The 57,671-nt window shown below is 54.1% G+C and carries 45 protein-coding genes and 2 tRNA genes (2 of these 47 only partly in view); 32 read left to right on the top strand and 15 right to left on the bottom strand.

Annotation, left to right across the window (positions count from 1 at the left end):
* The 5 genes from IPM50_04935 to IPM50_04915 form a co-directional block, all read left to right on the top strand.
* Positions 1 to 298 carry the end of an alcohol dehydrogenase catalytic domain-containing protein gene (locus IPM50_04935; protein ID QQS33927.1) on the top strand. 668 nt of this gene lie to the left of the window's left edge, so only the last 298 of its 966 coding nucleotides appear in the window; the start codon falls outside the window, past its left edge; it ends in the stop codon at positions 296 to 298.
* A gap of 74 nt (positions 299 to 372) precedes the next feature.
* Positions 373 to 1,863: a trypsin-like peptidase domain-containing protein gene (locus IPM50_04930; GenBank protein QQS33926.1), complete on the top strand. Its 1,491-nt coding sequence runs from the start codon at positions 373 to 375 to the stop codon at positions 1,861 to 1,863.
* A 6-nt stretch (positions 1,864 to 1,869) separates the two neighbouring features.
* A complete protein-coding gene (locus IPM50_04925; protein QQS33925.1) occupies positions 1,870 to 3,408 on the top strand; it encodes an aldehyde dehydrogenase family protein in 1,539 nt (512 codons plus the stop codon).
* A gap of 68 nt (positions 3,409 to 3,476) precedes the next feature.
* Positions 3,477 to 5,261: an SLC13 family permease gene (locus tag IPM50_04920; protein QQS33924.1), complete on the top strand. Its 1,785-nt coding sequence runs from the start codon at positions 3,477 to 3,479 to the stop codon at positions 5,259 to 5,261.
* Between the two features lie 15 nt (positions 5,262 to 5,276).
* On the top strand, positions 5,277 to 7,082 hold the full coding sequence (locus tag IPM50_04915) for an SLC13 family permease (protein QQS33923.1): 1,806 nt from the start codon (positions 5,277 to 5,279) through the stop codon (positions 7,080 to 7,082).
* Between the two features lie 48 nt (positions 7,083 to 7,130).
* Here IPM50_04915 and IPM50_04910 read toward each other — a convergent pair whose 3' ends face one another.
* Positions 7,131 to 7,673, bottom strand: a complete 543-nt coding sequence (locus IPM50_04910; protein ID QQS33922.1) for a redoxin domain-containing protein — start codon at positions 7,671 to 7,673, stop codon at positions 7,131 to 7,133.
* A gap of 199 nt (positions 7,674 to 7,872) precedes the next feature.
* Here IPM50_04910 and IPM50_04905 point away from each other — a divergent pair, with 199 nt between their 5' ends.
* The 3 genes from IPM50_04905 (at position 7,873) to IPM50_04895 (ending at position 11,914) form a co-directional block, all read left to right on the top strand.
* A complete protein-coding gene (locus IPM50_04905) occupies positions 7,873 to 9,180 on the top strand; it encodes a hypothetical protein (protein QQS33921.1) in 1,308 nt (435 codons plus the stop codon).
* Positions 9,181 to 9,283: 103 nt separating this feature from the next.
* Positions 9,284 to 10,417 (top strand): alanine dehydrogenase, encoded by a 1,134-nt coding sequence (gene ald, locus IPM50_04900; GenBank protein QQS33920.1) that lies wholly within the window; start codon positions 9,284 to 9,286, stop codon positions 10,415 to 10,417.
* A gap of 81 nt (positions 10,418 to 10,498) precedes the next feature.
* The gene (locus IPM50_04895) at positions 10,499 to 11,914 is read left to right on the top strand and encodes a DUF512 domain-containing protein (protein QQS33919.1); all 1,416 of its coding nucleotides are present in this window, start codon (positions 10,499 to 10,501) and stop codon (positions 11,912 to 11,914) included.
* Between the two features lie 60 nt (positions 11,915 to 11,974).
* Here IPM50_04895 and IPM50_04890 read toward each other — a convergent pair whose 3' ends face one another.
* From IPM50_04890 to IPM50_04865, 6 genes are all read right to left on the bottom strand, one after another.
* Positions 11,975 to 12,820: a TonB family protein gene (locus tag IPM50_04890; protein QQS33918.1), complete on the bottom strand. Its 846-nt coding sequence runs from the start codon at positions 12,818 to 12,820 to the stop codon at positions 11,975 to 11,977.
* Positions 12,821 to 12,912: 92 nt separating this feature from the next.
* The gene (locus IPM50_04885) at positions 12,913 to 13,728 is read right to left on the bottom strand and encodes a VanW family protein (GenBank protein QQS33917.1); all 816 of its coding nucleotides are present in this window, start codon (positions 13,726 to 13,728) and stop codon (positions 12,913 to 12,915) included.
* 19 nt (positions 13,729 to 13,747) lie between these two features.
* Positions 13,748 to 14,200, bottom strand: coding sequence for a DMT family transporter (locus IPM50_04880; protein QQS33916.1), 453 nt, complete (start codon positions 14,198 to 14,200; stop codon positions 13,748 to 13,750).
* A complete protein-coding gene (locus tag IPM50_04875; GenBank protein ID QQS33915.1) occupies positions 14,200 to 14,676 on the bottom strand; it encodes a nucleoside deaminase in 477 nt (158 codons plus the stop codon). Before IPM50_04875 ends, IPM50_04880 begins: the two co-directional genes overlap by 1 nt.
* On the bottom strand, positions 14,673 to 15,560 hold the full coding sequence (locus IPM50_04870; protein ID QQS33914.1) for a glutaminyl-peptide cyclotransferase: 888 nt from the start codon (positions 15,558 to 15,560) through the stop codon (positions 14,673 to 14,675). Before IPM50_04870 ends, IPM50_04875 begins: the two co-directional genes overlap by 4 nt.
* A gap of 22 nt (positions 15,561 to 15,582) precedes the next feature.
* Positions 15,583 to 16,938, bottom strand: a complete 1,356-nt coding sequence (locus tag IPM50_04865; GenBank protein ID QQS33913.1) for a thioredoxin domain-containing protein — start codon at positions 16,936 to 16,938, stop codon at positions 15,583 to 15,585.
* Between the two features lie 91 nt (positions 16,939 to 17,029).
* Between IPM50_04865 and IPM50_04860 the strand changes: the two genes are divergently transcribed.
* The 4 genes from IPM50_04860 (at position 17,030) to IPM50_04845 (ending at position 22,270) form a co-directional block, all read left to right on the top strand.
* The gene (locus IPM50_04860; protein ID QQS33912.1) at positions 17,030 to 18,193 is read left to right on the top strand and encodes a pyridoxal phosphate-dependent aminotransferase; all 1,164 of its coding nucleotides are present in this window, start codon (positions 17,030 to 17,032) and stop codon (positions 18,191 to 18,193) included.
* Between the two features lie 21 nt (positions 18,194 to 18,214).
* The gene (locus tag IPM50_04855; GenBank protein QQS33911.1) at positions 18,215 to 20,278 is read left to right on the top strand and encodes a S46 family peptidase; all 2,064 of its coding nucleotides are present in this window, start codon (positions 18,215 to 18,217) and stop codon (positions 20,276 to 20,278) included.
* A gap of 4 nt (positions 20,279 to 20,282) precedes the next feature.
* On the top strand, positions 20,283 to 21,692 hold the full coding sequence (mpl, locus tag IPM50_04850) for a UDP-N-acetylmuramate:L-alanyl-gamma-D-glutamyl-meso-diaminopimelate ligase (GenBank protein ID QQS33910.1): 1,410 nt from the start codon (positions 20,283 to 20,285) through the stop codon (positions 21,690 to 21,692).
* Positions 21,693 to 21,970: 278 nt separating this feature from the next.
* Positions 21,971 to 22,270 carry an RNA-binding protein gene (locus IPM50_04845; protein ID QQS33909.1) on the top strand — a complete coding sequence of 100 codons (300 nt, stop codon included), beginning with the start codon at positions 21,971 to 21,973 and terminating at the stop codon, positions 22,268 to 22,270.
* Between the two features lie 79 nt (positions 22,271 to 22,349).
* Here the strand turns inward: IPM50_04845 and dacB are convergent, their stop codons facing one another.
* Positions 22,350 to 23,915, bottom strand: coding sequence for a D-alanyl-D-alanine carboxypeptidase/D-alanyl-D-alanine-endopeptidase (gene dacB / locus IPM50_04840; GenBank protein ID QQS33908.1), 1,566 nt, complete (start codon positions 23,913 to 23,915; stop codon positions 22,350 to 22,352).
* Positions 23,916 to 24,079: 164 nt separating this feature from the next.
* On the opposite strand from dacB, the gene IPM50_04835 reads away from it, so the two are divergent.
* A complete protein-coding gene (locus tag IPM50_04835) occupies positions 24,080 to 26,098 on the top strand; it encodes a hypothetical protein (GenBank protein QQS33907.1) in 2,019 nt (672 codons plus the stop codon).
* A 1-nt stretch (position 26,099) separates the two neighbouring features.
* On the opposite strand, the gene IPM50_04830 is transcribed toward IPM50_04835, so the two are convergent.
* A complete protein-coding gene (locus IPM50_04830) occupies positions 26,100 to 28,622 on the bottom strand; it encodes an adenosylcobalamin-dependent ribonucleoside-diphosphate reductase (GenBank protein ID QQS33906.1) in 2,523 nt (840 codons plus the stop codon).
* 273 nt (positions 28,623 to 28,895) lie between these two features.
* Between IPM50_04830 and IPM50_04825 the strand changes: the two genes are divergently transcribed.
* The 12 genes from IPM50_04825 to IPM50_04770 all read left to right on the top strand — a co-directional run bounded on the left by IPM50_04825 (position 28,896) and on the right by IPM50_04770 (position 41,677).
* The gene (locus tag IPM50_04825) at positions 28,896 to 29,783 is read left to right on the top strand and encodes a polyprenyl synthetase family protein (GenBank protein QQS33905.1); all 888 of its coding nucleotides are present in this window, start codon (positions 28,896 to 28,898) and stop codon (positions 29,781 to 29,783) included.
* A 53-nt stretch (positions 29,784 to 29,836) separates the two neighbouring features.
* Positions 29,837 to 31,420: an EpsI family protein gene (epsI, locus tag IPM50_04820; GenBank protein ID QQS33904.1), complete on the top strand. Its 1,584-nt coding sequence runs from the start codon at positions 29,837 to 29,839 to the stop codon at positions 31,418 to 31,420.
* Between the two features lie 171 nt (positions 31,421 to 31,591).
* Positions 31,592 to 33,964: a tetratricopeptide repeat protein gene (locus IPM50_04815; protein QQS33903.1), complete on the top strand. Its 2,373-nt coding sequence runs from the start codon at positions 31,592 to 31,594 to the stop codon at positions 33,962 to 33,964.
* Between the two features lie 18 nt (positions 33,965 to 33,982).
* Positions 33,983 to 34,165 carry a hypothetical protein gene (locus IPM50_04810; GenBank protein QQS33902.1) on the top strand — a complete coding sequence of 61 codons (183 nt, stop codon included), beginning with the start codon at positions 33,983 to 33,985 and terminating at the stop codon, positions 34,163 to 34,165.
* A 29-nt stretch (positions 34,166 to 34,194) separates the two neighbouring features.
* Entirely contained in the window at positions 34,195 to 35,850 is a 1,656-nt protein-coding gene (locus IPM50_04805; GenBank protein ID QQS33901.1) for a hypothetical protein, read from the top strand.
* 48 nt (positions 35,851 to 35,898) lie between these two features.
* Positions 35,899 to 37,020, top strand: a complete 1,122-nt coding sequence (locus tag IPM50_04800) for an AAA family ATPase (protein QQS33900.1) — start codon at positions 35,899 to 35,901, stop codon at positions 37,018 to 37,020.
* Positions 37,021 to 37,048: 28 nt separating this feature from the next.
* On the top strand, positions 37,049 to 38,065 hold the full coding sequence (locus tag IPM50_04795) for a CpsD/CapB family tyrosine-protein kinase (GenBank protein ID QQS33899.1): 1,017 nt from the start codon (positions 37,049 to 37,051) through the stop codon (positions 38,063 to 38,065).
* Between the two features lie 22 nt (positions 38,066 to 38,087).
* Complete coding sequence (locus tag IPM50_04790) at positions 38,088 to 39,479, top strand: TIGR03013 family PEP-CTERM/XrtA system glycosyltransferase (protein ID QQS33898.1); 1,392 nt, start codon at positions 38,088 to 38,090, stop codon at positions 39,477 to 39,479.
* Positions 39,480 to 39,534: 55 nt separating this feature from the next.
* Positions 39,535 to 40,347 carry a polysaccharide biosynthesis/export family protein gene (locus IPM50_04785; protein QQS33897.1) on the top strand — a complete coding sequence of 271 codons (813 nt, stop codon included), beginning with the start codon at positions 39,535 to 39,537 and terminating at the stop codon, positions 40,345 to 40,347.
* A 5-nt stretch (positions 40,348 to 40,352) separates the two neighbouring features.
* Positions 40,353 to 41,363, top strand: a complete 1,011-nt coding sequence (locus IPM50_04780) for a hypothetical protein (protein ID QQS33896.1) — start codon at positions 40,353 to 40,355, stop codon at positions 41,361 to 41,363.
* Between the two features lie 119 nt (positions 41,364 to 41,482).
* Positions 41,483 to 41,558, top strand: a tRNA-Val gene (locus IPM50_04775).
* Between the two features lie 42 nt (positions 41,559 to 41,600).
* Positions 41,601 to 41,677 (top strand) — tRNA-Asp (locus IPM50_04770).
* A gap of 40 nt (positions 41,678 to 41,717) precedes the next feature.
* Here the strand turns inward: IPM50_04770 and IPM50_04765 are convergent.
* Both IPM50_04765 and IPM50_04760 read right to left on the bottom strand, forming a co-directional pair.
* Positions 41,718 to 44,564: a protein kinase gene (locus tag IPM50_04765; GenBank protein ID QQS33895.1), complete on the bottom strand. Its 2,847-nt coding sequence runs from the start codon at positions 44,562 to 44,564 to the stop codon at positions 41,718 to 41,720.
* 5 nt (positions 44,565 to 44,569) lie between these two features.
* Positions 44,570 to 45,142, bottom strand: a complete 573-nt coding sequence (locus IPM50_04760; GenBank protein QQS33894.1) for a sigma-70 family RNA polymerase sigma factor — start codon at positions 45,140 to 45,142, stop codon at positions 44,570 to 44,572.
* Between the two features lie 162 nt (positions 45,143 to 45,304).
* On the opposite strand from IPM50_04760, the gene IPM50_04755 reads away from it, so the two are divergent.
* Positions 45,305 to 46,258 carry a hypothetical protein gene (locus IPM50_04755; protein ID QQS33893.1) on the top strand — a complete coding sequence of 318 codons (954 nt, stop codon included), beginning with the start codon at positions 45,305 to 45,307 and terminating at the stop codon, positions 46,256 to 46,258.
* Between the two features lie 26 nt (positions 46,259 to 46,284).
* Positions 46,285 to 46,794 (top strand): DUF4395 family protein, encoded by a 510-nt coding sequence (locus IPM50_04750; GenBank protein QQS33892.1) that lies wholly within the window; start codon positions 46,285 to 46,287, stop codon positions 46,792 to 46,794.
* On the opposite strand, the gene IPM50_04745 is transcribed toward IPM50_04750, so the two are convergent.
* On the bottom strand, positions 46,791 to 47,345 hold the full coding sequence (locus tag IPM50_04745) for a GNAT family N-acetyltransferase (GenBank protein ID QQS33891.1): 555 nt from the start codon (positions 47,343 to 47,345) through the stop codon (positions 46,791 to 46,793). The genes IPM50_04750 and IPM50_04745 overlap by 4 nt on opposite strands.
* 144 nt (positions 47,346 to 47,489) lie before the next feature.
* Between IPM50_04745 and IPM50_04740 the strand changes: the two genes are divergently transcribed.
* Positions 47,490 to 50,273 carry an insulinase family protein gene (locus IPM50_04740; protein ID QQS33890.1) on the top strand — a complete coding sequence of 928 codons (2,784 nt, stop codon included), beginning with the start codon at positions 47,490 to 47,492 and terminating at the stop codon, positions 50,271 to 50,273.
* 73 nt (positions 50,274 to 50,346) lie between these two features.
* Here the strand turns inward: IPM50_04740 and IPM50_04735 are convergent, their stop codons facing one another.
* The 3 genes from IPM50_04735 to IPM50_04725 all read right to left on the bottom strand — a co-directional run bounded on the left by IPM50_04735 (position 50,347) and on the right by IPM50_04725 (position 52,049).
* Positions 50,347 to 50,874 (bottom strand): TonB family protein, encoded by a 528-nt coding sequence (locus IPM50_04735; protein ID QQS33889.1) that lies wholly within the window; start codon positions 50,872 to 50,874, stop codon positions 50,347 to 50,349.
* Positions 50,875 to 50,956: 82 nt separating this feature from the next.
* Positions 50,957 to 51,541, bottom strand: coding sequence for a GTPase domain-containing protein (locus tag IPM50_04730; protein ID QQS33888.1), 585 nt, complete (start codon positions 51,539 to 51,541; stop codon positions 50,957 to 50,959).
* Positions 51,542 to 51,566: 25 nt separating this feature from the next.
* Entirely contained in the window at positions 51,567 to 52,049 is a 483-nt protein-coding gene (locus IPM50_04725; protein ID QQS33887.1) for a roadblock/LC7 domain-containing protein, read from the bottom strand.
* 305 nt (positions 52,050 to 52,354) lie between these two features.
* On the opposite strand from IPM50_04725, the gene IPM50_04720 reads away from it, so the two are divergent.
* The 4 genes from IPM50_04720 to IPM50_04705 form a co-directional block, all read left to right on the top strand.
* Positions 52,355 to 53,419: a YvcK family protein gene (locus IPM50_04720; protein ID QQS33886.1), complete on the top strand. Its 1,065-nt coding sequence runs from the start codon at positions 52,355 to 52,357 to the stop codon at positions 53,417 to 53,419.
* 42 nt (positions 53,420 to 53,461) lie between these two features.
* Positions 53,462 to 54,838 carry a bifunctional UDP-N-acetylglucosamine diphosphorylase/glucosamine-1-phosphate N-acetyltransferase GlmU gene (glmU, locus tag IPM50_04715; GenBank protein QQS33885.1) on the top strand — a complete coding sequence of 459 codons (1,377 nt, stop codon included), beginning with the start codon at positions 53,462 to 53,464 and terminating at the stop codon, positions 54,836 to 54,838.
* A gap of 27 nt (positions 54,839 to 54,865) precedes the next feature.
* The gene (glmS, locus tag IPM50_04710; protein QQS33884.1) at positions 54,866 to 56,728 is read left to right on the top strand and encodes a glutamine--fructose-6-phosphate transaminase (isomerizing); all 1,863 of its coding nucleotides are present in this window, start codon (positions 54,866 to 54,868) and stop codon (positions 56,726 to 56,728) included.
* 83 nt (positions 56,729 to 56,811) lie between these two features.
* A protein-coding gene (locus tag IPM50_04705) for an NADPH:quinone reductase (protein ID QQS33883.1) crosses the window boundary here: on the top strand, positions 56,812 to 57,671 show its 5' portion. The gene runs 100 nt beyond the window's last position; only the first 860 of its 960 coding nucleotides appear in the window; it begins with the start codon at positions 56,812 to 56,814; its stop codon lies beyond the right edge, outside the window.

Genomic DNA, 57,671 nt, shown 5'->3' with positions numbered 1-57,671 from the left:
TTCCGAGAGTGGCTTTTCAATGGCACTTGACCTTGTTCGGCCCCGCGGGACGATCGTTCTTAAGTCGACGTTTCACGGAACACCGACGTGGGAAGCATCTCGAGTAGTTGTCGACGAGATAACGGTGATCGGTTCTCGCTGCGGGCGTTTTCGTCCGGCTCTCGGGCTTCTCGAATCTCGCTCAGTTGATGTGGAACGTCTCATCTCACGAATAATGCCGCTTTCCGACGGCGTGGAGGCAATGCGGGTCGCTGCACAGCCCGGAGTCCTGAAGGTTCTGCTGAAAAGTGCAGAATGATACTTCTACTGCCGCAACATTAGTTTGTTATAATCGAAAGACTCTCCTTTAGGCATTACTTTTAGGGAGGCTTTATGCCCCGAATTTTGAACCACGATTCGAGATATAGGATCGCATTCATCTTTGCGGTTTTGGTGCTTTTGCAGTTTTCGGTCCACGCCCAGTCCGCGGAAGATCTATCCAGGACATTTTCCGATATTGCAAAGCTGGTCGGCCCCTCTGTTGTCAGTATTGACGCCAAAGGCCCGGCACCGCAGCAGTCGGCCCGCACCGCACCTTCGCCGGGCAACAACGACGACGTGATGGAGTTCCTGCGTCGGCAGATGCAGCAGCGGCCTGTTCAGGCTGTCGGCAGCGGATTTATCGTCAGCCCTGAAGGCCACATCATCACGAACCGCCACGTCATCGCGGGAGCAACGCGCATTCTCGTGAAACTCGATTCGGGCGAGGAATATGTTGCAAGATCGCTCGGTGATGATGAAGAAACTGATATCGCAGTGCTGAAGATCGATGCAAGAGGCCCGTTGCCCGCCGTTAAACTCGGTGATTCAGAATCAGTAAAGGTGGGTGATTGGGTGCTTGCGATCGGTTCGCCCTTCGGCCTCGCGAAAACCGTCACGGCCGGCATCATTTCGCAGACTCGGCGAGAGACGCCTTTCTCGACGCCGTTTCAGCGATTCATTCAGACGGATGCAGCGATAAACCGTGGTAATTCCGGCGGCCCGCTGGTGAACCTGCGCGGTGAAGTGATCGGGGTGAACTCGCAAATTGCGACATCAACAGGCGATTTCAACGGCGTAAGTTTTGCCCTTCCTTCGGGCGAAACTCGTCATGTATATGACCAGATATTGAAGAACGGCAAGGTTCGGCGAGGATATTTAGGAGTGCTATTGGATTCGGTACGCCCCGAATTCATAGCGGTATACGGCCTGAAAGAGACCGGCGGGGCAATAATCACCGATGTCCGCGACAAGGACGGCCCGGCAGCGTCCGTCGGGATAATATCGGGCGATATCGTGGTCGAGTTCAACGGCCAACCGGTCGCCGGTGCTCAGGATCTGATCACAAAGGTTGCCATGACGCAGCCCGACCGCAGCGTTGAGCTTCGCTTTCTTCGCGAGGTCGGCGATGAGCTGGTTTCAAAAACCGCAAACATTAAACTTGGTGAACGGCCGGCACAAAGCAGCACTGCCGGAGCCAACGACCGCCGGCGTTTGCCTTTGGAGGGCGACATCGTTGATGAGAGGCCGTTCGGACTTTCGCTGACAGAATTGACGCCCGCGTTGGCAGCATCAAATCGGATGCAGGGCCAGAAAGGTCTATTGATAGAGGAGATCAGCCCAGCGAGTTTTATCACCGACGTGAAGAACTCGGGCGGCGGCGATGCTTTGCTCGAGGGCGATCTGATACAGCGGATCAACAGAAAGCCTGTGACCACGCTTGCGACATTCAAAGATATCGTTTCGAAACTAAATCCCGGCGATCCTGTGGTTCTGCATGTCGCTTTCTACAATCCGGGAACTCGTTCAGTGCAGACCAAACTGGTACAATTCACAGTTCGTTAATTACTTATGGCAAAAGCAAAACAAGCTAAAGATAAAAAAGCCGCAAAACCTGCGGTGGCAAAATATTACAACTACGTCGGCGGCGAGTGGGTGAAAAGCTCGTCCGGTGAGTGGTTTGACAATGTAAATCCTGCGGACACAAGCGATATTGTCGGGCGTTTTCCGAAGTCCAATGCTGCAGACGTTGATGCTGCCGTAGCTGCTGCGGCAGAAGCGGCCGACCGCTGGCGGCGGACGCCCGCGCCTAAGCGTGCGGAGCTGTTGTTCAACCTCGCCGAGATCATCCGCGACAACAAGGACCGTTACACGCAGGAAATGACCCGCGAAATGGGCAAGGTGCTGAAGGAAGCGGGCGGCGATGTACAGGAAGCTATCGACTGCACCTATTACACCGCCGGCGAAGGCCGCCGTTTGCACGGCTTTACGACGCCGGCTGAGATGCCGAACAAATTCGCAATGTGCGTTCGCCAGCCTGTCGGATTGTGCGGCCTGATCACGCCGTTCAATTTCCCGATGGCAATACCGTCGTGGAAGCTCATCCCGGCACTCGTTTGCGGCAACACCGTCGTCATCAAATCCGGTGAGGACGTTCCTCTATCAGCATTGAATCTGGTCAAGGCGTGCGAAAAAGCGGGCATTCCGAAAGGCGTCGTCAACCTTGTGAACGGCTTCGGCGATGCGGGGGCGGCACTTGTCGGGCACAAAGATGTTCGGTTGATCTCGTTCACCGGTTCGACCAACACGGGGCGGATCATCGCCGAGCAATGCGCCCGTGACAACAAGATCGTTTCGCTGGAAATGGGCGGCAAGAACGCTATCATCGTAATGGATGACGCCGACATCGACAACGCTGTTGACGGTTCGCTGTGGGGCGCCTTCGGTACAAGCGGACAGCGTTGTACTGCCAGTTCGCGGCTAGTGGTTCACAAAAAGATCTACAAGAAATTCGTCGCAAAGCTGGTCGAGCGCGTGAAAGCCCTTCGCGTCGGCAACGGCCTCGATCCGAAAACAGAGGTTGGCCCTGTCATTCACGAGGACGCAATGCAAAAGATCCTAGGTTACGTCCATATCGGCAGAGAGATCGACAAAGCGACGCTTGCCGTCGGCGGTAACCGCGCGACGAAAGGCGATCTGAAGAACGGCTGGTTCGTCGAGCCGACGGTCTTTTCCGACGTCGCACCCGGAATGCGTATCGAGCAGGAAGAGATCTTCGGCCCGGTAACCAGCGTCATTCCGTTCTCGACCCTCGACGAGGCCATCAAGATCGTAAACGGCGTCAAATACGGGCTGTCGTCGGCGATCTATACGCAGGACGTCAACAACGCTTTCTACGCGATGCAGGAACTTTACACGGGCATTTGCTATGTAAATTCTGCGACCATCGGTGCTGAGGTTCACCTGCCCTTCGGCGGCACAAAGGCAACCGGCAACGGCCACCGCGAAGCCGGAACGCAGGTCCTGGATATCTTCAGCGAGTGGAAAGCACTCTATGTCGATTACAGCGGCAAGCTGCAGAAAGCTCAGATCGACGAAGTAGAGGTGTAAATGCCTAAAGTTTGAAGGCTCATCACAATTCAGGTTAAACTTTATGGCGTCACACGACGCCATTTTTTATGACTTACGAGATCGCGATCGTCCTCGCCGTCCTTGCCCTCGCCGTTTTTCTTTTCGTCACAGAAAAACTGCGTGTGGATATGGTCGCTCTGCTCGTAATGGGGCTTTTGCTGCTGAGCGGGATAATTACACCTGCCCAGGGTGTCGCCGGATTCAGCAATCCTGCGACACTCACCGTCGCGGCTATGTTCGTGATCAGCGCCGGCCTGTTCAGAACCGGAGCCGTTACATTTCTGGGCGATTTCACGGGCCGCGTGTTCAAACGAGGGTTTTGGTACGGAACCATCGTGGTCATCCTGGTTGTCGGTGTTTTGTCCGCTTTCATAAATAACACGCCTGTCATTGCCATTTTCCTTCCCATCCTACTGGGCGTGGCGCGAGAGACGGGCATCAGCGCTTCAAAGATACTGATGCCCGTCTCATTTGCATCGATGTTCGGTGGCATCTGCACATTGATCGGCACTCCCTCCAATATCTTGGTCAGTTCGATAGCAGAAGATAACGGCCTGCGAGCATTCACAATGTTCGAGTTCACGCCGCTGGGATTGATACTTTTCGTCGCGGGGACAGCCTATTTGGTATTCGTCGGCATCCGGCTTATACCTGAGCGACGCGGTAGCGGCGATCTGGTAGATGATTTTTCGCTGAGCGAGTATTTGACAGAGATCGTTCTGCTGCCGGATTCGATATCGGTGGGAAAAGAGATAAAAGAAGCGCCGCTTGTGCGTGATCTTGAACTGATGATACTAAAGATCACCCGCGGCGAGACGATCATTCAGCTTCCGTCTGCTGACGAAATTCTCGAAGCGGACGACGTCTTGTTGGTGCGGTGCGATCTGGAACAGATACGTGCCCTGCAGGAAAAAGAAGGAGTTCTTTTCAAAGCCCAAACAAAGTGGGGCGACGAAAGCCTGACAACGAATTCATACAGGCTTTTGGAAGCGGTCATACTTCCGACGTCGAATCTTGTCGGGCAAACGCTGCATACATCGCATTTTCGTGAGCGATACGATGCAACTGTGCTCGCTATTCGCCATAAGGGAAAACTTGTAAAAGAAAAGCTTTCTGAGACAGAGCTTAGCTCGGGCGACCTCTTGCTGATCGAGATCAAGGACGCCAAGGTCGCAAATTTTCGCAGGAGCGGCGATTTCATCATCACTTCCGAGATGGAAACGACCGAGTTTCGGCGTGCGAAGGCGACCATAGCGATAGCCATTGTCGTGGGCGTGGTCTTAGGCCCGTCCCTAGGCATTGCTCCGATCGTCGTAACTTCGCTTGCGGGTGCCATCGCATTGGTCCTGGTCGGTTGCCTTTCGATCGATGAGGCATATGAGGCCGTCGATTGGAAGATCGTGTTTATGATCGCCGGGATCCTATCGCTAGGGACAGCCCTGGATACAACCGGGACATCGAGAATTATTTCCGAGTACATGGTTGCTTATATTGGAGCACTTGGCCCAATAGCACTCGTCTCTGCGTTCTATCTGCTGACAATGTTTTTTACCAATGCAATGTCGAACAATGCGACGGCCGCGCTGCTTGCCCCGATCGCGATATCGACGGCAAACACTCTAAATGTAGATCCGATCCCGTTTTTGATGGCGATAGCATTTTCATGTGCGACCAGTTTCATGACGCCGGTCGGTTTTCAAACCAACACGATGATCTACGGTCCCGGACAGTATAAGTTTGTCGACTTCGTAAAGGTCGGCACTCCGCTGAATATTCTGTTCTGGATCATTGCGAGCATCATGGTACCGATCATTTGGCCGCTTTGGCCGTAAAGATAGATATGTAAAATGGAACATCTATTCATAATTTCGATCATAGTTGTCGCACTCTTGCTTTTCGCGTTCGAGGTGTTTCGGCCTGACGTTGTTGCGATCGGTGTGACGGTCGTCCTGCTCCTGACGGGGACCGTTACTATCGAAGAGGGATTTTCGGGTTTCAGCAATCCTGCGGTGATCACTGTCATCGCGATGTTCATATTGAGCTACGGCCTTATTCGAACCGGTGTCGCCGATTCCATCGCAGAATTCATTCTCAAGGTCGGTGCAAGCGGACCGATCACATTGACGCTGACAATAATGTTCACCATAGGCATCATGTCTGCCTTTATGAACAACATCGGTGCCGTCGCGATACTTCTTCCCGCGATGTTCGCGATCGCAAAAAGGGCGGAGTATCCCGTTACGAAGCTTCTCATACCGCTTTCATTCGGCTCGTTGCTAGGCGGGCTGACGACCGTTATCGGTACGCCGCCAAACCTTCTTGTTTCCATCGCACTTGAAGAACAGGGTTTCCGCGGGTTTCGAATGTTTGATTTTGCCCCGACCGGCCTAGCGGTCATGTGCGTCGGTGCACTTTATATGACCTTTGTTGGCCGTCATCTCATCCCGAAGCGAAAGGCGACCGGCGGACTCACCGACGAATACGAGCTTGAGAATTACCTTACCGAGGTTCTAGTGCCGGAATCCTCACCGCTTGTCGACGTTTCTATCCGCGATTCGGAACTGAATGCCAACTACGGACTGACCATCTTGAAGATATACAGGCACATAGATGCCGAAAAGGTCTCTTTGCAACCTTCTCCTGACACGGTTCTACGATCAGGCGACCGTCTTATCGTAGAAGGCAAGATAATGGATATTCTTCGCGATAAGGACAGCAGTCCTCTTCAGATTTGGGCGGAAACCAAGTTCACAGACGAGTCTCTAACCGAGGAAAGCGTTCAGCTTGCGGAGGTCGCGATCGCCCCAAATGCAAAGATCTTGGGAGATACCATCGAAGAAGGCTATCTTCGTCGAAGATTTGAAATTCTTGTTCTGGCGCTTCGTCGTCGTGGGCAGACATTGCAGGAGCGGTTCATCTCGGTCCCGCTGGAGGTCGGAGATGTCCTGCTGGTGCAGGGCTCGCCTGACGCACTCAACGAGATGGCGAAAAGCTCCAATTTTCTTGTTGTGAATCGTCTAGAAAAAGCGACACGGCAGACACGAAAAGCTCCTATCGCACTCGCGATCATGGCAATTGCGGTCATCTCGGCCGCGACGGGCCTTTTGCACATCTCGATCGCCGGGATATTGGGTGTTTTCCTTATGGTCGTTACCGGTTGCGTTCGCCCGCAGGACATGTACTATGAGGTCGAATGGAGGGTCATATTTCTTATCGCTTGTATGATGCCGCTTGGGATTGCGATGGATGACAAACATGCCGGAACAGCGCGCTGGCTGGCCGATTGGATAGTTCTCGGTACAGGTGATTATGGACCGTATGTCCTTCTCGCCTGTCTCATCTTGTTTACAACAATGATCACCGAGGTAATGTCAAATGCCGCCGCCGCCGTGCTTCTTGCACCCATAGGCATCGCCATTGCCACAGGTATGGGTTATGAGCCGTATCCATTTCTCATGGGCATAGCGATAGGCGCGTCAACCACATTCCTGACGCCTATAGGCCATCAGGCCAACGTTCTCGTTTACGGCGTAGGCAATTATAGATTCACCGATTTTCCAAAAGTGGGAGCACCGCTCAACGCAATAATTTTTATCGTTGCAATGATCTTCGTTCCGCTCGTTTGGCCGTTTACTGAATATGTCGCAAAATGACCACTCGTATCGAGCCTTAAGAGTGGTCATTATAGACGCGGATCAGTCTTAGAGTTCAGCCTCGACAGCAGCACGCAAGCGTTCGTCATCAGGAGTGACGTCAGGGGCGAAACGGGACACGATATCGCCGTTCTTACTGACGAGGAATTTCTCAAAATTCCACAGCACGTCCGTCGGATCCGTGCGTGTGTGGCCGAAATTGCGAAGCCGCTCTTCCATGCCGTCGCCGTTATTCACGTTCGCTTCGGGCTGAGCGGCGATCAGGCTTGCATAAAGCGGGTGACGGTTTTCGAGGATACCGACCTTAGAGAACATCGGGAAGGTGACGTTGTAATTCGTCGAGCAAAAGTCTTTGATCTCTTCCTCAGTGCCTGGTTCCTGGCCTTTGAAATCGTTGCAAGGGAAGCCGAGGACCTCAAATCCCTTGTCATTGTATTCTTTATAGAGTTTTTCGAGGCCTTCGTATTGCGGCGTCAGCCCGCACTTTGACGCGACGTTCACGATGAGCAGCGTCTTGCCTTTGTAGTTGCCGAGGGTCGTATCTTCACCGTCGATGGTTCGGACAGGTATTTCAAAAATTTCGTTTGTCATAGTGTTATGTTTGGCTCAAATAAGATTTTCGCGAAATCTGCGTAGATCATCAAATCGGGCATCGCGAAGTCCCGTTCGACCGTTTTCCCGGACACGCGTTCTGAACTATAATCGCAGTTCTCTTTAATTGGATATCGGTCAGGGCCCGCATCTGGTCGACTGTCGGAACAAGGTTCAAACTAATACATACAGAAAGCTCATGTCTCAGGTCTTCAAATGTGAATCGTGTTCGGGCCCGCTTGAATATGAGGGCGGCAAGACGCAGAAATGCGGATTTTGCGGCTGCACTATATTGGTGCCGCGATATCTATATTCGGAAGATCAGAGCGCGGATAGCAGCACCGAACTAAAACCTCATGAGTTGGCCGACCTTACGCAAAAGGCCTTCGTATTCTCCGAGATCAAAAAGCTCCTAGCCGCAAACAAGAAGATACATGCGATCAAGCTGTATCACGAGCAATTTGGCGGCCGGCTGGCTGAGGCGAAGGATGCGGTAGATAAGCTCGAACGAGGCGAGCCGATCGTGTTTGAGTCCATTTCGCTCAAGAAGATATTTGAGCCGATATCGCAGTTCAAGGTCGATACAGCTGCTGCCAAAAGGGTCGGCGGCTACTTTTTGACGTTCATCGTGCTCGGCGGACTTGCGGTTTTCGTGATCGCGGCGGTCATTATCGGCACGTGGCTAATTACACGCCCGGTGGCCGACGCGTCGCCTGAGGAAAAAGCTACAAGGGCTGCGGAGATGGAATCCTCGTCCGAACTCATGCGCGTCGGCGGCGAGGGAACGGGCGTCGGAAGATTCAAGGACAATCGTGTGGTCGCCGTTGATAATAATGGGAACATTTACAGCACCGATTACAATGGCGGCAGGATCCAAATATTTGATGCGGCCGGCAATTTTTTGAAGCAATGGGACGCAAAGGGAGCCGACCTGGTGTTTGCGATCGCAGCCGACCGCTCGGGTAATCTGTTCGTGCTCGGAAACAAGGGCATCGGAAAATACACGAGTTTGGAGGGCGAGGAAAAGGCTAGATACGAGGACCCGCGGCTTCGTGATATCCACGTCAAACCCGACGGAAGCGTGATCGCGGTCGGGCGTCAGGGCATTGTTTTTCTCGACAAGGATCTGGCCGAGGTGAAAAAAATCAGAGACGCAGCGGCCGCCGCCGATACCGCTTTCGGCTTCGAATCAGTGACTGCCGATGCTGCCGGTACGATGTACTTGCTCGATCGCCGCGGCAAGGACATCATCAAATTCTCAGCGGAAGGTAAATTCCTGAATCGTTTTCCGACAGAACTGAATTCGCCAAACGACATTGCTCTCGACCCGAGCGGCAACATCTACGTGACGGAAACGAGCGTCATACGGGCATTTTCGCCGACAGGGAAGCAGATCGGAGCTTCGCCCGCAAATCAGGCATTCGGCATCACGTTCAATGACGCAGGTGAGGTGTTTATCGCCGCACGGCCGTTCGTGATAAAGCAGCGGCCTCTGCTATTGCAATGAACGAGCAGTTTTCGGTTGGTGCATTTCACGTTTTTTTGGCAACAGCGTAAAATTATCGTTTGCGGCTATGCTGTTTGCAATTATTTTACCGGAGAATTTCTAAATGAAGATCGGATTACCAAAAGAGATCAAAGATAACGAATATCGCGTCGGGCTAACGCCGGCGGGCGTGCAGGCGTTGGAGAATGCGGGGCACGAAGTTTTTGTGCAGAAAACGGCTGGCGAAGGCTCAGGTTTTACTGACGAGCAGTACGTCAAGGCCGGCGCAACAATGCTCGAAACGGCTGATGAGGTTTGGGAAGCGAGCGACATGATCGTCAAGGTCAAAGAACCGATCGCACCTGAATATCCGCGTATGCGTGAGAACCAGCTGCTTTTCACATACCTGCACCTTGCCCCTGAATTCGAACTGACCAAGCAGATGATGGAACGCAATGTGACAGGTGTCGCTTATGAGACCATCACAGATGTAAACGGAAAACTGCCGCTTTTGACGCCTATGTCCGAGGTTGCCGGACGTATGTCGGTACAGGTCGGCGCGACGTATCTGGAAAAGATGAACGGCGGCAAGGGAATTTTGCTTGGCGGTGTTCCGGGTGTTCCTGCGGCGAATGTCGTCATCATCGGCGGCGGAATTGTGGGCACTGAGGCCGCAAAAATGGCAGTCGGTTTGGGTGCAAAGGTGACCATCATCGACCGCAATTTGGACCGTTTGCGGCAGCTTGACGATATTTTCCTGTCAAAAGTGCAGACGCTTGCATCGTCGCGTTATCAGATAGAAGAAGCGATCTCGCACGCCGACCTCGTCATTGGTGCTGTGCTGGTCGTCGGTGCTGCTGCTCCGAAACTCGTAACACGCGATATGCTGCATCTGCTCCCGAAAGGATCGGTTCTGGTTGACGTTGCGGTCGATCAGGGCGGCTGCTTTGAGACGACGCGTGCTACGACGCACTCGAATCCAACCTATTATGAAGAGGGCGTGCTGCATTACTGCGTCGCGAACATGCCGGGAGCAGTGCCGCGTACATCGACTTTCGCATTGACGAACGCGACCTTGCCGTACGCACTTGACCTAGCGAACAAGGGTTTCGAACGCGCCATTAAAGAGGACGTCGGCCTGCGTGAGGGCGTAAATACCTATGCGGGCAAATGCACCTACGAAGCGGTCGCGACGTCGCAGGATATCGAATACACGCCGCTTGATTCGCTGATCGACCTGAAAGCCGCAGCAGCGTAAACAGTGGCCAGCGGTCGGTTGTCGGTGGTCAGTTGTTCGTTCCGGCCACAGGCCACCGACAACTGACCACTTTTCTTATTTATGTATGAATTCGCGGTAACGCCTGCTGTAACGCAGCTTCGCCGTCCCGGGGTGACCATAACTGAGGTCGAAACGGGCAGTCTCGGCGAAGAGCTCGAGCTGCGTCCCGGCGACCGCATCGTCCGCGTGAACGGCAGGCCCGTACGCGATCATCTCGATTTTCGATATCAGACCGCCGGCGAGACCGATCTGCTATTTGAGGTGCGGCGTCCCGGAAGTGACGTTTTCGAAGTTGAATTTGACCGCGAAGAAGGTGAGCCGCTGGGGCTTATGTTCGAGCAGATCGTCCCGCGGCAATGTGCGAACGAATGTCTGTTCTGCTTTTGCAAGGGCAACCCTGAAGACGCCCGTCCGTCGCTGTTCGTTCGCGATGAGGACATACGGCTTTCTTTCCTTTACGGCAACTACACTACGCTGACCTCGATCACCGAGGACGAGATGAAACGCGTGATCGAACAGCGTTTATCACCGCAGTATGTCTCAGTACACGCCACCGATCTGAAAACGCGGGCCTATTTGCTCGGCGTTGACGAAAAGCGTGCGGACATCTCGAACAAACTGCAGCTGCTGATAGACAACGGTATCGAGATCCACGCTCAGGTCGTTCTGTGCCCCGGCATCAACGACGGAGAAATACTGGGAATAACCCTGAACGATCTCGCGGCATATTATCCGAGCGTCGTATCCGTAGCGATCGTACCCGTGGCGTTGACACGATACAACACCGATGAACGCCTGACCCGCGTTACGCCGGAGTTTTGCCGTGAGTTGATCGCCCAGATATCTGCTCTGCAAACCGAATTTCGGAGCAGACTTGGCACCACATTCGCATTCCTTGGTGATGAGATATATCTGAAGGCCGGGGTCGATGTGCCCGAACGTGAACACTACGGAGACTATCCGCAGATCGAGGACGGCGTGGGAATGGTACGCTCGTTTGTGAGCGAGTTCGCGGCGATGATAGTGAAGAAAAGGCCGCGTCAGCAGGCTGCCGATGTGCGAACGCATGAGTTTGCTGTAAGGCCCGTAAAGACGGCTGCACCCGACAAGCCCCAAGTGATCTCAAGGCGAGGCACAATACTAACAGGTGAGATGTTCGCACCGATAATGCGGGAGCTGATCGGCAGCTTTAACGAAACGACCGGATCGGATCTGCAGGTCGTGGCTGTGCCGAATAAATATTTTGGCGGCGACGTGTCGGTCGCGGGACTGATGTCGGGCAGTGATATTGCTGCGGTTCGCAATGAGATCGTTGGCGACTTTGCGGTGATGCCGTCGGTCGCCGTCAAATCCGACGAGCCGGTCATGATCGACGGGATGATCTTCGATGATCTGAAAAAGCAAATTCCCGTTGAACTCATCGCACTCGATACGGCAAAGTTCCTTAACCTGTTATCGGCGATCGCAGACCTTTAGTTTCTCTCGACCAAACAAAAAAGCGGGCCGAAGCCCGCTTCATTCTCCATTGGGTCGCAATTACGACTGAGTAAAGTTGTAGATGATCACGCCCGAGACCTTGACCGGAACGTCCGAGAGCTTCGTCGCCTCAAATCTGGCATTGCGTGCTGCCTGTTCCGCCGATGCACGCAACAGCGGGTGGCCGCTGACAGCCTTTGCGGAGATCACGTTTCCTCTTTCGTCGATCAACACCTGCACGTCAACCCTTCCTGATGCCCCGACCGCAACTGCCGCGGCAGAGTAGTTCGGCTTCGGCAAACTGATGGCCTTTCCGTTCACAACGCCGCCCGAGATCTGTTTCGGCGGGGTCGGTGTCGGCGGCGGATCGCGTTTCACCGGCGGCGGAGGCGGCGGGTCATCGGCGGCTGCGACCGTGTTCGTTGCAGGTCCCGTGCCGGTTCCGCCAAGTGTTCCTGTTCCGGTTCCCGTATCTCTTCCGGATGTTCCGGGATCGACAGGGTTCGAGTCTCTGCCGTTGAACTTCACATCGCCGAGAGGACGCGAAAGCGTTGTGTTCGGTGTGGTCGATACTTCTTTCGGGACGTATCTGGTTTCATCGACCCTCGCCATATTCACGGCACGCGTCGGCACGTTCGTTTCTGACCTCTGCGGTGTCGCCGGCATGCTCTGACGCGGCTGGGGCTGCGGTTCAGGGACCGGTTCAGCCGCCGGCGGCATCACCGGCATAAGCATTTGTGTTACTTCAAATCCGCTTGAAGCGATCCGGAAATCGATCGCAAAAATACTGTACACGAAGGCCGTGACAAGCAGCGTCACCATCGCAATGCCTGACACCGCAAAATAACCGCGGCGGCCCTTTGTTCGGGTGCCTTCAGTTTCACTGATCAATAATTGGTCAAACATATCTTTCCTCCTTTCGCGGCGGTGCCGTCCGCTGAGTCATTAGACACCAACGGTTGAAGGAAAGTTCCCGGTGAAATTGTAAAGATTTGTTATCAGGCGGTAAGGAGCGGCTCGTACATCATTATTGCGTGGTTTTCGGTGATGAGTTCTTCTTCGGTCATGCCGTCAATTAAGCTCGTCCTGCGACGCCAGATGCGATTGTGCCGTGTGTAGCCGCCCCACGGCTGTAGTTTCATCTGATGGTCGGTCTCGAATATTTCGTATTTGAATTCAGAAGGTGAATCCGAGAACAATTCACCGTGCAGATATTCATCGTCCATCCATAGACGAACTTGGTACGATCTGGACGTGTCGTTGCGAAGCTGAAGATCGATGTAGTTGTAAGCGAGCGTCGCCCCGCAGGCAAATGGTATCGAGCGGTTGATGTCCGGGAAAACGTCAAAACCGTGGCGGTATCTTTCCGCGATCGTGAGGGGCGAATGCAATGCGATCCAATATAGCAGATTGCCAAGCTGGCAGAGCCCGCCGCCGATGCCTTTTTCGATGCGGCCGTTATGAAGGACAAGGCCCTCGAGAAATCCGCGTGATGCCGTAGGCCGCCCTACCAGCCGCCAAACAGAGAGCGTGTCGCCGGGCCGAATGACCGCTCCTTCAATACGCTCGATCGCCAGCCGCAGATTAGTCCGCTTGTTATGCTGCAGATACATCTCTACGTCGCGGAGGGGACGAAGGATGGTCGATCTGTGCTTGAATATACTGTGTTCGAGGCGAATATTTGCGGCAGGTTTTGCGAACTTTCGCGAGTTAGCGAGCCAAGAGAGGCGTCGCTTCGCCGTGTAGTATTCTCGTCCCAGAATGTTGCGGAGTCTGCTCCGTCTTTCCGGCTTGGGAATGCTTCGGCTTTCCATTGAACGTTCTCGAGGGATCCTAAAATCGCCTGATCAGCACAACCCCGACTATGATCAATAATACTCCAGCTATTCGCGGCAGGTTGATCTCTTTCATCGGCACGTCAAGCAGGCCGTAATGATCGATAATTAGCGTTACCACCATTTGTCCTGCAACTATAAGACTGAACGTTAAGGCGACGCCGAGCTTTGGGATAGCAATGACCGAAGCCGTCACAAAGAATGCGCCAAGCAGTCCGCCGGTCCACGCGACCGCAGATGCGTTCTTGGCCGAGGCGAGGCCCGAAAATCCCGTGCCCGATACGATCACGAAAACGAGAAGCGACAGGGTCCCGATCACGAAAGAAATGAATGACGCTAGGATCGGGCTGTCGAGAGCTCCCGCAAGCTTGTTATTTACCGCGCCTTGGGTCGGCACCATGGCGCCGGCGACGAGGGCAAGGACGATGAAAAATACCAGGTTTCCGGACATCAGTATTCTATCTTGTCCTCTTTCTCTATCCATACGCGGAAAGCCGCCTGGGCCTCATCACGCATTATTTGCTGCATACTAAGTTCACGCTTTTCATTGGGAAGTTCAAGCTCCCGATAAAAGAGATCGTCGTCGAAACCGGCAGCCGCCGCATCGTCACGCGTTCCTGCATAAAAGATAGCCGCCGGCCGTGACCAATATATGGCACCGAGGCACATCGGGCACGGCTCGCACGAGGCGTAGATCGAGCAGCCTTCAAGCTGAAACGATCCGAGTTTAGAGCATGCCTCTCGAATAGCGACGACCTCGGCGTGAGCGGTCGGGTCATTCGTCGACGTAACGCGATTGTTCCCTTCGCCGACGATCTCGCCGTCTTTGACGATCACGCAGCCGAACGGCCCGCCGGCGTCCGCTTCGACGCCTTCACGTGCGAGTTCTATCGCACGCATCATGAATTTGCGGTCAGCTTCGGTCATTGGCTCTTCGGGACGACTCGAATTTCGTAAAGCTTACGCCAGTTCTTTCCCGTCACCCAAACTCGCTCGGTTGCCGGGTCGTACGCGATGCCGTTCAGCGTGTTTTCGGCTTTAGGGTCGAACGGATCGCTCGCCTTATCGGGTTTCGGCTGATCATCGGGTGAGATCCCGGTCAGGTCAATCCAGCCGACGATCTTGCCCGTTTCAGGGTCGATGCGGGCGATGTGGTTCGTTTTCCCCAGAATGTCAGGCCTTTCTGAATGCCAAATGTTCGCCCATATCTCGCCTTTGACATATTCGAGCTCGTTCAAATTCATCAGCGGCCGGCCATCCTCGCGGAGTACCGGAAGCGTTTTGAGCTGTTTGAAATTCTCAGGGTCAAGGAATTTCAGGACGTGTGTGCCTTGCGACATGATCAGGTTGGTCCCGTCGGTCGTCAGGCCCCAGCCCTCGCCGACGTAGCTGAATTCGCGTAAGAGTTTGAGATCATCAAGCGAAAAGACCCGGCCGATGCCGTTACGCCAGGTTATTTGATAGATCTTGTCGTTCAACAATGCGGCCCCTTCGCCGAAATTATCGCCCGGCAGATCCCATTTTTGCAGTACCTTGCCGGTCGCTATCTCGACCTTTCTGATCTGCGAGCGCCCTTCCTGGCCGGTGCTCTCGTAAAGAAAGCCGTTGTGATAAAAGAGGCCTTGCGTGAATGCCTGCGGATCGTGCGGGTGCGTTTTGACGATCTCGAACGTATAGACCGGAACAGGTTCCTTTTTCGCGGGAGCAGTAGCGGCCGCATTCGAAGCAGTACCGTTGGCGGGAGCGGCAGGCCCGCTTTGAGAACAGGCAGTGAACATTAAAGCGATCAGGAGCAACATCAACTTTCTCATATCAACTTAGATCGGGCTTGAACTACCGCGGCAACGCGGTTTCGATGGCATTACGGAGCGATATCGCGGAGATCCTACGCATACGAATGCCGTTCACATAAACCGTCGGCGTTCCGGAAATCTGAAGCATCTCCCCATCCCAAATGTCGCGGTCAATTTCTGCGGCGGTCTTTTCTGACCTAATATCTGCGTCGAACTGCTTTTCATTCGAGCCTATCTGTCTCGCGTATTCAGACAGCGACGCTGCATCCAATTTATTCTGATTCTTATATAGTATCTCGGCGAATTCAAAGAACTTTCCTTGATTGAACGCGGCACGTGCGGCGAGTGCCGCGTTGCGGGCGTTCTTATGGATGCCTTCGAGAGGGAAGTTGCGAACGACAAATCTCACCTTGTTGGGAAACTCGGCGATCACGCCCTTGATGATCGGATGAGCAGCTGCACACGCCGAACACTGAAGATCGCTGAACATCACAATAACAGCTTTCGCGTCCGCAGGCCCGATCGAGGCGCTATTCGCAGTGTCAATATTGAAAACCGGCGGTTTTGGGACATCGAGCAAAATCTCTGCCTTGTATTTCTGAAACAGCCGGTTTCGAAAGGCGGCCTCCAGAGCGAACCGCTCTTCGTCCGAATAGTCTTTCATTTTGCTCGTTATCTCTCGAGCGAGCAGAGCACCGGCGTCTATCTTTTCGGCTGCGGCTTCGTCTGAGATCAGCTTTTGCAGCAGTATCTCCGCGACGGCATCGCGCAGGCGTTCGGCATCATCCGCACGGAGTTCGTAAAGATCGAATTCGACATATTTATCGAACTCGGCAGCAGTTATCGCCTTGCCTTCTATGGTTGCAACGACGTCTGCGGGCCTCAGGTCTGCCGCGTTGACGTTCTTGCCTGCTGTTGCTTTGTATTTTGTCTGCAGTTCCAGGATCAGTGCGCTGACGGCATCCTGCTCAGGCTTTTGCCGCAGGTAATCGATCACGATCTGCCGGCCCTCGGCCTCAGAGTAAGAGGAAAGGGAGGTGCGGTTTGCGTCGTAGAGCTTGGTAACCTCTGCAGCAGGCGGATCAGCTATCTTTGAGCGGGTGACCGCCAATAGCCTGCCGACGGTCGTGCCTTGTTTGCGAGCTTCTGATTGCAGAACGCGCTCGGCCATCATTCGGTCAAAAGCTGCGGTCCGAGCTGAACGCAATTCTTCCGGGAGCTTTTGTGACGCTGCCTGAAGGTCCTCTCTCAGGTCCCCAACGCGAATAACGTGGCCCGTTGCCTTTGCCAGAACGTCGTTCGGAGCCTGCGCGTGTCCCAAAAACGGCGATAACGCCGCGACTGCGATCAATACCGATGTTAAAATGTAAAGCTTCGCCATAACCAAAGTTTCCATAGGATTCTAGCATATTTGGCTTGTCGTGCGGCCCACAGCTCGCTCGGATGACGTTTAGGTTAGACGTGCAAAAACTGATAAATTAGACCTTATGACCGAAGCGAAATTGACAAAAGTAAAGCCCGATATTCGAGCTATCACGCGCCTGGTGCCGTCGAGCGGGAATCTGGTTCAGGGCCAGTCCGAACTGCCGATCGATCGGCGGCTTGCAGAGGCGGCGGCGGTCGAAATAGCCGCCAGCCGCAATCATTACGGCGGCAGCGAAGGCGATGAGGAATTGCGTAAAGCTGTCGCGGCAAAGATCGCAAAATACAACGGCATCGACGTGAATATCGACGCTCGGCCGTTTGAATTGATGATCACAAACGGCGGTACGGGAGCCCTGATCGGGATCGCTCTTAGCTATTTGCGCGGGGCCGCGGCGTTGGTCTTTGAGCCCTATTATCCTTATCACCGGCGGATCTTGGAAGAATTCGGAGCTAAGAATGAGGCATTTGAACTTAATGATGACCTGACGTTCGACAAAGATGAGCTTCTCGCACACTGTAAGCGTTTGAAAGACCGCGCAGAGTTTCCCCTGAAGGCTATCATCGTTTGTTCACCTGCGAATCCGAGCGGCAAGGTAATGTCGCAAGCCGAGCTCGAGGCAATTGCGGACGTTGCGAAAGAACTCGATCTGATGCTCATTTCCGACGAGGTTTATGAGCATTATGTGACCGGCGAGAACCCGCACACGCCGATCGCGTCGCTGCCGGACATGTGGGAACGCACCATCACCGTCAATTCGTTCTCTAAATCCTGGAACATTTCCGGCTGGCGTCTCGGTTACGCATACGGCCCCGGCGAACTCATCGGTCCGGTCAACAACGCTGCGAATGTGATCTTCGTCTGCCCTGTAACGCCCTTGCAAGCCGCGCTCGGCAAGGTCCTGATGGCCGACGATGAGTATTATCCGCGGCTGCGAGACAAATTTGACGCCAAGCGTCGGAGATTTGCCGAGGGCATCTCCGATCTCGGATTTGAGATCTATGATGCAGGGTCGTCGTTCTACATTTGGGCACGGATACCTCGGCGGTTCGACGATGCTATCGCGTTCAACGAGATGATCATGAGAGAGGCGGGCGTCGGAATGACGCCGGGCTCAGCCTTTGCGGACAGCGACACATGGGACGCCCATGTCCGTATTTGCGTCGCTCGTGAAGATGAGATACTTAATGGTTCACTGGAGCGACTGACCAAACTTCTGAGCAATTGATTCTTGGTCGATATCAATATTATGAAACGTATAGCCGGCTTTTTTCTTCTTATTTCACTCTTGGTTCCCATTGCGCTTGCGGATGAGGGAATGTGGACATTTGACAATCCGCCGCTGCGGCAGTGGAAGGAAATGTACAACTTCGAGCCCTCGCAGGAATGGCTTGATAACATTCGCCTTGCCAGTCCAAAGGTAAGCGGTGCTTCCGGAGCATTTGTTTCGCCGAACGGCCTCGTCGCGACCAATCATCACGTCGCGGCAGGCTACATCGCCCGGCTTTCGACAAAAGAACGCGACCTGATGAAGACCGGATTCTATGCCAAGACGCAGGCAGAAGAGCTGAAGATACCGGACGCCGAGGTTTCGATCCTCGCTTCGTATCTGGACGTCACAAAGCGTGTCCTTGATGCGGCGGCGAGCGGAGCGAGCGATGCAGATATCGCGGCGAAGCGACGTGCCGAGATCGCCGTGATCGAAAAAGACTGCAACGCGACATCAGGGCTTTCGTGCCAGGTGATCAGCTTTTATAGCGGCGGCGAATACTGGCTGTATCGTTTCAAACGCTATACGGACGTACGTCTTGTTATGGCTCCGGAAGAGCAAACGGCTTTTTTCGGCGGCGACTACGACAATTTCACATTTCCGCGGCACGATCTGGATTTCACATTCCTCAGAGCCTACGAAAATGACAAACCGGCGAATACCCCGAATTATCTGAAATGGTCAACGACCGGTTCTAAAGACGGTGAGTTCATTCTTGTTTCCGGCTATCCGGGATCAACGGCACGATTGCTTACTGTCGCTCAGCTCGCTTATCAGCGAGATGTCGGCAATCCGCTGCAAAAGAAGGTATGGGAACTCCGACGCAAGGCGCTTGAAGAGTACGCAAAACTCGGTGCGGAGCAGGCACGTCAGGCGCAACAGGGAATGCGTTCATTTGCGAATTCTCTCAAGCGGCTCGACGGACAGCAGTCGGGTTTGCTGAATCCGCGTAACTTCAGCCGCAAAGAGGCTGAGGAGAAGGATCTGCGTGACAGGCTAAAGGCGAAACCCGAGCTCGAACGCGAATACGCTCCGGCCTGGGAAAATATCGCGTACGCCTACAAGAAGCTGCCCGCCATGGCGGAACGCCTGTCATTTTCAAATCTTGCCGCGTCGCGCATCGCGACGATCGCACAGCAGATCGTTACCTATCATTTGGAAATGGCAAAACCTGAAGCTCAGCGGCTGCCCGAATATCGCGAAGGCCGCATTGCGGCTACTCGGAATTCCATACTCTCGCCGGTAACGATCTACAAAGAGATGGACGAGGCTACTTTGCGTTCGTGGCTGGAAGAGGCTCGCAAAGCTCTCGGAGCAAATGATCCCTTCGTCAAAGCTTCAGTTGGTGATGCCGAGCCGGCTGAGGTCGTTGGGCGTGCGTTTCGCGAGACGAAACTGGAAGATGTGAACGTCCGCAAGGCATTGCTCGACGGCCCCGCAGATGCGGTGCTGAATTCGACCGAACCAATGATAACGCTGGCGAAACGGACCGAACCCGTGATCCGTGAATTAAGAGCGTGGAATGAGGCGAACATTCTGAATGTAGAGACAGCCAACGGTACAAAGATCGCCCAGGCAAGATTCGCCGTTTACGGCAAGACGATGCCGCCGGACGCGAACTCGCAGCTTCGCATACTTTACGGCAAGGTACTCGGTTACGATGAGGACACGACGCTGGTACCGTACAAAACGACGTTCTTCGGGCTTTATGATAGGGCACTCAGCTTTAATGAAAGGCATCCTTTTGACCTGCCGAAACGCGTAATGGACGCCCGTACAAAACTCGATCTGGCGACGCCCCTGAATTTCGTTTACACGGCGGACACCATCGGCGGGAACTCTGGCTCGCCTGTCATAAATAGAAATGGCGAGATAGTCGGGCTCAATTTCGACAGCAATCTGCAGAAGCTATCAAACCGCTATTGGTACATCGACGAAGCGGAAGGTTCGCGTGCGGTCGGCGTTCATTCCGCGGGTATCATTGAGTCGCTGCGAAAGATCTACGACGCCGACGAACTTGTGAAGGAACTTACAGGCAAATAATCAGATGCACTATCACCTAATTGGAATTTGCGGGACGGCGATGGCGTCCTTAGCAGGGATGCTGCAGGCACGCGGCCATCGGGTCACGGGCTCGGATCAGAACGTCTATCCGCCGATGTCAACTCAGCTGGAACAGCTCGGCATCGAAATAATGCAGGGCTACATGGCCGAAAATACTGATCTTGATCGCGATATAACCGTCGTCGGCAACACTATAATGCGCGGCAATCCGGAGCTGGAGGAAGTGCTTAATCGCAAGCTGGTCTATCGTTCTCAGGCCGAGGTTGTGCGTGAGGAGTTCATACGCGGCCGGCATTCGCTGGTTGTTGCGGGTACTCACGGTAAAACGACAACGACCAGCCTTGCGACTTGGGTTTGTGAGGTCGGCGGGCTCGATCCGACGTTTCTCGTCGGCGGCGTCGTGCAGAATTTCGGCCAGAGTTTTCGAGTTACCGACAGCGACTATTTCGTGATCGAAGGCGACGAGTATGACACCGCTTTCTTTGATAAGAAGCCGAAATTCATGTCTTATCTGCCCGAGCTCGCGATCATAAACAACATCGAATTTGACCACGCCGATATCTACAAAGACCTCGATGCTATCAAGTGGCAGTTCTCGCGGCTGATGAACCTCGTTCCGGGCAACGGCCGCCTGATCTGTGGCATTGATTCACCTGTTGTCGTCGAAGTGCTCGAACAGATGAAACGGAAGCTTTTCACCACTGTCGAGACGTTCGGATTATCGGACGACGCGAAATGGCAGGCACGCGACATCGCTTTCTCGGGTGAAGGTACTTCGTTTTCGGTGTTTTGCGGCGGCGAAAAATGGGCGGAATTCACGACCAAGATGATCGGCGAATTCAATGTCCGAAACTGCCTGGCCGTGATCATCGCTGCGGATGCGTGGGGCATTTCTAAGGAAAAGTTGCAGGAGGCATTCGATACGTTCGAATCGGTGAAACGCCGTATGGAGGTCCGAGGCATCGAACGCGGCGTTACGGTGATCGACGATTTCGCACATCATCCGACCGCAGTTGACGAGACGCTGAAGGCACTTCGGCAGCGGTATTCCCACAATCGATTGATCGCCGTTTTCGAGCCGCGCTCAAGGTCGTCGCGGCTGTCGGTTTTTGAGGACAGATACAAGGAGGCCTTCATTCACGCTGACAGTGTTATCATCGCCGGCGTTTTCAATCCTGAGGACGCGAAAAATTACGGCGAAGTACTTGACGTGCCCAAATTGGTCGCGGACATCGCCGCCACCGGAAAGCCCGCACGAACGCTTGACGATGCTGACGCGATCGTCGAACATTTGACGCCTCAGCTATCAGACGGCGACGTCGTTGCGATCATGTCAAACGGCGGTTTTGGCGGCATACACGAAAAGCTTTTGGCAGTGCTCCGAAACGGCTGATGCGAAATCTTGGCCGGCTGAGTTTACGCTTGCCTCAAAATTAAAAAACGGGCATACTTACTACTGTTTTGCTCTCGTCAGATATCAGTGTTTGATTCACCCGTCCGGTTACGTTAAGCGGCGCGATCGCGATTCGGTTCTTGAGAGTTAGTTAGTAGGTCATTTGAAGTTTTGCTATTTTGAGTAGGAACCGCCGCTGTCTTGACGGGAATTTCCGATTGGGCCTTCCTTGTTCTGCCTGCCGCAATTAGCGCTTCGTACAAAGATAATAGATAGAAATGGGAAACAAATTGTATGTAGGTAACCTGTCTTTCCGGGTTACGAGTGAAGATCTGCAGGAGCATTTCGCGACCGCAGGAGCAGTGGAATCGGCAAACGTTGTCTATGACCGCGAAACAGGGCGTTCGCGTGGATTCGGTTTTGTCGAAATGGCATCGGACGATGACGCTACGAATGCAATTGCACAGTTCAACGGCTCCGAATACGACGGCCGCAATATGGTCGTTAACGAGGCCCGTCCGCGTGAGGACCGACCGAGAGGCGGAGGCGGCGGAAACTACGGCGGAAACCGCTGGTAGTTTAAGAACTCAGGATATTAGCAAGAGGCGGCCGTTCGATCCATTCGAACGGGAACGCCTCTTTCTGCAATTGGGTGTGCTATTGGTCCATCGTGCCGCGAAAGTTTGCTAACTCTACTATTATCGCGTCGATCAACGCGACGCGTTGACGCGTTTCGGCGACGCCGTTCACCATCACGGAAACCACCACCTCATCGCCGCCCGCCGTCGTAACATAACCCGTCAGAGCCGAGACCTGATTCAGCGTTCCTGTTTTACCCCTCATGTTGTTCGCTGCGGCCGTTCCTTTGAAGCGGTTCGCCAGTGTGCCGTCGATGCCGCCGATGGTCAGGCTGTCACGCCACGCCCTTGAGTAACGACTTTCTTTCGCCATGTATTCGTAGAGCCTCGCATTTGCGGAGGGAGTGACCAAATTGTGCCTCGACATTCCGCTGCCGTCATACGGAGTGATGCCGTCCGCATCGATACCTGCTTGTTTCAAAAACTCTCTAAGTACGTTCAGTCCAAGCGTGGAACTGTCGCCGGTTAGGCCGCTCTTTCTGCCGACCTCTTCACCGAGGGTCCACAGCAGAACTTCCGTGTACATGTTTTGACTTGGCTTCATTGTTCTTGCAGCGATCACTGATAGCGGGGGTGATTCAAGCCGCGCGAGCTCGAACGGCGTGTCGTTCGCCGTGACGCCGGGCGAAAGCAGACGAGTGCCGCCGGCGACGGTTATCCCTTTCGCTTCCAATCTCTGTTTGAGCAGAGCGACGAAAAGTTCCGCAGGTCGACTGACCGCGATCGGGCCGCGGTGGCCGCCATCGCCGCTCGGCAGTGCGCCGGATATTTCCAAAACATTTCGGTCAAGCTTCTTGTGAATAGTGAGCGTCTTTCCTGAGGCTGAAGCTCCTGTAGTGCATGTATTGACGATCTGATAGATGGTACTGGGCGGGGTGATGGTTATTCGGCACGGCGACCCCTGTGAGCCCGGCAGGACAACCAGTTCGACAACATTATCATTGATCGGCAGTGCCGATACTTCTGCTCCGTAGGACCACTGCAGATCATCCCATTCCCAGGTGTTAGGGATCGCAGAACCCCTAAAATAGCTTTCGTCGCCGACAATGGAACCTTCGATCCTTTTTACGCCTGCCGCGGCAATGCGATCGACAAGGGCGTCAATGCCCTTGAAGATATCCCCGTTATAAAAGGCCTTTGAAATTGATACGTCGCCGCGACCATATATTCTAAGGTCGCCGCGGATCACGCCATTGCTGTCCGGAGCTCCCGCCGAAAATACATTCGTGATGATGCGGAAATCCGGCCCGAGTCTTTCAAGTGCGGCCGCAACCGTAAAATTCTTCTGGTTAGATGCCGGCACAAAGTATTTTTCTGAATCATTTTCAAATATGACCCGGCCTGTTCTCAGCGATACGGCTTTGATACCGATACGGCCGCGGCGTGCCTCCGGCGAAAACACCAATTGGCGCAACCGCGACTGAAGCGTCAGCAGAGCTTCATTGGATGCTGCAACAGCGGCGGGCTGTGGACTAGGGTCGGCGGACGGGGCTGTCCGCGGACGCACGGTCGTATCCTGTGAAAGTGCGATCTGGATCGAAGAAATGGTCAAAAAGGCGACAGCCAAAAAGCGGAAATATCTCATAACCAAAAAATTGCGTGACGCAAAATGATTCTAACCCATACCGCGACGCTGGCGCACTGTATTTAGTATTGGTTTACCCTTGCGCGGTTTGATGCTAAAATTTTCTTTCGGTCATCTGCTTCGAGCTCCGGCGCCCTCCGAATGATGTCCCGATCACTCACAATATGTTTCGAACCAAGCTTTTGATCGTTGCGGCCTTTCTTTCGCTTGCATCCGCGTTCTCAATATTCAATTCAGGTGCTGGGGCATCTGATCTCCGGCAGCGGAATGAGTCTGTTCCTGCACCGACCGGTGTGATCGCCTCGGATAACGCCTATGGACTCAAGGTCGGCATTATTTGGGACGCCGTTTTTGGAGCTTCAACATATCGGGTCTATCGCAATACGGTAAATGACAGTGCCGGAGCGACAGAGGTCGGGACGACCGCCGCCAATTATTTTTACGACACGACAGCGACGCCCGAGCAGACGTATTACTACTGGATCCGAGGCGAGCGAAATGCTCAACTCAGCCCTTTCAGTTCACCCGATCAAGGCACCGCCGCAAACGGAGCGATCGTTGGGGTGCAGTTCCCGGCGTTGGAACCGCCGCCGGCTCCGGCCGAAAATCCTGTCACTGCGTCAAAGGCCGCATTGGGCAAGGCACTTTTCTGGGACGAACAACTTTCGTCGACAAACACCGTATCGTGCGGAACGTGTCATCGGCCCGCAGCGGGCGGAGCAGATCCCCGCACGGTTGTCGGTGACCTTTCGACGCAAAATGCCGGGTTTGACCAGATCTATGGGACGCCGGACGATGTGTTCGGGTCGCGGGGCGTACCCGTCAACGGTGCTGACGGCAGTTACTCTGCCAGCCAGTTTTTTGGCCTGAATGATCAGGTCACAGGCCGCAAGGCGCCGTCCTATTTGAACGCAGGCTATGCACGAAACGGCCTCTTTTGGGACGGCCGAGCATCAGAGATCTTTCGTGATCCGATCACGAACAACATATTGATCGGCGATTTGGGTTCGCTTGAAAGTCAAAGTGCGGGCCCGCCGCTCTCTGATGTTGAAATGTCGCATTTCGGCAGAAACTGGACGCACATCGCGGCGAAGATACAGAGTGTTCGTCCGTTGGCGGTCGCGTGGAACATTCCGAACGGGCTCCGCACCTGGATCGGCAACAGGACATATCCCGAGCTTTTTGAAGAGGCATTCGGTACGCCGGATGTCACGCCTGCACGTATTGTGATGGCGATAGCAACGCATGAGAGAACTCTGATCTCGGATCAAACACCTCTTGACCGCTGGGCGACCCAAACCACGCCGCTCACGGAGCAAGAAGACCGCGGGAAGACCCTTTTTGTCGAACTCAGCTGCGGCGTTTGCCACGACGGCTCGCTTCTTTCGGATCAGGCGTTCCACAACATCGGTGTGCGTCCGCAGTTCGAGGACCGCGGCCGCGGAGCGATAACCGGCGTGCCTTTCAATGACGCTCAATTCAAAACGCCGCCTTTGCGCAATATCGACCTGCAGAACGTCTACATGCACAATGGACGGTTCTCCTCGCTCGAAGAAGTTGTCGAATTCTACAACCGCGGAGGCGACTTCACGGCGGACAATATAAATACTGACCTAATAAGGCCGCTCAATATGACGCCTGACGAAAAGGCCGATCTTGTTGCCTTTATGCGTCGGCCGCTGATCGACCCGCGTGTCGCGAATGAAATGCCGCCCTTTGACAGGCCGAGGCTTTTCACTGAATCGAACCGCATTCCGGAGATCTCGGGACAGGGAAGAGCGGGCGTGGCGTCAACGGTGCCGGAAGCGGTCGCGGTCGAGCCTCCGCTGCTTGGCAATCCAAACTTTACTATCGCTGTGAAAACCTCTGTCCGGTCCGGACGCGCGATCTTGGTGATCAGCGAAAGCGACCCCGGCATATTGACCGCAGTTCCAAATGGAACGCTCGGGAATTACGCCGCGGCAATTATCGACTCAGGATTTGGTTATGGATATGCTTCGGTCAGCCTGAATCTGCCGTACGATCCGGCGTTGGTTGGAAGGACGTTCCGTGGACGCTGGTATATCCAAGATCCGCGAACACGCCAGCGTTACGCGGTCTCTCGTTTGATAACGTTCACTATCTTCAAAGGCGAGACCGATCCGCCTTTCTTTGTGTCGCAAGACAGCGAACGGCGGCGTTAGATCATTTACATTTCGAATATCCGCAGTCGCGGCACGTTTCGCATCCGGAAGCATGTTCGAGCTGTCCCCGGCATTCCGGGCATTCGCTGATGATCGAGGACATTCTCATTTCATTTGCATTCGAGTGTTTCTGAGCCCGCTCCGACTCAGGCATTCCGTTCAGTCTGCGGTGAACCAGGAAAATGCACTCTGCGACCGCCTGTTCCGGCGACGTTAGAAGCCGTTCGTTGAACCAAACTGCGTGCGTCGATGTGACCTTGTTCAGGCTGCGAGCTACGTCATGCGCATCAAAACCGCCGCGGAGCATCTTTGAAGCAAGCAGTCCCACGCCGGCACTGATCGGGCCCGCAACGAATATCTCCAAAATTCGCTCGCCGTCGTGATTGACCGTCACATAAAGATTTTGCCCCTCGAAAGGTATACGCCACGTCGAGCCCTGAAGCTCCCGCGGGCGTTCGACCCTTTCCGGAGTCGGTGAGGAATTGAGATTCTTAGGTTCCGGATAAGCCACGAAAGGAGCCTCATCGATCGCCGGGCCCCCCACATTCTCCTCTTTCTTTGCCTCCGACTTCATGGCGTTCAGTACCTGGCCCTCGCGGCTGCCGTCGCGGTAATAGCTGACCGCTTTGCAGCCTAGCTTTCGTGCCAGCTTGTACAGTTCATCAACTGATTCGACCGTGTCGGCCGCCGCACCGTTGCAGGTTTTTGATATTGAATTATCAACATGTTTCTGCGCCGCGGCCAATACTCGAACGTGTTCTATCGAACTGATATCCATCGCGGAGATGAACTCTTTCGGGAGTTCTGACATATGTTCTACAACATACTCGGCGGCGGCCTTTATCGAATCTTCGTCGGAATGGTCGACGTCAAGGCCAAGTGCCTCAGCAGCTAGTGGATGTACGTAGGTTCGCGTGCCCAGAGTGTCCTGTCTGACATAGGCCCATGAGAAATTGGGCTCGATGCCCGATGATGTTTCGGCAACGAGCGATATCGTGCCCGTCGGGGCGATGGTCGTCACCTCGTAATTCCTCGGCGTAAGCGGAATGTCGCGGGGAACTCCGATCTCATCGTAGAGGAAGGTCTCGTAAGCCTTTCGGTTTGCTTCGAACTCGGGGAACACGCCTTTTTCCTGTCCCAAACTCAACGAAGCGAGCCACGATTCACGGCGTATGAAGCCCATGACCTTCTGCATCAAACTGAGCGACTCCTCGCTGCCGTATACGACCCCGAGCTTAAGGCAAAGGTCCGCAAAGCCCATTATCCCGAGTCCGACCGGCCGCGTTCGTTTAACGACATCGTCGATCTCAGGCAGCGGAAAATGTCCTGCGTCGACGACATTGTCAAGAAATCTGGTGCTTAAGTGAGTGACGTAGGAAAGCCGTTCCCAATCGACAAATCCCTCGCCCGAATCACTCTTCTTATAAAATTTCGCGACGTCTATAGAGCCAAGATTGCAAGAGTTGTTGAAGTGCAGCATCTGCTCGCCGCAGGGGTTGCAGGCATAGATCGGCCCCATCGAGGCCATCATATGATTGTTGCGGTTGACCTCGTCGATAAAAATTATTCCCGGCTCCGCATATTTGTGGGCCGAAGCGGCTATTCGGTTCCAGATGTCCGGTGCAAACACCATTCCCGGCATCGGCGGTTCTTCGATGATGCAGTCGCTGAGGTCCGCGGTCTCGAATGCGAGTTTGTCGGCGAATGTCACCACCGAGCCGTCCGGACGTCTGTAGAGGCCGTAGTCATGTCCGGTAACAGGATCGAAGACGGCTTGCGTCCAAGGTTCGCCTTTGAACTCCGTCTGAAACCATGTGCCGCTTTCGACCGCGTCCATGAATAGGTCCGTTACGGTCACCGAAATATTGAAATTCGTCAGGCTGGTCTGGTCGTTCTTGGCGTGAATGAACCGCAGAATGTCAGGATGCGATACTGCCAAAATGCCCATGTTGGCACCTCGGCGGACACCGCCCTGTTTAACGACCTCGGTCGTCTGATTGACGATGTTCATGAAGCTGACGGGACCAGAGGCCACACCGCGTGTCGAATTGACCATCGATCCGGCAGGACGCAGGAATTCATAGGACATGCCGGTGCCGCCGCCCGTTTGGTGAATAATCGCGACATTGCTGGCGTGTTCCATTATGCCCTCGATCGAATCGGGAACATTAAGAACAAAACAAGCGGCAAGCTGGCCTTTTGGCTTGCCGGCGTTGACGAGGCATGGTGTATTGGGGACGAAATCGCGGGCAAGCATGACCGCAGACATCGCGTTGTAGAAAGCACGTTGAGTTTCAAGTGCTTTCTCTGCAGTTGAAACATGACCGACAACGCGGCGGACGATATCATCCCACGTTTCAAGAGCTTCGCCTTTGGCATCCTTCAGCGAATATCTTTTGCTGACGACCTTTTGAGCATTCAAGCCCAACGGTTTTATTTCGCGCGCCGCTGCGGTCCCTGCTCCGTTTCCGACGCCGTTGTTTTCAAGATAAGAGGATATCGCCGATTCCAGGACTGTACTCATAGATGCTCCTAGCGAGGTCATATGCGTTTTGGACAAAGATACTGCCGTAAGATCATTTTAACACCAGTATCCGAAATTGTATTAGGTCTAAACGATGGGAATTGCTCTAAGCGAGCTACTCAATTCGAGTGCAGTCTAAACAATCTGCCTGTTGAATGTCAATAAAATTTTTCCACAAGATATTGTATCAAGCAGTTTAGGTCACCTAACTTAATGTATTGCCTTAATTGACCGAGTCTTGAAAAACCTATCGAAAAGCGGATAATTGCATTGATGGCTGATGCGGCGGAATTCATAGTCGAGATAGGAGCATTGATAGACGCTGCCTTGGACGAGCTTTTGCCGTCGTCCGATGTGTCGCCTGTTCGGCTGCACCAAGCGATGCGATGGAGTATTTTCGCCGGCGGCAAACGCATCAGACCCGCCATTTTGTTCGCTGCAGGGCGTACATTCGGGGTCGATGACCGCGGTCTGATACGAACTGCCGCCGCCGTCGAGATGATCCACACATATTCGCTTATCCACGACGATCTGCCAGCAATGGATGACGACGATCTGCGTCGCGGACGTGCCTCCTGTCATAAACAATTTGACGAAGCGACCGCGATACTTGCGGGAGACGTTCTACAGACCATTGCATTCAAGGCCATCGCGTATGACGAATTGCTGCCGCCGGAAACGCGGGTTCGTCTGATCCAACTGTTGTCAGACGCTGCCGGAACGCCTGGCGGAATGGCCGCCGGACAGCAGCTCGATCTGGAAGCCGAGGGCTCTGACGCTTCTATCGAGGAGATCAGCGAGATACATAATATGAAGACAGGGTCGCTGATCTGTGCATCGGCGGTTGCCGGGGCGGTGATCGCGGGAGCAAATGATGAGGAGACAGCCACGATCGGGAGCTTTGGTGAGAAACTCGGACTGCTTTTCCAGATAACCGACGACATTTTGGACGCCACGCAAAGCACGGAAACACTTGGCAAGACGGCAGGCAAAGATGCCGCCGCTGCAAAGGCCACCTTTGCTTCATATTACGGAATAGACAGGGCTTCGGAGATGGCAGCCGACCTTCTGGCCGATGTACGAGCTACACTTATCCCGCTCGACCGAGAAACCGACCTGCTCGAACGCATTGCCGATATGGTGATGCATCGCGTCAGCTAGATCTCCATTACGGAATTCCGATCTGATTCGTCGTTTTCTGCCGAATGCCCGACATGACGGAGCACAGAGGCGACAAAAACGGCATCATTGGAACCGCGGCGATATTTGCCGCGGTCGTCGTGCTTTATGCGGGCGTTCTGATCAAATTGGCCCGTGATTGGTATACAGACGAGAACTACTCGCACGGGCTGCTGGTGCCTTTTGTTATCGGGCTGATTGTGTGGCTCGGCAGGGATGAACTGAAAAAGGCAGCCGGCACGCCAAATACTTTTGTCGGGATCGGCCTGGTCTCAGCAGGCCTGGTATTCCTCTTCGGCGGAACGCTCGGATCCGAACTCTTCACACAACGTATCTCGCTCGTCCTGTTGTTAGCCGGCATCGTTGCATTTCTTTCGGGCGGGCAAATGCTGAAGCTGCTTTTGGTCCCGGTCGCGTTGCTGCTGCTTGCGATACCGATCCCGCAGATCGCCTTCAACAAGATCGCATTCCCGCTGCAGATATGGGCATCACAGATCGCCGTTTGGGGCATACGCCTTATTAATGTTCCGACGCTGCGAAAGGGCAATGTCATTGACATTTTGCCGCAAGGCTCAACACAGACAATTTCGCTCGAGGTGGTCGAAGCATGTAGCGGAATCAGGTCGCTGATGACGCTGGTGACTCTGGCACTCGTATTGGCGTTCTTCACCCGAAGCGCCAACGATAGCAGCTTTCTGCGGCTGCGGAGAAATGACGCGATCAGGACCGTCCTATTGATGAGCGCAGCCGTCCCGATCGCTGTATTGACCAATTCGGCACGCGTGACGGCGACGGGCCTCGGTTCCTACTATTACGGCAAACAGGCGACGAGCCCTTTTTGGCACGATGCGTCCGGGTGGGCGGTTTATGCTGTCGCCCTTTTGCTCCTGTTCGCCGTAAATATCGGCCTGAAGCGTCTTTTGGGTAACGGGCCCCAAAACTTTGAAGACCCGCCGCCGACAGCTTCACCGACTTCTTCATTGCGGCACGCCGTCGCCCTTACGCTGATCCTTGTCGTTTCCAGTGCCGCGATAAATTGGTTCTCGTTCCGAAGCGAGGCATCGGTCGAAAGACGAGATCTGACCGAATTTCCGTCGGTTCTCGGCGAATGGCAGCAGCGTGGCGCGGAGTTCAAGTTCAGCGAAGCCACAGAAAAGATCCTCAAAGCTTCCGACTATACGATGCGCGAATACATGCTTGCCGAACAGGGCCGCGTTGCGAACATTTATGTCGGCTACTTCGCGTCGCAGCGGACAGGCGCCGCGGTACACAGCCCGCAAAACTGCCTTCCCGGTGCCGGTTGGGTACTCAGCGATCCCGGCATCGTTACCGTCACTCCAAAGAACGGCCCGCCGTTCGAGGCTAACCGATACGTCATAGAGAACGGAATATACAGAGAAGTGATGCTGTATTGGTACCAAGGCCGCGGCCGAACCGAGACAAGTGAATATCGGGACAAGCTAAATACTGTGGTGGACAGCATTGCCAAACGACGCACCGACGGTGCGCTCGTCCGCGTCATGACGACCATCGGCAATGACGAGGCCGCAGCCGACCTTGCAGTGCTTGAGCTTTCCGCACGGGTTGCGGATCAGTTGGTCCCTTTCATTCCCGAGTAGTTGTCCCATCGTAAATTTTCTGAAAATCCGTCCTGATTGCATCTTCTTCTGACTACGATGCCTGCACTGCAGGCCGCAAAGCCGATCTGTCGGCCATACAACGATCCAGACGCTACTAGCCATTGCCCCGGCTGCAGCGACCAAAGATCGGCAACAACTTAAAGCAAAGTTATGCGTTACCGAGAGTGCCATCTTCAATCGCTTAGATCCCTGTTCATTGCAGCAGTATTGTTTGCAGCCGCGTTCATTTCCGGCTGCGGCTATTCTGCGTCATCATTCGTCGCAAAGGGCGAAGAATACCTTGCCAAGCGCAAGTTTCATGACGCACTGATGCAGTTCCGCTCAGCTGCGGAGATCGATGATAACCTCGCAGCCGCTCATTGGGGCCTGGCAAGGGCTCACGAAAATCTGGGACAGTACAACGAAGCGGTCGAGGAAATAAAGAAGACCATTCATCTCGACGGCTCGAATCTTGAAGCAAAGGTCAGGCTCGGCAATTACCAGCTGATGACCCAGCCGCCGATGATCGCCGAAACGGAAGCACTACGGGACGAGATCCTCGCGGCAGACCCGAAGTACGTTGAGGGCCATATTCTCTCGGCTTCGATCATGGCCGCCGAAGGTCGCCCCGACGCCGAAGTTCTGGTGTGGGTCGAATACGCTATCGGCCTCGACCCTGCACGCATAGAATCCTACATCAGCCTTCAGCGGCTTCATATGACCCGTGACAACGCCGCTGAGGCCGAGAATGCGATCAAACGCGGACTCGCCATGGTGCCCGATTCTGTCAAAGGCCATACCGAATACGGCCGCATGCTGATGTATGCCGGCCGCGACGTTGAGGCCGAAGAAAAGTTCAAGAAAGCGATATCGCTAAACGGTAGCGATATCGAGGCACGTGAAGCGATCGCAGAGTTTTACATAGCGAGCCGTCAGATGGAAAAGGCTGAGCAGGCCAATAGGGAGCTCGTCGAGATACAGGAAAACAGTCCCGAGAGCAGGCTCGTGCTGGCTCGGTTCTTTGCCGAAGCCGGCCGAGCCGACGATGCAGAGCGCGAACTTGAGAACATTTTGGAAGAGCACCCGAGCTACGCACTGGCCCGTTATCGTCTGATCGAGACCTTCCTCGAACGCCGAGATTCAGCCAAAGCGACCGAACATCTCAACGCTCTTTTCGCAATAAACGACCAGGACATCGAGGCTCTGCTGCTGCGGGCAAGGTTAAAGAACTCTGAGAACAAGGGCGAGGAGGCCGTAAAGGACCTAGAAGAGGTATTGAAGCGTTTCCCGTCGAAACGCGACGCTCTCTTTCTGATGGCTCAGGCGAGGCTTTCACTCGGACAGGTCGATCAGGCAAATGCTTTTATTCTCGACCTTGAACGATACCACCCTACGTATATACGTACAGGCCTGCTGAAGATCCAAAGCGCTATCACAGCTGGCGATATGCAGAACGTGGTCAAGCTCTCGGGCGATCTCATCGACCGGACGAATTCAACATTGCCAAATTCCGAGAACGGTCCGCAGGAAATTTACGAGCTCCGTCTTCGCGGCACATCGTCTCGCGGCCTCGCATATCTGGATCTGGGCAAAAATAATGAGGCAAAGGCTGATCTGGAAGCCGTTCTACGCGAAAATCCACGCTCGGTGACGGCTTTGGTCAACATGGCGAAATACCACGATGCCGTGGCTGAGCAGGCGTTATCGCTGGAACTTTACGAGCGTGCAGTTTCAGTCGATCCGCAGAGTTTTGACGCTATAAACGGCGTAGTGACCTCATCGGTCAGGTTGGGCAGAACGGCGAACGCACATGAAAAGCTTACGGGCTTGCTTGAGCGGAACGCGGGCAAAGCCGACGTCCTGGCAGCACTGAGATATTTGAGGTCAACAGTATTCGTCGCTGAAAAGAACATGGCCGAGGCAGAGAACGAGCTCAAGGCCGCGATCGAGCTCGACGGCAGTTATCTTCCGGCATATTCGGCCTACGCAAGCCTGCTTGCCGGACAAGGCCGGCTCGACGATGCCGCAGCTCAATATCAGGCAGTTTTGGCCAAACGTCCGTCGGCCCAGATCTATACGCTGGTCGGGATCCTGGAAGACTCCCGCGGCCGTCGTTCGGAGGCTGAAGCGGCATACCGCAAGGCATTGGAACTGAACGCGTCGACCCCGATCGCCGCAAATAACCTCGCATGGCTCATTGCTGAAAGCGGCGGGAATTTGGACGAGGCATTGAACCTCGCTTCGTCGGCGGTGTCCAAGAGCCCGAACACGGCAGGATTTTACGACACGCTCGGCTGGGTCTATCTGAAAAAAGGTTTGAGCCGGCCGGCAGCAGAACAGTTTCGCAAAGCGGTCGCTCTGGATGAGCAGGCAAAGCGAAAAGGCGGAGCAAATCCCGGCTATCGAGTTCGTCTCGGTATGGCGTTGGCACAGAACGGAGACAAGGCCGGTGCCCGGCGTGAGGTAGAGACATCGCTTCGTTCGGCCGGCGAACTCTCAAGCATCGAGACGGCAGAAGCGAAAAGAGTTTTGGCAAGCCTTTGATCCAAAGCGAGGTAACGAATGGAAGGTATCGATCTGACAGGAGCGACCGTAATGGGAACCGCAGAAGCGTTCTTCGTGGTCATGCCCGAAAGCGTAGGGCTTCTGGTCTTCGGAGTGGCTCTGATGGCAGCGGCCATAATTTCCAGGAAGTACTTTAGAAAAGCGGAAGAGGGCAATTCAGGCGACCATTCAGGCAAGTAAGTGAACAGCATTAAAGGGAAAAAGTAACGATGAGCGTAGAATTCAGACAAAGAAAACCGGGTGAACTGATCGAAATGGTCAAGCGGCAGAAATGGCTCATTCTGCTGCCGATGCTTACGTTCACCGTCGCGATCGGGTACGTGGTCTATCGTCTTCCCAGCATTTACGAATCAACCTCGCTGCTGACCGTCAAACCGCCCACGGTGTCGTCAAATTTGGTTCAGGCCCTTTCGAGCGAGGACCTGTCGCTTCGCCTTTCGACGATCAATCAGGAAGTCCTAAGCCGGTCGTCACTTGAGCCGATGATCGTGAAATACGACCTGTACAAGCTCGAACGCAGTTCCGGAATGCCGATGGAACTCGTCGTTGAGCGTATGTACAAGAACATCAAGGTAGAGATCGAGGAATCAGGCAACGAAAAGGTCGCCGCTTTCAGGATCCGCTACCGTGACCGCGACCCGCAATCCGCACGCAATGTGGCCGCAGAGCTTGCGAGCAAGTATGTGAACGCACAGGTCCAGACCTCGACCGAGATCGCCGAGTCGACGAATCAGCTTTTTGAGCGTCAGTTGTTCGAAAAGAAAGAAGCCTTGGACGAACTCGAGAAACAGCGTCTTGAAATCATGATGCAGAACGTCAACACGCTGCCGGAATCCGAACAGGGGCTCGTCGCTCAGCTTCAGGGACTTCGTCTTCGTGAGGACACGCTAATCAAGGAAAAGCAGACGCTGATGGTCGAAAAAGGCCGCCTGAGCGACTCGATAGCCGCAAACAACAGGCAAATGCGCCTTATAGAGGACTTTGGCGAGAAAGAGGTCCAGGACACTATGCGTGCTGTATCCATTGAGGATACTCCGGCATATGGCGAACTGATGAAAAAACGTGCGGACCTGAACGCTCAGCTCGACAATCTTCTCAAGGTCTACAAGGAAAAACACCCCGCGGTCGTAGCGAAGCAGAGCGAGATAGCACGCGTAAATGAGGAATTCGACAACCTTAAACGCAACGCAGAACGCAGATCGCAGACGGCGACGCAGGCGACCAGCCGCAAGGCAGAATTGCAGCGAAAGAGCCTGGAGCTCGAGAATCAGCGTATCCAGTCGCAGATAGGACAGATCGAGCAGCAGATCTCGAACAAGGACGTTGAGCGTCAGCAGAATACCGGACAAATATCCGCACTCGAACAACGGATCAACTCGATACCGAACGTGAAGGTCGCACTTGAGGGCCTGAACGCACGCTATCAGTCCGCGAAACAGACCTACGACGAGATATTGAAGAAAAAGAACGACGCTGAAACTGTCGTTGGCGTGGAGACCAATGCTCAGGGCGAGACCATCCGAGTCCAGGATCCTGCAAATGTTCCGCAGTCACCCGTGGCTCCGAAACGTTTTCTTCTGACGATGGTCGGTGCTGGCGTAGGGCTTTTCCTGGGAATGCTTCTCGCGGCGTTCTTCGAAGTGCCGCGGCTCTTCAAGATACAGAACATAGAGGATGCCAAGCACTACACGGGATTGCCTGTCCTCGCATCGGTTCCGCCGCTGCTTTCGGCCGGCGAAAAGGCATGGATACAGCGGTCGCATTGGCTCAAGCTCGCAGCAGGCTTTTCCGCATCGCTGGGTGTTATTCCGCTGATCGTTTTCATCCTGCAGGCCACGAGGCTGCTCGACAAGCTGATCACATAGTTTTTGCAAGGTGCCCCAAGACTTTAGGGCCGGGTAAATGAGGTAGATATGTACAAAGAATTCTTCGGATTGAATGACCTTCCGTTCACGCTGACGCCGGATCCGCGGTTCATCGTATTCACGCCGAGCTACAACGAAGTTCTGGCGAGCCTGTATTACGGATTGGAAAACGCGAAAGGGCTTATTGTGTTGACCGGCGAGGTTGGCACGGGCAAGACCACAGCACTTCGCTGGATCCTTCGCCGGCTCGATACCAGTGTGCTCGCGGCATACCTGTTCAACCCCAGGCTGTCAATCGACGAGTTCTATCAGCATGTGACGCAGATGCTCGGCATCAAGGAGTGGTCGAATAAATCCGATCTGCTCACGATACTCGGCAAAGTGCTGGAAGAGCGGCATCGCCGCGGCCTTCGAACGGTGATCATCATCGACGAAGCGCATGAGCTGTCCGATTATGTACTCGAAGAGATCCGTCTGCTTCTCAACTTTGAGTCGGACAATGCAAAACATCTGCAGATCGTGCTGACGGGCCAGCCCGAACTTCGCGAGCGGCTGAACCAGCCGAACCTTCGCCAGTTGAAGCAGCGTGTTGCCCTGCGATGCAATATGCATCCATTCCCGAATGTAGAGGAAGCGGACCGCTATATTTCTGAGAGGCTTTTGATAGCGGGTTCCGACCAGCCGAACCTCTTCACCCCGGAAGCTGTCGATTTTATCTTCCGCTGTTCCGAAGGCATACCCCGGAACATCAATAATCTCTGCGACAACGCCCTGCTTTCGGCCTATTCGGCCGGCGAGACAGTGATCGGCCGGCGGACGATCGAGGACGTTGCAGACAATCTGGATATGCTGCCGAGAAAGGACCATCTGATCGGAGCCGATGCCGCCCCTTCAGTGTCCGACGGCCATGTGATGAGGCCGGATGTGCCGGATGAACTGTGGCACGGCCAGCAGCACGCTGAGAATCATAAGCCGAGAATGTTCAAAACGGACGCGCCTGATATAGGCGAGAGCGGAACAGAACGCTCCAACGGCAATGGAGCGAGTAACGGGAACGGGACTGAAAAGGGTGATGAAAATGGCGTCCCCTCAGGGTTTACTTTCGAAGTAATCGACGATGATATCAGACTCGAGATAGACGAATTCGTCGGATCACTCCGCAGACAGTGATTGCCCCCATTAAGGGCGGAGGAAGAAGATGAGCATCCTTAGAGCATTACAAAAGAATCGGACCGAAAACCTGAATGGCGGAGTAAAGCCCGCCTCGAATGGTGCGGCAACTGAAAATCCGGCAGGCAATCGCCTGTCGCAGCCGCCTGATCTGCTCGCGAGCAGCGAGTTCAGTATCGGTCGTCCAAGTTCGGCGTTCATTGGGCAGCCGGGAGCAACCATCGGGACGGCACTCCCTGATGTGATCTCGGATAAAACTGCCGGGGCAACGTTGAATGCCGAAAGCTTAACACGTTCGGCGGAAAGGCGTCTTCCTGACTTTGTCAGTTGGACGGTTGACGCCGAACGTGTTGAGCCACGTCTAGTAGCGATAACTCATCCGAATTCGAACTATTGTGAAGAGTATCGGAGCCTCAGAACGCATATTCTGCACAAGAGTCAAAGGCAGAAACTGCAGTCCATCGTGGTCGCCAGCGTTAATCCCAGCGAAGGGAAATCGGTGACGGCACTTAATCTTTCGTGGCTTCTCGCTCAAACCGATGCCGTCAATTGCCTGATCATCGACAGCGATCTTCGTATGCCGAGCCTTGCGGACTATCTCGGTATAGAAACTGATAAAGGGCTGTCCGACGTCCTTGCGGGAACCGCTGCGTTGAAAGACGCTATCATCCGGCTAGAGCCCGCGGGCCTTCATATTCTGCCCGGAGGGGAAGCACGCCGCGACGTTGCCGAACTCATCTCGGGGCCGAAATTCAAAGACATACTTGCAGAAGCCCGAGAGATGTTCGATTACATCATCGTCGATGCTCCGCCGCTGGGTATTTTCACCGATGCGACGGTGCTTATAAATCATGCGGACGGCGCGTTGCTTGTCGTCAGAGCGAACCGGACACGTTTCGGGCCGCTCGACCGGATCCTCGATCCGCTGCCGAAAGACCGAATGCTTGGCGTTGTCCTCAATCAAAGCCCTGATGTCATGGACGAGTCGCATTACAACTACGGCTATTACAACTATCGGAATCTCAACGCCGATATGAGCCCGTAGTACCGATCGCCAACGAGGCAAAATGAGTGTCAATCGTTTCAGTCTGAGATTATTTTGGTTGATCATCGCCGACGCCGCGATCCTATATGGCGGCGTCATTTTGGCGATGTACATCCGTCTCGGGCTCAAAGGCACCGCATATGAGCTGAATGAACGCAATGGCTGGCTGAAGATCGGCATCGCCTCCGCGATCTCTCTGCTCATCCTCTATTTCTACGATCTTTACGATTACGTAGTAATGACCAACCGCCGCGAGCTAATGCTTAGGCTCGTACAGGCTCTCGGAACCGCGTGGGCGTTACTGGCGTTGAGTTTCTATTTTGTGCCCTCGCTGCTGATAGGCAGAGGTGTCTCGGTCATTTCAGTCCCCTTGATCTTGGGCATCTTACTCGGCTGGCGAATGTGTATTCACGCACTTACGGGGCACCCTGAAATTGGCGAAAAAATATTGGTCGTCGGCACAGGGCAGACCGCTCTCGACACAGCAGAAGCGGTTTGGGAGCGACGTGATGCGGGCTATCGCATCGTCGGATTTGTTTCCGAGAATGGTGCGAAGCCAAGAGAGAAGCTCGGACGGTCAGAGATCGTCGGAAGGGCCGCCGATCTGGAAAGCGTGATCCGCAGCGAGAACATTGACCGCGTTGTCATAGCGGTACGCGAGCGCCGGGGAGCATTTCCGACCGAAGCGCTGCTGAAGATGAGCCTTGCCGGAGATGTGTCCATCGAAGAATGCACGTCGTTCTTTGAACGCATCACGGGAAAGGTCCACGTAGATATGCTGCGGCCATCGTGGCTGATATTTGCCGGCCGAAGACGTGATACACCTGTAAAGACGGTCTTTCGCGAAATGCTGCATCGATTGCTGGCTCTTTTAGGGATGGTGCTGTCGTTTCCGATAGCCTTGCTCGCGGCGATCGCTATAAAGCTGGAGTCCCGCGGGCCGGTCCTTTACAGACAAGAGCGTGTCGGCAAGGGCGGGCGAACGTTTAACGTGATCAAGTTCCGTTCGATGCGAACTGATGCTGAGGCAGACGGCAAACCGATCTGGGCGAAGAACGGCGACGATCGCGTTACTCGTGTCGGGCGTGTGATCAGAAAGTTGCGAATAGATGAGATCCCGCAGTTTTGGAACATTTTGAAAGGTGAGATGAGTTTCGTGGGCCCGCGGCCGGAACGCCCGCATTTTGTGGATCAGCTTGCAAAAGAGGTCCCGTACTACGAACACCGCCATCTTGTTGCACCGGGATTGACCGGCTGGGCTCAGATCAAATATCCGTATGGAGCTTCGGTCGATGACGCCGTTCAGAAACTTCAATATGACCTTTATTACATCAAGAATCAGAGTCTGACGCTCGACCTTGTAATTGTTTTTGAGACGGTCAAGACCGTCCTGTTCGGTAAGGGCGGCCGCTAGAAAAATGGATTTTTGGGGATATTCACAGTTTATTTTCGCCACGAGGAAGCAATAGATGAGAAGTTTTGCTGCATTAATTGGATTCGTATTTGTTCTGACGGGCATTGCCGTGACGGCGTCATCCGCACAGGCACCTGATCTGAAACCGGCATCAGGGAAAAACACGTCATCACGCAAAGGCGAGGCGTCGAACGCCGTTCCGCTGCCCGCGCCGAGTGCCTCGGAGACCCCGAAACCCGAAGCGGCAGACGAAGATGATCCGGACGACGTGATTCTGCCGTATTACGAAAACTACTTGAAAGAATATAGGCTCGGTCCGAGCGATATAATTTCTGTCGAGGTCTTTGGCCAGTGCCCGGATTATTGCCGGCAGAGCATTACGATACCGCCCAATGCACGCATCTCGTACCCGCTGATCCGTGAAGGGATCATGGTTGCCGGGCGAACGGTCGAACAGGTGGCGACCGAGATAATGCAGAAATTGGATGAGTTCATTATCGACCCGAAGGTGACGGTAACGCTCGAAAAAGCAATGTCCACGCGTTACAGCGTAATGGGCAACGTCGCGAACCCCGGCGTTCGTGTGATGGACCGCAAAGTAAGTGTCTATGAGGCCATTCTTGAGTCGGGCGGTGTGACCAAGGCCGGCGACAAGAACAAGGTGATCGTCGTCAGCTACGGACGCGATGGCAAACTCACCAAAAAGACCGTCAGCCTGACAGCAATGGAGAACGGAAAGGCGGAGATGGTGTTCCTCAGCCCCGGAGACCAGGTTTTCGTCGGCGGCAAGGGTTTCAGCATCGACAAGGTTTTCGACGCCATCGGAAAGGCGAGCGTGGTCCGGTTCCTGTTCGGCAGCCCATTCTAGAAATAATGTTTAAGCGAAAAACATTGATCGCACTTCTTCTGCTCACGGCCTGTTTTCAGGCCGTGAATGCGAATTGGGTCAAGCAAAATACGAACAGTTTTGCCTGGTATCGTGACATCTTCTTTCTTGACGACCGAAAGGGTTGGATAGTCGGTGCGGACGGCGTGATCCTGATCACCGATGACGGCGGCAGGTCATGGGTACAGAGCAGAAAGTTCACCAACGATACGTTCGTACAGGTTCACTTTACCGATGAGAACAACGGCTGGATGCTTTGCGAACGCAGCTTCTTTCTCCGCGGAAAGGAACCCTCAAACTATTTGCGCAAGACCGACGATGGCGGATTGACTTGGGTAAAGGTCGAGTTTGAGGACGCAGATCATCAGCGCGTGACGCGGCTGCTTTTCGGCAAAGATGGTACTGCAAGGGCATTTGGCGAAGGCGGCGTGTTCTATCATCTGCAGGAGGACGGTAAGACCTGGAAACGCAGCCGGACCGCTATCAAATATCTCCTGATCGACGGTGCCTTCACCGATACGGCGTTGGGGGCGATCGTCGGTGCGGGCGGCACGATCATGTTCACGGAGGACGGCGGATTTACTTGGGAAAGGGCCTCATTGCTGGGCGAATCGGACTCTAAATTCAACTCGGTCTTTTTCTATGGCAGAGACGGAGCCTGGGCGGTCGGAAACCGCGGAAGGGTCTTTCGCTCGAACGGCGGTGCGAGGCTATGGCGGCAGCAGAATTCGGGCGTGACCGCGAACCTGAATGACGTTTTCTTTACAACTGCGTCCAACGGCTGGGCGGTGGGCGATAACGGGATCATCATCCGAACCCGCGACGGCGGTTCGACCTGGATCGACGAAAAGCAGCTCGTGACACACAAACTTGAAAAGATCACCTTCGCCGGCGGCCGCGGATGGGCCGTTGGGTTTGGCGGTACCATCCTGACGTATGAGGAAGGCCGTTCGCCTCAGGATACGGGATCAAAGCCTATATTGATGCGCCGCGGCTAAGTTGCTTGACATGCAATAGCTCGTTTCGTAACATCTAGGTTCGCCCGATTTTCGTTGATATGGGCGATTTTGAAAACCAAGATCCGCAGCGGCCCATTGTGAGTGCCGCAACATGCTTCGGGCATGTATGTCAATTGGTAGACAGCCTCTCTTACAAGGAGGAAGTTAGGGGTTCGAGTCCCTTCGTGCCCACCATTTTCGGAAATTTCAGATCGCAGATCGGAAATTTCAAAACGCGGGGTCGTAGTTCAGTTGGTTAGAACGCCAGCCTGTCACGTTGGAGGTCGCGGGTTCGAGCCCCGTCGGCCCCGCCATTTGATCGAAGAGGTCCGGTTCCTAAGGAGCCGGGCCTTTCTATCTTCCCTTGTTCACTTCAAGCAAAATTGCGTCCGTAAGCAGTTTTCCGCGGATAACAGCAAATTTCCGACCATCGGGCGAAAAAGATAAATGATGTATTGTGTCAGGGTTTGCGGAGAGAAAGACTCGTTTCGCTCCGGTTCTGACGTTTATTGCGTAGATGGTCGAAAGATGTTCGCCCGCCCGATCCCGATAGTATATTTCGCGTCCGTCGGCGGACCAGAGAAAGATAAGCTGAGGTGTTATATCTAAACGCACGACGTCCGCTGCGTCACCGTTTACTGGTCTAACGACAACGCCCTTGATCTCATTATCGTCTCCGTATTCAACGAAGGCTATTCGCTGCAGATCCGGCGATATATCCCAATACGATCGCGAAAAGGGAGCCTCAAGCTCGATCGTGCCGCCATCGATTGGTACTCGGCCTAGAAATCGTCCATCGATCTTGTTGACCGCGAAATATAACTCGCGGCCGTCAGGGGAAACCTTAGGATTTATTCCAGTCCCTTCGTCCGGGCCGATAAGGATAGGCGAACTGCCGTCAATGTTCATTCGCCATATTTTCCGCTCGCCCGTCCGGTCGGAGGTAAAGAAAACGAACTTGCCGTCAAAAGAGACGACCGGTTCAAGATCCGCGTGTTTGCCGCCTGAGAGCCTTATAGGCTGGCGGCCGTCGAATGCCGTGATCCAGATCTGCGGAAGATTGTTCTCAAGCGCGCCGAATACCAACCTTCCGTCCGGGACCCACGAGGTTCGTATGTGTGCAGAAGATTCTTTTGTCGCTTTTGTCGTTTGCGACGGTTCGCCGGTAAATCCCCAGTAAATGTCGTTGGCCTCCATTCGCTGTGCGGTCACAATTGACCTTCCGTCCGCGCTGACGCTCACGCCAAAGTAAGAGTTCAGGTCATTCGTTATCTTTGTTTCAGACCCATCGCTAATGCGAACCCTAAATAACTGGTTCAGGTATGAAGCGGCATCGACCTGATTCACCAGCAGCGAGCCGTCGCCGGGAATTATTGCTATCTCATTGATCTTCTGCCTGCGTGCAGGCAAGATGATCTTTTCACCCGAACCATCTGCGGCGATCTCGACCAATGTCCAGGTTTCTAAACTTCCTACGTTCTCGACCTTGCTCGCGAAGATCGTTTTCCCGTCAGTCGAGAACTGCGGGTCTCGATAGATGGTGCCGGCCGGAGCCGTCGCTATAACCTGTTCGTCACCGCCATCCTGAGCATTGACAGAAAATATTTGAGCATTATCACCGTATCTGACGGCCAATATACGCGTACCGTCGGGTGACAATGAGCCGAGATCATTCACTGTATCAACGAGCTTTCGCGGCTGGCCGCCAAGTGTCGAGATGCGATACAAGGTCCCGTATCTCGCCGAACGATCCGCGGTAATGTAATACACCTGCGAGTTGTCATGCGATATCGCCAATCCGCCCCAAAACCAGACTTTCGCGGACGGCAATAGCTGCAGAGCCGTTCGGTCGTCCATCCGTCTGATCCACATTGCACGTTCTTCGTTCTCTTCGATGGTGTTGTAAACGATGGAACGGGCGTCGGGCGTGACGTGTGCATAAACGACATTATTGGATTGGGACAGCTTGCTGAATGTAATATTCGAGGCATCGAGCGTCGACTCTCTTCCGGAAAAGTAATACCACGCGGCGACGGAAACAATTGCTACCAAAGCCGCAGCCAGCAACAGCCAGCCGCGCTGACCCGAAGCCGATTCACGATAAAACCGCCGAACAAAGCTGTCCAATGTACTTGGCTCTCGGCTTTCGAGACGGTTCCGTTTAAGGACCGCACGTATCTCGTGCATCGAGCTGAATCTGTTTGACGGTTCTTTCTCAAGACATTTTGAGATCATCCGGACTATCTCTCTTGGAGCGTACGGCCTTAGTTCATTGACCGGGCGAGCATTCTTTGAAACGATACCGTGAATGACCTCGCCATAATTTTCACCAACAAAAGGCCGAACGCCGGTAAGTGCCTCGTACATGACAATACCCAGGCTGAAGATATCGCTCCGTCTGTCTTGCGTGCGGCCTTCGGCCTGTTCCGGAGACATGTAGGACGGCGTTCCCAGAACCTGCCCCGGCGCCGTTATTTCCTGAATGGTCGATGCTTCAATTGACGCATCCCGTCCGATTCGTGCGAGCCCGAAATCCAGCACCTTTGGATGCCCGCGTTCAGCGATCATTATGTTGCCGGGTTTGATGTCGCGGTGAATTATTCCCTTGTCATGAGCGTGCGCGAGGGCGTCCGAGATGCTGTCAAACCAGTTTGTAAAATCAACAAGCGAGATCCCGTGCGGCGGCACGGCTTCACGAAGTGTCGTCCCCTCTATGAACTCCATGGTAATAAAAGGACGTTGTCGATGATCCTCGACCGTGTAGATCGTAGCGACGTTTGGATGATTCAACGTGGCAGCTGCGAGTGCTTCGTTACGAAACCTTTGAACAAAACCTTGATCAGAAGCCCAGCGTTCGGGGAGGATCTTCAGAGCGACCTGCCGATTCAGCGTGGTGTCCAGTGCCAAATATACTTCACCCATTCCACCCGTGCCGATCAGTTTTTCTATTCGATAGCGGCCCAGCATGTGGCCTGAGGGGAAAAGCAGAGCATCGGTCTCGTCGATAGCGATATTTCCGACAACGGGCTCTTCAATAAAATCTCCTGCCTCCGCATCTGCTGCTAAAAGCGACTCAACCTCTCGGAGCACATCGGCATCGCCGCGGCATTTCTCGCTGAGAAAAGCGCGGCGATCCGTTTCAGAGATATCCAACGCCTCCTGATAGATCTCAGTAATCTTTTCCCAACGTTCCGGGGTCATCGTGTTCAAAGGCTCGAGAGTTCTCTGTAAAGCCACGCACGCGCGATATTCCAGTCTCGCCGCACCGTTCTGCTTGATATATCGAGCGTCTCAGCGATCTGTTCCTCTGTCAGCCCGCCAAAATATTTCATTTCAACTATCTGGCTCTGGCGGGGGCTGAGCGCCGCAAGACGCCTTAATGCTTCATCGAGAGCCACGATATCTGTCCCTTGCCGCTCATCGGCCGCAACGGCATCACTGAGCGTTACCTGCATCCTATTGCCGCCCCGTTTACTGCTGGCACGCCGTCGGGCCGAGTCCACCAAAATACGCCGCATCAACTGAGAGCAGATCGCAAAAAAATGATCGCGATCCTGCCAATTGACCTTGTCGGAGTCAATTAACCGCAAATATGCCTCGTTTATCAGGGCTGTGGTCTGTAATGAGTGGCCAACATTTTGGCGCCGCATGTAATTATGGGCGATGCGTCTGAGTTCGCGATACACTGCGGGCATCAGATCGCTCAATGCCTCGTGATCACCGCCGCGCCATTTCAGTAAAAGCCGCGTTATCTCAACTTGTTGATGGTTTTCCGGCATAGACAGTTTCCCCGTTTACTGTATTTCCGAATGGCTGAATCTTAGCACAATGCCCGATCTTCGTTAATTCTCCCGCGAAATGTCCTATTTTTGCGCCCGATCACGTCTATTGGTTTGGTAGGGCAACAGTCCACCTAATTTATAAACGAAAGGAGCAATAAAATGTTAGGAGCAATTACATTGAACGAAACACGCAGGCCGACGGCGGCCTCGCAATACAGCTTTCAGGAGACCATCGTCGCGTCGAGCAAGGTCAACTGGCGTATCGAGGACATCATTGGCGGCGAGAAAAAGCTGGACTTCACAAAGAGGTTCATGCCCGAATCTCTCGCAAGAGTGAACGATCTCGAATTTCTTAATGACGATGAAAAACGGATCCTGAATCAGATCCGAGGGCACGCTTATCTTTCCATATTCGGCCTTGCGGAGGAATTCATACTGCCGTTCGTGCTTGACCACGTACGGCCTTCGCTCGACGAGGATGACTATCGTGTCCGCGCGTTCCTCCAGTTTGCCGGCGAAGAAGCGAAGCACATCCAGCTTTTCAAGGAATTCAGCAAAGAATTTCAGGAGAACTTTCGCAGTGAATGCAAGGTCATTGGACCTCCCGCCGACATCGCGAGAGCCGTTCTCGCACACAGTCCGCTGGGAGTTGCGCTCGTTATTCTGCATATCGAATGGATGACGCAGCGGCACTATATCGACAGCATTCGCGGCGACGAGAATCTCGATCCGCAGTTCAAGAGCCTGCTGAAACATCACTGGCTTGAAGAAGCTCAGCACGCAAAACTCGACACCATCATGGTCGAGGAACTCGTCAGAACATCGGCCCCCGAGGCTTTGGAGCAGGGGATCGAGGATTATCTGAGTATCGGCGGAATTCTTGACGGCGGAGTGAAGCAGCAGACGGAGCTCGATCTGGAAGCCTTTGAAGTGGCGACGGGACGAAAGCTGACGGCCGATGAACGTGCGGAGTTTCTCGAACAGCAGCATCAGGCGAACCGTTGGACATATCTCGGAACAGGTATGACGCATCCGCGGTTCCTCGAAACGCTCGAGAAGATCAAACCCGAGTACCGTGAACGCATCGAGGCCGTCGCGCCGAATTTCTGCTGACCGCATCTATACGCGAGGTGAACAACATGTCGGTAACGATGACGACCGAACGCCGCCGCATAGAGGCCCAAGGATTCTTGGGCCTCAGCGATGGCGAGATCAACGAGATAAAGTACTGGCTGCGATCATCGCCGGCACTATGTTTAGCATGGGTCGCCGCAGGCGTGGCCTCGATGTCGCCGACGATATTGCTGGCGCTATTACCGTTTGCGTTGGCCGGGGCAGTATTTCGGGGGCATCCGTTTGATGTGATCTATAACCACGGCATCCGCTGCGTAACGGGCACTATACCGTTGCCGCCTTACGGCAAGCCAAGGCGTTTTGCCTGCATGATGGCTTCCGTGATGATCATCCTTTCGGCGACAGCCCTTTACTTTCAAATGATCGCCATCGGTGTTGCGATCGGTATTGTGATGATTATCATGGCCGCAGTTCAGGTAACGACCGGTTTTTGTGTTCCGTCGTTCTGTTATGGGGTCCTGTTCGGGAAACGAAGCGGCTCGCGGCCGGAAGAGTTATCGGTTCAGAATGACTAAGGCGCTGATGTTTCCGGTGCGGCGATCTTCTTGTACATTACGTCATTGGTTCCGATGGAGGCACCGTATGGGAATTGGATCGTGCCAACCTTTCTGTAACCGTGTTTCGCATAGAAACGGAGCCCGCGAGTGTTTTCTTGCCATACACCCAGCCAAATGGCATCATGGCCGGCCGAGGCAGCTTCGTATTCACAATGTCGCAGAAGTTGTTCGCCCACGCCCGTTCTCCACACTCGTTCAACGAGGTAGATACGCTTTAGTTCGATAGGGCTTTTTCCCGCTACTCCCGGGCCCGGCGTTCCACGCAGAAGTTTCGCGTATCCGACCGCATGGTGATCTTGAAACGCCAAGTAGAAGGACGCATTCGGATCGGCGATCTCTTGGCGGACGGCGGCGATTTGAAATGTCTCGGCGAAATGATTTGCGAGATCGTGGGTGTCGTCCTGTTCGAAATAGGCTTCAAAGAATGTGACCGTGCCGAGCACGGCAACTATTGCGGCGTCTTTATCTGATGCCTTTCGAATAAGAGACTGAGGAGTTATCTTTGTCATGCCCAGAGAACATACTAGTTTCCAACGGCGGCTGCTGACAACACGCGGAACTTTGATGCGGCCGAAACTCGAAACAAAATGCTCCCCTTCGGCGTAGAAACAAAAAGTAAAAAAACACGATTACGAAGATTTGGTGATGAACATATGAAAAACATTTTACGCGGAATGCTGACTTTCGCGGGCGTTATGTCGCTCGCTCTCTTACCTATTTTGAATATTTCGATCGCAGGACAAACTTCGGCTCAGTCATCTGTTCCTAAGGTCGAGTTTGAGAAATTTGTATTGCCGAACGGGCTTCAGGTCATACTTCACGTTGACCGAAAGCTGCCCGTTGTTCATGTAAATCAGTGGTTCTATGTCGGTTCGGCAAATGAACGCGTGGGCAGAAGCGGTTTTGCCCACCTTTTTGAACATATGATGTTTCAGGGTTCGAAGAACGCGAACAAGGAGTATTTCGACTATGTCGAGGCTGCGGGCGCTAACCTGATGGAGGGCGGCGTCAACGGTACGACGAATCAGGACCGCACCAACTATTTTGCCACGGTTCCTTCGGGAAATCTTGAGAATCTGCTTTGGCTCGAGGCCGACCGCCTTGCGACGCTTCCCGAGGCTCTGACACAGGAAAGCCTGAACAATCAGATAATGGTCGTTCGAAACGAACGCCGGCAAGGACTGGAAAATCAGCCATACGGACGAGCTTTCAAGCTGTTGGGTGAGGCTCTATTTCCGGCAGGGCATCCGTACCAGTCTGATGTCATAGGTGTTCACGAAGACCTCGCCGCGGCAACGCTGGACGACGTAAAGGAATTCTTCCGCCGCTTTTACACGCCTAATAATCTTTCGCTCGTCATTTCCGGTGATTTCGATCCCGCAGAAGCAAAGCGTCTTGTCGAGAAATATTTCGGCACCATCCCGCCGGGCCCTGCACTTGAGCGGCCCGCGAAAGGAAAGGTGACGATCGGTTCGCAAAAGGTCGTTGAGGTTCGTGACCGAGTTCCCCAGGAACGGACCTATTTCGGCTGGCATTCACCCGCGTTCTTTGACGCAGGCGAGGCAGAAATGAATCTTGCCGCATCTATCCTGACAACAGGACTTTCGTCGCGGCTGCAGAGGGCTCTTGTTTACGAGAAGCAGCTTGCGTCCAACGTCGCCGCATTTCAGAGCGGTCAGCCGCTTGCGGGTTGGTTCGCAATGTGGGCCACGGCTCGTCCGGGCGTAAAGCTGGAGGACGTTGAAAAAGCCGTGACCGACGAGATCGCTCGTCTAGCAAAGGACGGCCCGACCGAAGCTGAACTGACCCGTGCAAAGAACCGCTGGGAATATCAGTTCGTTTCGGGCCTAGAGAGTATCGGCGGCTTTGGCGGAAAATCTGATCGACTCAATGAGTACAACACATTCTTAGGCGACCCCGGAAAATTTGACGCCGATGTTGCACGCCATCGTGCGGTCACAAGGGAAAGTCTGCGTGCTGCGGTAGACCGCTATCTCAACACTGCAAATCGCGTTCTTGTTCGATTTCGACCCGAACCATCGAGCAGAGCAATGGACATGGCGGTCGACCGATCGCAGGTTCCGCCGCTCGGCGAGGATAGGCCTTTCCAAGCTCCTGAAGTAAAAACGGCGAAACTCGACAACGGCCTTGAGATATTTGTCGTCGAGAAACCGGAATTGCCCAAAGTCTCTTTCGGCATCGGCACCCGTGCGGGCACGGTTGATGATCCCGCCGGAAAAGAGGGCGTTGCTGCAATGACGACCAGAATGATGCGTCGCGGAACGAAAAACCGTTCTGCGATCGAGATCGATGAATTCTTGGGCGGATTAGGCAGCAACCTCGGCGGCTTTGCTTCGCGTGAGGCGGCGTCGATGGGAACAGAAGTATTGTCCAGGGATATTGACGCCGCACTGGAGATCGTGGCGGATGTTGTCATGAATCCGTCATTTCCGGCCGATGAATTTGAGAAGGAAAAACAGGTAACACTTGACGGGCTGAAGCAGGCCGCAAACAATCCGAACTCTATTGCGAACCGCGTATCCGCTATGGTGGCTTTTGGACGCGATCATCCGTATGGACGTCCGGCGGGCGGACTGCCGGGAACGGTATCGGCTATCACGCGCGATGACCTTGTGAAGTTTCACGCTGACCGCTGGCGTCCGGGCAGCTCGTCGTTGATATTTGTCGGGGACATTACGCTGACAGATGCAGTTGCGGCGGCACGTAAACACTTCGGTTCTTGGTCAGGCGGGGCCGCGGCAGCAGTCAATATACCTGCCAAACGCCCGATGGCACCCGGAAAAGTTTACCTTGTCGATAAACCCGGTGCCGCACAGACCGTCGTTTCGCACGTCCTGAATGCGCCCGAACGAAAGTCAGCCGATTACTACGCTTTATCGTTGGCCAACGCGGTTTACGGGGGCGGCTTCGGCACTCGCCTGAATCTAAATCTGCGTGAGGAAAAAGGCTACTCTTACGGAGTTTTCGCATTCCCGCAGCACCTTTCGACCGCGGGCACTTGGATCGCCAACGGCGGTGTTCAGACCGACAAGACCAAGGAATCCGTTGTTGAGTTCATGAAAGAGCTTCGCGGAATCGCAGGGGAAAAGCCCATCACTGAAGAAGAGTTCAAGAAGGCCAAGCTTTCGCGTATCAGAGGCTATGCACAGCAGTTCGAAGGCTATCAGCGAATCGGGCAGCAAATTTCAGATCTGTGGATCGCGGGCCTTCCGATGACGACGCTGCAGGCAGAGCCCGATCAGCTTTCGCGTCTGCAAATTGCTAATGTGAATGCAATAGCTGCAAAGTATGCCGCTCCCGCAGGAACGGCCCTTTTGCTGGTCGGAGACCTTTCGGTGATCGAAGCAGGAATTCGAGAACTAAACCTCGGCGAGATCGTGATCCTTGACGTTGAAGGGAATCCGGTCAATAAGTAGACTGTGCAACATCCATTAGAAATGGCCGCCAAAATCTGGCGGCCTTTATTTTTCGATGAATTAAACGTAAACGCTACTTCTTACGCTCGAACGTCAGAACACCGCCGACCTTGACCGGCTTTCCGTCTTTCAGCGGCGGAGCAAATTTCGCGTTGCGGGCCGCTTCAACGGCGGCTTTACGCAGAGGCTGGGGGCCGTCAACTGCACTTGCCGCGCCGACCTCGCCTTTTTCGTTGACCAGAACTTCGACAGTGACCTTGCCATACTCATTTGAATCCGCAGGGAATTCAGGCGCAGGGAGCGTCGTCGCAAGTTCATTCAGCACGCCGCCGAGTATGGCTCCATCGGGCGGGATAACTGACTTTAGAGCCGGGCCGTCAGCGGCTTTTATTTCGCGTCCAGCCGGCTTGGTATCTTCAGATCCGATCTCAGGAGGCTTTGCCTCCGTCACTGCCGGTGATGTTGCGGACGTGTTCGGGGCCGCCGGTTTGTTTTCCGGTTTGTTGGTTCCCGGTTCGCCGCACGAGATGACCCCGCCGGCGAAGATCGCAATAACCGCCGTGTAAGCGATCAGACGCGTATTGACTCGAATGTGTTCCATAGAATTTCTCTTTCCCTCTCAAAACAAGAATGCGGACTCGATGATATCAGTCCGCATTTCCAATTTCTAATAGGCTCTTTGTTTAGCCTTTTCTAAGTTCGGTCAATACTTGTTTAGCGACCGCTTTCAGAGTGTCGAAGACGCCCGTTCCGTCAGTAGCAACAGCTTCAAAGACTGGTTCCCCTTTTTTCTGCAGTTCGCCGACAAGTTCATCTGACGGAATGACGTTCGGCAGGTCGCGTTTGTTCAATTGAAGAACGTACGGCAAATTGTTTAGGTCATAGCCTTGCGTCTGCAGATTCTCTTCAAGGTTGTAAAGCGACTCAATGTTCGCGTCCATACGCTCTTCCTGGCTGTCGGCCACGAAAACGACGCCGTCGACGCCTTTCAGGATCAGCTTTCGCGAAGCGTCGTAATAGACCTGCCCCGGAACGGTGTAAAGATGGAAACGCGTCTTGAAACCGCGAACCGTGCCGAGTTCGAGCGGCATGAAATCGAAGAACAGCGTGCGGTCGGTCTCTGTCGCAAGGCTGATGAGTTTGCCTTTTGCTTGCGGTGCTGTCGAATCATAAATGTACTGCAGATTCGTCGTTTTGCCGCAAAGCCCAGGACCGTAATATACGATCTTGCAGTTGATCTCTCGCGATGCGTAATTGATAAAGGTCATAGCACTCGTAATTAGTCACCCGTAACTAGCTGAACAGGCTGTCAATGTCGTCGTCGGTGATCTCGGCAAAAAATGAATTGTTGTTAGCGTGGCTGTTTGCCGATTCGGCGATCGCTTCGTCTAGGATCGCGGCGACCTCATAGCTGCCGCGTTTGGTCCTGAGTTTTACAAGGCTCAGCGTCGACCGCTCGTCAAAAACCACAACCAAAAGGCTCCGGCCGATGACCGAGATAAATATACTTTCTCTCTCGCCTTCATGGAAAACGGAAGGGAACACATCTTCGCCGATGAGTTTCGCCATCGAACTCGTTGCGGCGACGTTTCCCGCGGCAAGACTGGAGAAACTCGTCGTGTCCATATCGCCGATGTCGCCGTGATAGGTGATCGGCTGGCCGTCGCGGTCAACCAGGAACACGACGCGGGCGGCACATTCGACGCAAAGGCGGGCGAGTACGGTCTTCAGCCGCTGAAACTGATGTTCTTGTAATATAAAAGGCGCTTCTGCCATTTGAGATCTGCCGAAACGGACGGCATCAAATTTTTTGGATGGTCTGCCGGTACTTCTCGGCAACGCGGACGGATCGGCCGAAAGACGACCGCAAAAACCAATTTAACACGCAATGACGTATTGCGACAAGTGTTTTTTCTTTTGTTGCCGTAAATTACGTTCAAATGCTACAATCCGAATCAGCCGGTAAGCGCTCACCGGCGATATCCGCGAATTAGCGATATCAACTTTCACCGTCCGGCCTCTGACCGTGTAACTCGAGTTTTGTTGAGTTGTACGCCTTTCCGACAAGTTTCTTTCAGCTGATGAAGCACCATATCTTTTCCGACAGCTCAGGAGGGCTGAGGTTTGTCGCAATTGGCGGCGGCAACGGCCTTTCTACGCTTCTGTCGGGACTTAAACGCTTTGTTCACGCGGGAGAAACGGAGCCGTTTTGGCTGGATGATCTTTCGGCTATTGTTGCAGTCTCTGACGACGGCGGAAGTTCGGGCCGTTTGCGCGACGAGCTGCAAATGCTGCCGCCCGGCGATATCCGCAACTGCATGGTCGCGTTGAGCGAGGATTCGCATCTGCTTTCGAAGTTGTTTCAGCATCGCTTTCGCGGTGACGGCGACCTGGGCGGTCACAGCTTCGGGAATCTTTTTCTTGCAGCGATGTCCGAGATAACAGGCGATTTTGCTGAGGCTGTGCGGCTATCGAGCGAAATTCTTGCGAGCAAAGGACACATTTATCCTGCAACGGTCGCCGATGTGCGGCTGGCAGCGGAACTTGATGACGGCAGTATCGTCCGCGGTGAGACAAACATCTCTAAACTCGGCCATTCGCTGAAGCGGTTATTTCTGGAGCCCTCGTCGTGTCAGCCTATGCCCGCTGCTCTGGACGCCATTGAGAAAGCTGACATCATCACGATCGGCCCGGGGTCGCTTTTCACCAGTTTACTGCCGCCGATCCTGGTCGAAGGCGTCGCCGACGCGATCGCGGCGTCAAATGCTACGAAAATCTTTGTCTGCAATCTGATGACGCAGCCCGGCGAAACGGACGGTTTCACCGCTCGTGCCCATCTCGAAAAGGTCTGGGAATATGCACCGCAGATCAGATTTGACCATGTTGTCGTGAACGATCGCCCGATCTCGGAGGAGCAGCGTCGAAAATACGACGTTGAGGGTGCCGAACAGATCGGTATGCACGGTTCCATCTCACCAGAGACCATCGAGGACGCTGAGATAGTTTATGGTAATCTGTTGGACGATGGCGACAAGGTCCGCCATAACCCGGAAAAGCTGGCACAGGTTCTTCTTTTGTGCGCACTGCAGGCGAAGCGGGACGTAAGTCTTGATACTGCAACATTTGCTCATAAGAGCAGGAAGTAGCAAGGCAATCGGAGTTTTTTTGCGTCGGAGGCGAATTCGAAATTGAGTAACGATCTCGACATTCTAATAATGGCCGCGGGGCTCGGGACCCGAATGAGGTCCTCGCGCGCAAAAGTGCTGCATCATCTGGACGGGATGCCGCTCGTCAATCACGTCGTCAGTGCCGCATTGAAACTCGAGCCCTCGAAGGTCGTTGTTATCGTCGGTCATCAGGCGGATGAGGTTGAAAAAGCTGTAAAGAATGAATTCCCCGATGCCGGCGTCGAATTCGCTCTGCAGGAAAAACAGCTCGGTACGGGCGACGCCGTAAACGCTGCGAGGCAAATTCTCGAAGGCAGAAACTCGACGACAGTCGTGCTTTCGGGTGATGTTCCGCAGATGAAGGCCGAGACTCTGCAGGCGATGATAGACGGCCATCTCGAGGCCGCGGCCGCATGCACGATCTTATCCGTAAAGCTCAAAGACCCAACAGGTTACGGGCGTGTGATGCGTGGTGAAGATGGCCTGTTCGAACGCGTTGTCGAGCAGAAGGACGCAAGCGACGACGAAAAGAAAATAAAAGAGATCAACTCAGGTATCTACTGTTTTGATACGGTGAAACTCTTCGATGCCCTTTCACGGGTTGGAAATGAGAATGCTCAAGGCGAGTATTATCTAACCGATGTGCCCGGAATTCTGCGTGCAGACGGCGAGGCCGTTGCGGTTTTTGAATGCCCCGACGCCAGTGAGGTCGAAGGCGTCAACGAACGCCGACAACTCGCGAAAATGGAGAAGAAGACACGAAAGCAGGCTAACCGGCGATTGATGGAAAGCGGCGTTACGCTGCTCGATCCCAAGGCGGCGTACATCAGCTCTCGTGCAGAGATCGGCCGCGACACGGTCATTTATCAGAACGTAACCATCGAAGGCAACACCATTATCGGAGAAAACTGCATTATTCGACCCGGCGTACGAATCGTGAATTCGGTGATCGGTGACAATGTTGAGATACGAGATAATTCGTTTGTCACAGATTCTACGATCGGCAACGGCTGCACCGTCGGGCCGATAGCACATCTTCGCGGACACGCCGTAATGGAGGAAGGTGCGAAGGTCGGGAATTTCGTCGAGCTTAAGAAGACCAAACTCGGCAAACGCTCAAAGGCCAGCCACCTTACCTATCTCGGCGACGCTACCATCGGCGAAAACACCAACATCGGCGCCGGCACCATTACGTGTAATTACGACGGCAAAAACAAACACGAGACCCATATCGGCGACAACGTAAAGATCGGCTCCGATACGATGCTTGTGGCCCCCATAACCGTCGGCGACGGAGCGGTGACGGGAGCGGGAAGTGTGGTTACAAAGGATATTCAGCCAAACAAGCTCGCCGTCGGAGCTCCCGCTCGCTCGATAAAGGATCTAACCGAAAAGTAATATAAATAAAGGACTTATAAATACCGTATGTGCGGAATTGTCGGATACGTTGGAAATAAACAAGTTGTGCCTTTGATCATCGACGGCCTCAGAAAGCTGGAATATCGTGGATACGATTCTGCGGGTATCGCAGTCGTTGATGATGCCAAAAATTTGGAGCTTCGCCGTGCAGAAGGTAAGCTGCGAAACCTCGAAGAAGTCATACGCCTGTGCCCACTCGACGGAAATTACGGCATCGGCCACACACGCTGGGCGACCCACGGCCGTCCGACGGAAGAAAATGCTCATCCGCATCGGGACAAGTCGGGCAATGTCGTCGTAGTTCACAACGGCATCATCGAAAATTACCTAACTCTGAAAGAACGCTTGGCGGACGAGGGCCACGAATTCAAGACCGAGACAGATACTGAGGTCGTCGCCCATCTGATCGGCAGCTACATCGACAAAGAGGGCCTTTCGCTGGAACTCGCCGTGAGGAAGACAGTCGCCGAATTGCGCGGTATTTTTGCTCTGGCGATCATCTCAAAGGACGAGCCCGACACGATCATCGCTGTCCGCGAAGGTCCGCCGGTAGTGATCGGCTTGGGAGATGGAGAGTTTTTCGTTGCGTCCGACGTGCCGCCTATCCTTGTTCACACGCGCGATGTATTTTTCCTCGGCGACCGAGAGATCGCCGTGCTGACGAAAGACGCCGTCCGTGTGACGGATTTCGACGGAAATATCGTCGAACCGCAGCAGCAGCGGATCACTTGGGATCCGATCATGGCGGAAAAAGGCGGCTTCAAGCACTTCATGCTCAAGGAGATATACGAGCAGCCGCGTGCCGTCCGCGATACGGTTCAGGGCAGGGTTTCGCTCGATACCGGAAAGGTCTATCTCGATGAGATGGACATTTCCGAAGAGGAATTCCGCTCGATCGCATCAATAAAGATCGCGGCCTGCGGTACTTCGTGGCATGCCGGCATCGCAGGGCGTTATATGATCGAGGCTCTCGCTCGTGTTCCCGTAGATGTCGATTACGCGTCGGAATTCCGTTACCGAGATCCCGTTCTGCGTGAGAACGATCTGCTGATCGTCATCTCGCAGTCCGGCGAGACTGCAGACACCATCGCCGCAATGCGCGAGGCAAAAAATGCGGGCTGTAAGGTGCTCGCGATCTGCAACGTTCAGGGCTCGATGATCACCCGCGAGGCTGACGGAACGATACTGACGCACGCGGGACCTGAGATCGGCGTTGCTTCGACAAAGGCTTTTACGTCGCAGATGATCGCGTTGTATCTATTCGCGATGTATCTCGGTCAGCTCCGAGGTGAGATCGAGGAAGAGAACGCAAAGAAACTCGCACAGGATCTCGCCGAGCTGCCGCTGAAGATCGAACAGCTTTTGAACGAGGCCGACTCGATCGAGGAACTCACAAAAGACCTTTTCCGCGTGCAGGATTTCCTGTATCTCGGCCGCGGCATCAATTTCCCCGTCGCTCTCGAAGGTGCGTTAAAGTTGAAAGAGATCAGCTACATCCACGCCGAAGGCTATCCGGCGGGCGAGATGAAGCACGGCCCGAACGCACTGATCGACGAAAAACTGCCGGTCGTGATCGTTAATACGAAAGAAAACGGCAACGCCGCGAGCGAGATCCGTTACGAGAAAACGCACTCGAATATTGTCGAGGTCAAATCGCGTGACGGCATCATTATCAGCGTCCTGACCGAGGGCGATACGATGAGCTCAAAGGTCTCCGACCACGTCATAGAGGTGCCGGAAACCAGCGACTTGCTCAGTCCCGTCCTGTCTATCGTACCGCTGCAGTTGTTGTCGTATCACATCGCCGTACGCCGAGGCTGCGACGTCGATCAGCCGCGAAATCTGGCGAAATCGGTAACTGTGGAATAGAGATCGTCCCGAAAAATACACGAAGGACGCGAAAAGTACGAGATCTTTCGTGTTTTTCGTGTGATTCGCGGGCAGGAAGACAAATGAAAGCCATTCTAGTCAGCGAATTCGGCGGGCCCGAGGTTTTGAGGTTTGAGGAGATCGACACACCGCGGCCGATGGGAACGCAAGTTCTGGTGCGAGTTCACGCGGCCGGCGTGAATCCCGTCGATACGTACATTCGTTCGGGAATCCACGCGGTCAAACCTAAACTGCCGTACACGCCGGGCAAAGACGCCGCGGGAGTTGTCGAATCGGTCGGTGAAGCGGTCTCGCGATTCAAACCGGGCGACCGAGTTTATACTGCGGGATCGATCTCGGGCACATACGCTGAATATTCACTCTGCGACGAAACTCACCTAGGAATACTGCCTGACAATATTTCCTTTGAGCAGGGGGCCGGTATTTGGACGCCTTATGCGACCGCCTATCGTGCATTGTTTCAGAAGGCAAAATTGGGCGCCGGCGAGACCGTCATTATTCATGGGGCTTCGGGCGGAGTCGGCCTGGCGGCGTTGCAGTGGGCGAATAGAGTTGGTGCTCAGGCGATAGGCACGGCGAGCAGCTCGGAAGGGCAAGATCTGATCGTCGAAAACGGTGCCATTGCAGGTTTCGATCACGCCGATCCTGAACATTTTGCTCAGATCAAGGAATTTACAGTCGGTGGAGCTGATGTGATCATCGAGATGCTGGCGAATGTAAATCTCGAACGCGATTTCGAGATGCTGGCGATGTTCGGCCGGATCGTCGTCGTCGGCAGCCGAGGTTCGCTCGAATTTACGCCGCGTCTTGCCATGACCAAAGACGCCTCCGTTTACGGAATGTCGCTATTCAATGCACCGCAGTCGGATCTCAACAAGATCCACACGGCTATTGCCGAAGGCGCCTCCGCCGGCTATCTGCA

The organism is Acidobacteriota bacterium (assembly GCA_016700075.1).
Lineage (GTDB): Bacteria > Acidobacteriota > Blastocatellia > Pyrinomonadales > Pyrinomonadaceae > OLB17.
Note: the sequence above shows the minus strand (reverse complement) of the source record. Positions and strands in the feature narration are given on the sequence as shown.

What these genes read in the sequence shown, in the direction of transcription:
- IPM50_04930 (QQS33926.1), top strand. Translation starts at nt 373, where the DNA reads ATGCCCCGAATTTTGAACCACGATTCGAGATATAGGATCGCATTCATC.
- IPM50_04925 (QQS33925.1), top strand. Translation starts at nt 1,870, where the DNA reads ATGGCAAAAGCAAAACAAGCTAAAGATAAAAAAGCCGCAAAACCTGCG.
- IPM50_04920 (QQS33924.1), top strand. Translation starts at nt 3,477, where the DNA reads ATGACTTACGAGATCGCGATCGTCCTCGCCGTCCTTGCCCTCGCCGTT.
- IPM50_04915 (QQS33923.1), top strand. Translation starts at nt 5,277, where the DNA reads ATGGAACATCTATTCATAATTTCGATCATAGTTGTCGCACTCTTGCTT.
- IPM50_04910 (QQS33922.1), bottom strand. Translation starts at nt 7,673, where the DNA reads ATGACAAACGAAATTTTTGAAATACCTGTCCGAACCATCGACGGTGAA.
- IPM50_04905 (QQS33921.1), top strand. Translation starts at nt 7,873, where the DNA reads ATGTCTCAGGTCTTCAAATGTGAATCGTGTTCGGGCCCGCTTGAATAT.
- ald (QQS33920.1), top strand. Translation starts at nt 9,284, where the DNA reads ATGAAGATCGGATTACCAAAAGAGATCAAAGATAACGAATATCGCGTC.
- IPM50_04895 (QQS33919.1), top strand. Translation starts at nt 10,499, where the DNA reads ATGTATGAATTCGCGGTAACGCCTGCTGTAACGCAGCTTCGCCGTCCC.
- IPM50_04890 (QQS33918.1), bottom strand. Translation starts at nt 12,820, where the DNA reads ATGTTTGACCAATTATTGATCAGTGAAACTGAAGGCACCCGAACAAAG.
- IPM50_04885 (QQS33917.1), bottom strand. Translation starts at nt 13,728, where the DNA reads ATGGAAAGCCGAAGCATTCCCAAGCCGGAAAGACGGAGCAGACTCCGC.
- IPM50_04880 (QQS33916.1), bottom strand. Translation starts at nt 14,200, where the DNA reads ATGTCCGGAAACCTGGTATTTTTCATCGTCCTTGCCCTCGTCGCCGGC.
- IPM50_04875 (QQS33915.1), bottom strand. Translation starts at nt 14,676, where the DNA reads ATGACCGAAGCTGACCGCAAATTCATGATGCGTGCGATAGAACTCGCA.
- IPM50_04870 (QQS33914.1), bottom strand. Translation starts at nt 15,560, where the DNA reads ATGAGAAAGTTGATGTTGCTCCTGATCGCTTTAATGTTCACTGCCTGT.
- IPM50_04865 (QQS33913.1), bottom strand. Translation starts at nt 16,938, where the DNA reads ATGGAAACTTTGGTTATGGCGAAGCTTTACATTTTAACATCGGTATTG.
- IPM50_04860 (QQS33912.1), top strand. Translation starts at nt 17,030, where the DNA reads ATGACCGAAGCGAAATTGACAAAAGTAAAGCCCGATATTCGAGCTATC.
- IPM50_04855 (QQS33911.1), top strand. Translation starts at nt 18,215, where the DNA reads ATGAAACGTATAGCCGGCTTTTTTCTTCTTATTTCACTCTTGGTTCCC.
- mpl (QQS33910.1), top strand. Translation starts at nt 20,283, where the DNA reads ATGCACTATCACCTAATTGGAATTTGCGGGACGGCGATGGCGTCCTTA.
- IPM50_04845 (QQS33909.1), top strand. Translation starts at nt 21,971, where the DNA reads ATGGGAAACAAATTGTATGTAGGTAACCTGTCTTTCCGGGTTACGAGT.
- dacB (QQS33908.1), bottom strand. Translation starts at nt 23,915, where the DNA reads ATGAGATATTTCCGCTTTTTGGCTGTCGCCTTTTTGACCATTTCTTCG.
- IPM50_04835 (QQS33907.1), top strand. Translation starts at nt 24,080, where the DNA reads ATGTTTCGAACCAAGCTTTTGATCGTTGCGGCCTTTCTTTCGCTTGCA.
- IPM50_04830 (QQS33906.1), bottom strand. Translation starts at nt 28,622, where the DNA reads ATGAGTACAGTCCTGGAATCGGCGATATCCTCTTATCTTGAAAACAAC.
- IPM50_04825 (QQS33905.1), top strand. Translation starts at nt 28,896, where the DNA reads ATGGCTGATGCGGCGGAATTCATAGTCGAGATAGGAGCATTGATAGAC.
- epsI (QQS33904.1), top strand. Translation starts at nt 29,837, where the DNA reads ATGACGGAGCACAGAGGCGACAAAAACGGCATCATTGGAACCGCGGCG.
- IPM50_04815 (QQS33903.1), top strand. Translation starts at nt 31,592, where the DNA reads ATGCGTTACCGAGAGTGCCATCTTCAATCGCTTAGATCCCTGTTCATT.
- IPM50_04810 (QQS33902.1), top strand. Translation starts at nt 33,983, where the DNA reads ATGGAAGGTATCGATCTGACAGGAGCGACCGTAATGGGAACCGCAGAA.
- IPM50_04805 (QQS33901.1), top strand. Translation starts at nt 34,195, where the DNA reads ATGAGCGTAGAATTCAGACAAAGAAAACCGGGTGAACTGATCGAAATG.
- IPM50_04800 (QQS33900.1), top strand. Translation starts at nt 35,899, where the DNA reads ATGTACAAAGAATTCTTCGGATTGAATGACCTTCCGTTCACGCTGACG.
- IPM50_04795 (QQS33899.1), top strand. Translation starts at nt 37,049, where the DNA reads ATGAGCATCCTTAGAGCATTACAAAAGAATCGGACCGAAAACCTGAAT.
- IPM50_04790 (QQS33898.1), top strand. Translation starts at nt 38,088, where the DNA reads ATGAGTGTCAATCGTTTCAGTCTGAGATTATTTTGGTTGATCATCGCC.
- IPM50_04785 (QQS33897.1), top strand. Translation starts at nt 39,535, where the DNA reads ATGAGAAGTTTTGCTGCATTAATTGGATTCGTATTTGTTCTGACGGGC.
- IPM50_04780 (QQS33896.1), top strand. Translation starts at nt 40,353, where the DNA reads ATGTTTAAGCGAAAAACATTGATCGCACTTCTTCTGCTCACGGCCTGT.
- IPM50_04765 (QQS33895.1), bottom strand. Translation starts at nt 44,564, where the DNA reads ATGACCCCGGAACGTTGGGAAAAGATTACTGAGATCTATCAGGAGGCG.
- IPM50_04760 (QQS33894.1), bottom strand. Translation starts at nt 45,142, where the DNA reads ATGCCGGAAAACCATCAACAAGTTGAGATAACGCGGCTTTTACTGAAA.
- IPM50_04755 (QQS33893.1), top strand. Translation starts at nt 45,305, where the DNA reads ATGTTAGGAGCAATTACATTGAACGAAACACGCAGGCCGACGGCGGCC.
- IPM50_04750 (QQS33892.1), top strand. Translation starts at nt 46,285, where the DNA reads ATGTCGGTAACGATGACGACCGAACGCCGCCGCATAGAGGCCCAAGGA.
- IPM50_04745 (QQS33891.1), bottom strand. Translation starts at nt 47,345, where the DNA reads ATGACAAAGATAACTCCTCAGTCTCTTATTCGAAAGGCATCAGATAAA.
- IPM50_04740 (QQS33890.1), top strand. Translation starts at nt 47,490, where the DNA reads ATGAAAAACATTTTACGCGGAATGCTGACTTTCGCGGGCGTTATGTCG.
- IPM50_04735 (QQS33889.1), bottom strand. Translation starts at nt 50,874, where the DNA reads ATGGAACACATTCGAGTCAATACGCGTCTGATCGCTTACACGGCGGTT.
- IPM50_04730 (QQS33888.1), bottom strand. Translation starts at nt 51,541, where the DNA reads ATGACCTTTATCAATTACGCATCGCGAGAGATCAACTGCAAGATCGTA.
- IPM50_04725 (QQS33887.1), bottom strand. Translation starts at nt 52,049, where the DNA reads ATGGCAGAAGCGCCTTTTATATTACAAGAACATCAGTTTCAGCGGCTG.
- IPM50_04720 (QQS33886.1), top strand. Translation starts at nt 52,355, where the DNA reads ATGAAGCACCATATCTTTTCCGACAGCTCAGGAGGGCTGAGGTTTGTC.
- glmS (QQS33884.1), top strand. Translation starts at nt 54,866, where the DNA reads ATGTGCGGAATTGTCGGATACGTTGGAAATAAACAAGTTGTGCCTTTG.